This window comes from Parafrankia sp. EUN1f, from assembly GCF_000177675.1.
Classification (GTDB): domain Bacteria; phylum Actinomycetota; class Actinomycetes; order Frankiales; family Frankiaceae; genus Parafrankia.
This window is the reverse complement of the sequence record NZ_ADGX01000046.1, coordinates 1-57,671: the sequence shown is the minus strand read 5'-3', so window position 1 is coordinate 57,671 and position 57,671 is coordinate 1. Positions and strand designations below refer to the sequence as shown.

The following is a 57,671-nucleotide window of genomic DNA, read 5'->3' as shown; positions in this document are numbered from 1 at the left end:
TTCTGAGCGGCCCACGATGCTCCCGCCGTCGAGCACCCCGGGCCCGGTGCGGCTATGGCTTGCCGGTGAGGAGTTGCGCGTTGCGGTGGACGTCGCGGGGGGAGCAGCGGCGGTTGAGCCGGGTCTGTAGAAGCGACCGGGCGAGGTCGGGCCGGTTGGCCTGGATGGCGCAGTAGATCGTGGTGTCCTCGATGATCTCGCGCTGGGCCGCGCTGCCCCCGAGCCCCGCGACGCCGGGCAGGGCGATCAGCGCGTCGGTGGCCCGGTCGGGATCACCGTGGACGAGGTGCATCAGCGCATCGGCCAGCGGTGCGACGGTGTCGGTGAATACCGCGTTGGTCCGGGCGGCCGCCGAGCGGCGCAGTTGCGCCAGCCGGTGGCAGTCGCCCGCGGCGGCGAGGGCGACCGCCGCGTGCAGCCCGACGAAGGGGGTCGGTGGATCGACAAGCAGCGCGCCGGGAACAGTCTCCAGTACCGGCCCGACCTCGACCGACGTCCAGGCACCCGCCGCGAAGCCCCGCCACAGCAGCGACGCGGAGTCGATCAGTGCCCGGACGCCGGAGACGGCCGGCGGCGAGAGCTGCGTCGCGAAGCGTGCCCGGGCCGCGATGTCGTCACCGAGCGCGAGTTCGTGCAGGGCCGCGTGCCAGGCGAAGTGCGCGCGGTGCGACGAATCCGACCCGCAGGTCGAGATCCAGCCGTCCAGCCAGGCCAGCCCGGCCTCGTGGTCGCCGGTCTCGTAGTGGATGTGGGTCTTCGCGTGGACGGCGTGACCGGAGGTCGGTTCGACGGCCAGCGCCATTGCGGCGAGTTCGGCCGCGTCGTCCCAGTTCTCCTGCTCCTGGCGGGTGAAGGCGAGTAGCCCCCGATACCACCAGTCGTCGCGGTAGACGGGCGCCAGCCCTTCGACCAGGGCCCAGGCTTCGGCCGGGATCTCCGTCGCGCCGCTGAACGCGATTGTCGGCACGGCGATGCTGACGGCCAGGGCGTCTTCCGGGTAGGCGTGGATGTAGCTCAGCAGCGCCGCGGCCGAAGCGGACCCCGGTTCGCGGATGCGGGCGGCGACGACGTCGATGAAGCGCCGCTCACGCTCGTCGGCCCGGGGGGCGTGGCGTTGCGCGTTCCGCAGCGCCGTCTCCACGTCGACGTTGGCGCCCCACTCGGCACCGAGCAGCGCCAGCACCGCCTGCCCGAGGGCGAACCGGGGGTCGGCCTCGACCGCCTCGGCGACCAGCGTCTCGGCTCCGGAGCGCACTCGCAGGATCCGCCCGAGCCCGGCGACATAGCGGTCGGCCGCCTCCGGGCTGGCGGTGAGGGGCAGGCCGTAGGGGTCGAGTACCCGCAGGGGGACCCGGGGCCCGGGCAGGGCGGCTATGACGGCGCGAGCGAGTACAGCGGCCTGGCCGCGGATCTCGGGAATCGCCGTGCTCTCCCACAGCTCTCCCCGCCGCAGCGGCCCGATGGCCCAGATCGCCGGCCGGGGTCCGTCGGCCGCGACCACCCGCCCGGACGCCTCGGTGGCGAAGCCCAGGTCGAGGCCGTCCGGGGTTGCCAGGCCGGCGGCGAGCAGGTTCATGACCAGGGGATCATGGCTGGTTCGCACGCCGGCGCCCGCACCGGTGCAGTTGACCACGGCCGCGGCGAGTACCCGGGAACCGTCGCTGAGCGAGACCTCGACTCCAGCGGCGGTGTCCTGCGCGTCGATGACCTGCGCGGCGTGCACGACCAGCGAGCCTTCGGCGCGACGTTGCTCCAGCCAGGCGTGGATGGCGGGGGCGACGCGATGCCGGACCTGGTCCCAGCGGCGCATCGTCGTGGCGACGAATCGAGACCGGGCGGTGGCGTCCAGGCGTGACCACAGCTCGGCGGTCACCGGGCGCATCGAATCCACGGCCTGCCGCCAGTCGCCACCGGCCGCGCGGATGTGATCGAAGACGAGGCGCCGGGCCTGTGCGAGGCTCACCGGCCCGTCGGGCAGCTCCGGGGCGGGGAACGGCGGAGCCGGGTCCAGCGCGTGGGGCAGCGGAAGCAGCCCGTGCCGTGAGGTCACGTGCACGCGGACGCCGGACCGGCTCCAGCGCTGGGCCATGTCGGCCATGGTGAGGCCCGCCCCGACGAGCAGGACGTCACTGCCGGCCGGGACACGGGGCTGGGAGTCCGCCCGCCAGGGATCAGCGACGAACCGCGGCGACTGGGCCAGCGCCGCCGGAGCCCACAACGTCGAGGGCGCGCCGTGCCCGAGCGCGAGGACGACTGCGTCGACCGGATGGCTGGTCCCGTCGTCGAGTGTCAGCCGCAGCCGGCGGCCGTGCCGGCGGACGTCCGTCGCGCGGGCCCGGACCTGCTCGCAGCGCACCCCGGTCGCGGCGCGCAGTGTTTCCTCCAGCGTATGGCGGAGGTAGTCGGCGTAGAACTGGCGGGGCGCGAAGTCGCCGGGAGGAAAGTCGACCGCGACGTGCCGACGGAGCCAGCGCAGGAAGTGCTGCGGGTCATCGTCGAAGGCGCTCATTTTCGCGGCCGGGACGTTGAGCCGGTGCCGCGGATCCCGGGTCACATAGGCCAGGCCCTCACCGAGATCGTCCGGCTCGACGAGCAGTACCGTGAGTTTTTTGCCGGTAACCGCAACGGCTCTTGCCAACTGGATGGTCGTGAGGCAACCGCTCGCCCCGCCACCCACCACCGCGACGACCACCGGCGCGCTCATCGGGACCGTCGACAGCACGCGTTCGAACAGCTGGACATGGAGATCCCCTTTCCCGCCCAATCCGATCAGTACCAGATTAGGCCGGGATGGTGGCAGGTCGTGGTCCGGATCGGTGAAATGCCGGCGGCCCCGACGCCGGGTTCGATCTACTTGGTTGTGGCCGCCTGACCGGCCGGCACATCCGCCGCCCGTGACCGCGTCGAGGACGCCGGGTTCAGCCGCCCGGCGAGGCGCCGGCGTCGTCCGGGCGCCCGGAGCCGGCCGCCGCGGCGCCGTCGCGGGCGGCCGCTTCGCGGTGCGCGGGCGTGGTTCTGTCCGCGGCGGGCGGCTGCCCGGGAACCTTCCGGCCGGCGGAGGGGCCGGCTGCCGGCGGCATCGCGTCGCCGACCCGGAGGGGTCGGGCGGCCAGCACGATCAGGAAGATGGCGGCGACCAGGAAGCGCCGACGAGGAACGCCCGGGCCACGCCGTGGGCGAGCACGTAGCGGGCCGCGTCGGCCGCGGAGGATCCCGCGGGCACGTCTGCCCGGGCATGCCGGCTGGCCGTCCCGAACACCGTGACGAGTACCGCCACGCCCAGCGCCCCGCCGACCTGCTGGACGGTGACCATCATGCTGGCCGCCGCGCCGGACAGCTGCGGCGGCACCCCGGCGACGAGGCTCACGCTCAACGGCACGAACAGCAGCCCGAGCCCGAAGCCGAACATCAGCAGCGGGCCGAGCGTGATCGAAACATAGCTGGAGTCCGTCGAGACCTGTGACAGCCAGGCCATGCCGCCGGTGCCGAGCGCGGCGCCGACGAGCATCAGCGGCTTCGGGCCGAACCTCGGAAGCAGCCGATCACGTGGTCGAGCCGTGCATCGGGATCATCCTGACGGTGCTGCGCCAGGCGGCCGAGCGCGGTGAGGTGCCGCCGGCGGCGGCGAGCGAACTGGTGGCGGCCAGCGGCCCGGCCATGCTGGTGCAGTACTCGCTGGTCCGTGAGCCGATGGTGCCGGACGAGTTCGTCGCCGCGGTGGCCGACCAGATCGTCGTCCCCCTCGCCACGGCCACCCGCACCGGGCCGGCACCGGCCTAGTGCTGCAGACGCGTCCGCAAGGGCGCTCGGTTCGTGTCCGCCGCCTGCCGATGACGTTCACCGCTGACCCGCGGCGCCGGCGCTGTCAGGCTCTGCGAGGATGAGCCGTGTCCTGGCGTCGGTCCTCCCGCGTGGCGGCTTGCATCGGCGTGATCGTCTCCGTGTTCACGCTGGCCGGCTGTGCGCTGGGCGGTGCCTCACCGGCCCCCACACCGCGGACCCGCCCGCCGGCGCCACCCCTGGCAGCGCTCCCGGCGCAACCGTGGCTCCGGCCGGTTTCGATGTCCGGGCGGAGAACAGCCAACCCGGCGCCGATTGCGGGCTGATCCAGCTGGGCCCGCAGCACGCCGTAGAAGGCTGGGCCGACCGCGTCAGCATCACGCCGGGTGAACCAGTGCGGCTGTTCGCCTCGACGACGGCGCCCTCGCTGACGATCTCGGTGTTCCGTATCGGATGGTATGGCGGGCGGACCTGTCGGCTGATCACGACGACCGACCCGATCCCCGGTATCCGGCAGGCCGATCCGACCCATACCGCGGGGGTGAACACGATCTCCGCGGCAGCCTGGCAGCCCACCGCGACCTTCAGTACCGGTTCCTGGCCGCCCGGGAACTACCTGTTCCGCCTGGACGCCGCGGACGGCAACCACCGATACGTGCCGCTGACCGTGCGCGGGCCGGGCGCGGCCGGTCGGGTCGTCATCCTCAACGCGGTCACCACCTGGCAGGCCTACAACGCCTGGGGGGGCTACAGCCTGTACCACGGGCCGCGCGGCTTCGCCGACCGGGCTCGGGTGGTGTCGTTCGACCGGCCCTATGACTACGGCGACGGCGCGGCCGACTTCACCGGCAACGAGATGCCGCTGGTCGCCCTCGCCGAACGGCTGAACGTGCCGGTGGACTATGCGACCGACGTCGACCTGCACAGCGATCCACATCTGCTCGACGGCGCCCGCGCGGTGATCTCCCTGGGTCACGACGAGTACTACTCGCCGGCCATGCGTGCCGCGCTGACCACGGCCCGCGACCACGGGACCAATCTGGCCTTCCTCGGCGCGAACGCGGTGTACCGGCGGATCCGGCTCGACCCGTCGCCGGTCGGCCCCGACCGGCTGGAGACCGCGTACAAGGTGGCTCAGGAGGATCCGGTCTACGGCCATGACGACGCGCAGATCACCGCCAACTGGCCGTCGCCGCCGCACGCCGATCCGGAGAGCTCGCTGACCGGCGGGATGTACCAGCGCAACCCCGTCCATGGCGACATGGTCATCACGCGGCCGCAGTCGTGGCTGCTGGCCGGGACGGGCCTGACGGCCGGAGCCCGGCTGCCGGGTCTGATCGGTTCCGAATACGACCGGGTCAACCTCGCCTATCCCACCCCGCGGCCGATCGAGGTGATCGCCCACTCCCCGATCACCTGCCGCGGCGCGCAGGACAGCTCCGACGTCTCCTACTACACCGCCGCATCCGGGGCCGGTGTGTTCGACAGCGGAACCAGCGCCTGGGTGTGCGCCCTGGCCGACGTCTGCGGGCCGGGCGCACACGGGCCGGCCATCCAGGTCCCGATCACCCAGATCACCACGAACCTGCTGACCGCCTTCGCCGCCGGCCCGGCCGGCCGCGCCCACCCGGCCACGGACGCGATACCCGCCGACGACCGCGCGGCCACCGCCCCGGGCGAGGCGAACTGAGCGCGGTGACCGGAAGTCCGCGGACCGGGTGGCGGAAGACGCCGTCGTGTACGTGGCAGGCCGGCCACCGCTGCCCGGCAGCGCGGACGACCGGCTCACGGGGCCCTGACCGCGGGCTCGCCGGCTCCCGGACCGGCGCCGGCGAAACGCCCGAAGCGCTCCACCGACCCCGGCGACGCGCTACCGGGATGCCTGATCATCACGGGGAGGACGAGCCGTACCAGCCGCCGGCGTCACCGACGACGGCCCCCGGGCTTGCCCCTGCGCAGGCTTGTCGGCGCCGGGCTCGTCGCAGGGGCCAGGCTTGTCGCGCCACTCGCCAGCGGCGTCGCGGGCCGCCTGATCGGTGAGTTCCCGAGGGGTACGCGCGCCGGGGCCCGCCTCGTCGGGCGAGGAACGCGCCTCGCCCGCCAGGAGCCGGTTGACCTGGCCCGCCCACCGCCGTGCGCGCTGCTCGGCCGCACGGCGGTCACCCTTGTCAGCTTTCGCTTCGTCGTCCGCTGCCATTTCGTCCCTGCTCGTTACCGCTCCATCAGCTTCCTGCTGATGTACTCGTCGAGGAATTTCGCGCGCTTTGCCGAGATCCGCTCGCTGGACTGTTTCGTCGTGACCGCCTCCTGCAGCCTCGGTGTGCCGGCGTCGAGATTCGACTGGCGTTGGATCTCGGCGAACTCGCGCCGGGTGTTCGCGTCGATCGCCTCGCGTATGCTCCGGCCGTCCCGGGTGAACTTCCCAAGATCTCGGAGCTCCAGCTGCGAGCCGAAGAACGTGTGCTGGTACCAGTGGTCGTCATCCGGGTTGTGCCAGCTCAGATAGCCGCCCTCGCGCACCTGGCGCGGCTCGGTGATCGCGCCGGTGAAGCTGTACTGGACGCCGCTGGCCGCCACGGGGTCAAAGTATCTCGGCGTGTAGAAGTCCGACACCACGATGTCGTTCACGGTGTAGGACCACCGAATGTCCTCGGATGGATCGGCGATCTCGACCAGGAACTGCACCCGGCCCTGGCTGACCACCGGGGCCTGCCCCGCGACAAGGCGGTTCCCGAAGGGGTCCGCGAGCATCTCCAGCACCTCGTGGCTCGCGGTCAGCGACCAACTGCTGCCGACCTCGACCAGCGCGAATGGCTGGCCGTCGTCGTCAAGGTGAACGCCGGCGGCCCCGCGCACGTCCTCCACCAGCAGCACCGGCCAATAGCCCAGCGGGACGTCCGAGAGCTTGGCGAAGGAGTCGACGGTTGCCGAAACACCCCAGATCGGGGAGAAATCGCGCGTGACCTGCTTCTGCAGCGCCGCCGCGACCTCCATCACCTGGTGATGCTTCAGGTTGTCGAACTCGATGTTCTCCCCGCCCTCGCCGTCAGGGTCGTACGGCACAAGCGCAATCTCACGTACCAGCATGAAACCTCCCGAAAAGACTGACTTGACCGATGCTCTGGCCGGGTCGTCCCAGGCCCCGCGCACCAGGCACCACGGCGGCACGCCCAACATCACGGCAGCACGCCGGACATCGCGGCGCTGGAAGCATTCCGCAGCGGAGAGCCTGTGCCCTCGCCGTCTCCGCCGTATCTCTTCGCTGCCCGCCCCGGTGCCGATAAATCGCGGGCCCGGACCAGTCCGACAGAAGCCGCCGAGATCGGAATCTCTATGATCCTGGGGGGTAGCGCCGAGAAGCCACCACCGCGAACGGAGTGAGCCATGAGCCGTCACGTCCAGGTCACGTTTGACGCGCACGATCCGCGGGCGCTGTCGTGCTTCTGGCGTGAGGTGCTGGGCTACGTCCACCCGGCCCCGCCGGGGGTTGACCTGCCGGCAGGCGCGGACCCGCTGGCCGCGTGGGACGAGTTCCTCGCGAGGATCGGTGTACCGCCGGAGCAGCGCAACTCCCGGTCGGCCATCGAGGACCCGGCCGGGCACGGCCCGCGGCTGTTCTTCCAGCAGGTGCCGGAGGACAAGGTCGCCAAGAACCGTGTGCACCTCGACGTCCGTGCCGCTCCCGGGCTGTCGGGCGAGGAGCGGATGGCGGCGCTGGAGGCCGAGGGTGATCGGCTGGTCGTGCTGGGTGCGACGCGGGTGCGTCGCCACGAGCCGGCACCTCCGATGGAGAACGGCTTCATCGTGATGGCGGATCCCGAAGGCAACGAGTTCTGCCTGGACTGACAGGGGTTCGGAGGGGCGCGCCCGAACGCGGTGCGCGCTTCCACTGGACGAGCCGGCACTTCGCTTCTAATCTTCACTAATCAGATGAACAAAGTGGCGTTTCATGCCTTGTCACCCGTGGTGATCGAAGGGGCGGTGGCCCGTTGTCCTCACCTGGAGCTGTTCCACTTTCCGTGCTGGATCTTGCGCCTGTCACCGCCGGCTCGTCGCCGGCCGACGCGCTACGCAACACGATCGACCTGGCCCGCAGGGTCGAGACCTTCGGCTACAGCCGGTACTGGCTCGCCGAGCACCATCTGACCCCGGGGGTCGCCTCCGCCGCGCCGGCGGTGCTGATCGGGCTGGTGGCCTCGGCGACGGAACGGATCAGGGTCGGCTCGGGAGCGGTGCAGACCGGTCACCACACCGCGGTCGTCATCGCCGAGGAGTTCGGCACCCTCGCCCACCTGCATCCCGGCCGGATCGACCTCGGCCTCGGCCGGTCCAGCGTCGGGCGACTGCTCGAGCGGGCCGGTCAGGCCCCCGCACCCGCCCCACCGGCCGTACCCGTCGCAGCCGCCGCACCGGCACCGGCACCGGAACCGGCACGGGCGTCGTCGTCGCCGGCGGCGTCCTCGCGGGTGGTCGGCGGCCTGCTGGTCCCGGCGCAGCCGGCGCTCAGCTTCGACCTGCAGCGGCTCGGCCGGCTGCTTCGGCTCGTCGGCTTCCGGGACGATCCCGACGACGACTACGCCGGGCTCGTCCGCGACATCCAGGCACTGTTCGCCGGAACACTGCGGGCCGAGGACGGCACCGAACTGTCCGCGCCCGCCGCGCAGGGGGCGGACGCCCAGATCTGGATCCTGGCGTCGACCGCGGGCGAGAGCGCCCGGACGGCGGGGGAGCTCGGCCTGCCGCTGGCGGCGAACTACCACATCACCCCGGCGGGGGTGCTCGACACGATCGACGCGTACCGGGCGTCGTTCCGCCCAGGCGTGCTCACGCGGCCCCGGGTGATGGTCTCCGCGGATGTCGTCGTGGGCCCCGACGACGAGAGCGCACGGCACCTCGCCAGCGGCTACGCGCCGTGGGTGGCGAGCATCCGGGCGGGCGGGGGCGCGATCCCCTACCCGAGCCCACCGGAGGCGGCGCAGGCCGCGGCGGCCCTGAGCGACGAGCAGCGTGCGCTGATCGCGGACCGCCTCGACACCCAGTTCGTCGGCTCGCCGCAGACCGTGGTGCGCGGCCTGCAGGTGCTGCGGGATGTCACCGGAGCCGACGAGCTCCTCATCACCACCATCACCCACTCCCACGCCGACCGGGTGCGCTCCTACCAACTGCTCGCCGACGCCTGGAACAACCAGTGACCGCGCCTGGGACGACGCCGCAGCCGGTGCCGCAGCCGCTGCCGCAGTCGGCGGCACAGCCGGCGGAACAGCGTGAGTCGGTACCCGGCGGCCGCGGGCTGGGCCTGGCCGTGGCACTGGACGGCTGTGGGTGGCATCCCGCCGCATGGCGTGAGGCGGAGGCCCGGCCGGGGGAGCTGTTCTCCGGCCGTTACTGGACGGAGCTCGTCGGGGAGGCCGAGCACGGCCGGCTCGACTTCGTGACGATCGAGGACACCCTCGCGCTGCAGTCGTCCCGGTTCGACGGGCCCGACGAGCGTGTCGACGAGGTGCGGGGCCGGCTCGACGCGGTTCTCATCGCGGCGCGGGTGGCCCCGCGCACCCGCGGGATCGGCATCGTGCCGACGGCGGTGGTCACGCACACCGAGCCGTTCCACCTCTCGAAGGCCATCGCCACGCTCGACCATGTCAGCTCCGGGCGGGCCGGGGTTCGGGTGCGGGTCGCCGGGTCGCCGGCCGACGCCGCCCACTTCGGCCGGCGCGACGTCCCCGTCCCGCCGGCCTCCCCGGGGGCGCTGCCGGCGGAGTTCGTCGCGGACCTGTTCGACGAGGCCGGCGACTACGTGGAGGTGGTGCGCCGGCTGTGGGACAGCTGGGAGGACGACGCGGAGATCCGTGACGTGGCCACCGGCCGCTTCATCGACCGGGAGAAGCTGCACTACATCGACTTCGCCGGCCGCTGGTTCAGCGTGCGCGGCCCGTCGATCGTCCCGCGCCCGCCGCAGGGGCAGCCGCTGGTCACCGCGCTGGCGCATGCCGACCTGCCGTACCGGTTCGCCGCCCGGTCGGCCGACCTCGTCCACGTGACCCCGTCCGACGCGGCGGACGCCGCCCGGATCGTCGCCGAGGTGCGGGCCGCCTGGCAGGCCGCCGGGCGCCCGGCGGCCGATGCCAGGGTGTTCGCCGATCTCGTGGTGTTCCTCGACGACGACCCCGGCCGGGCCGTGGCGCGCCGGGAACGCCTCGACGAGCGCTCCGGCCGGCGGCGCCCCTACCGTTCGGACGCGCGGATCTTCGTCGGCACGCCGGCGGGCCTGGCCGACCTCATCGAGCAGTGGAGCGGCCTCGGCATCGACGGTTTCCAGCTGCGCCCGGCGGTGCTGCCCACCGACCTCGTAGCGATCACCCGTGGGCTGGCACCGGAGCTGCGCCGCCGCGGCCTGTTCCGGGCCGAGTACAGCGCCGACACGCTGCGCGGGACGCTGGGCCTGGGCCTGCCGGCCAACCGCTACGCGGTCGCGGCCACGTGAGCGGCCAGCCGAGCGGTCAGGTGCGCGGCAAGGCCAGGCAGGTCCATCTCGCGGCGCACTTCCCGGGGGTCAACAACACCACCGTCTGGTCCGATCCCAGGTCGGGCAGTCATATCGACTTCGCGTCGTTCGTCCACTTCGCGCGTACCGCGGAGCGTGCCCGGTTCGACTTCCTCTTCCTGGCCGAGGGCCTGCGGCTGCGCGAGCAGCGGGGGCGGATCCACGACCTCGACGTGGTCGGGCGCCCCGACACCTTCACCGTGCTGGCCGCCCTGGCCGCGGTGACCGACCGGCTGGGGCTGGCCGGCACGATCAACTCGACGTTCAACGAGCCGTTCGAGGTGGCCCGCCAGTTCGCGAGCCTCGACCATCTCTCGGACGGCCGCGCCGCGTGGAACGTCGTCACCTCCTGGGACGCGTTCACCGGGGAGAACTTCCGCCGCGGCGGGTTCCTGCCCCAGGAGCAGCGCTACGAGCGTGCCGAACAGTTCCTGCGGACGGCCCTGGAGCTGTTCGACTCCTGGGCGCCCGGCGACATCCTGGCGGACAAGGAGTCGGGTGTCTTCCTGCGCGACGCCGCCGCGGGCTCGTTCAAGCACACCGACAGCCATTTCGACATCCGCGGGCGTTTCACCGTGCCCCGCTCGCCGCAGGGCCGGCCGGTGATCTTCCAGGCGGGTGACTCGGACGCGGGCCGGGAGTTCGCCGCCTCGTCCGCGGACGCCATCTTCAGCCGGCACGGCGAGTTCCACGCCGGGCGGGCGTTCTATGCGGACGTCAAACGCCGCCTCGCCCGGTACGGCCGGGCGCCGCAGGACCTGCTCGTGCTGCCGGCGGCGACGTTCGTCCTCGGGGACACCGACGCGCAGGCCCGGGAACGGGCGGCGGAGGTCCGCCGCCAGCAGGTCAGCGGCGCCACCGCCATCCTGCTGCTCGAGCAGCTGTGGAACCGGGACCTGAGCGGCCACGACCCGGACGGGCCGCTGCCCACCGAGGACCCGCTGCCCGGTGAGCACACGATCGCCCAGGGGCGGGCCAGCGTGCGGATGTTCGACGACCGGCTGGCCACCGCCCGGCGGTGGCGGGAGCTGGCCGAGCAGCACAAGCTCACCACCCGGGAGGTCATCATCGAGGTGACCGCGCGGCAGACCTTCGTCGGCAGCCCGGCGACGGTCGCCGAGACGATCAACCACTTCGTGCAGGAGCAGGCGGCGGACGGGTTCATCCTCGCCCCGCACATCACCCCCGCCGGCCTGGACGAGTTCGCCGACACCGTCGTCCCCCTGTTGCAGGAGCGCGGCGTGTTCCGGGCCGACTACGAGGGCACCACTCTGCGCGAGCATCTGGGTGTCGGCGGTCGGCCGGTGCCTGCTCGGCGGTGAGCCGTCACCGCGGCCGGCGAGCTGGAAGGGATGCGCGGCGGCCGCGGTGACGCGGCGTGAAACCATCGCTTGCTCATCTCCCGGACCGCTGGCGCGCATGGAGGCCCGGATCGCGGTCCGGACGCTTTTCGAGAAGCGGCCAGGCCTGATGCTCGACCTCGACCCCCGGGAACTCGCCCGGCGGCCGGGAATTCTCCTCGGCGGTGTCGAGCGGCTCCCGGTGCGCTTCTCGCCGCCCTAGGGCAGGGCGGGCGCCCAGGTGGCGGGGGCACTTCGGTGCCGTCCTGCCGGCGCCCGGCCTGGATGGCGGAGTCAGGGCGGGGGGCCGCTCGCTGGTCGGACGCCGGCATCCGTGCCTTTCCCCACGGCCAGCCGCGCCGGAGGAGGTCGCGCCCCGGCGAGCGGATCCGACGTGCCACGCGAGCCCGTCGGTCCGATCGCGCACCGTGGTGGTCACCTCATTTTCGGGGACGCCGAGTCCCTCGCCGCGACTTGTACAGTTGCTGGCACTCAGCTAGGGAGAGTGCCAACGTGTGGCGCGGCGGGGCCTTCGGTCCGGGGCTCCTTCGTCTTTTGTCTTCAGGCACCCGCCGGCGCCCGGTACTCCTCCGTGCAGCTTCGCCCCAGGAGGATTCACCACGCATGTCGAAGATGATCGCGTTTGACGAGGCAGCGCGGCGCGGCCTGGAGCGCGGCATGAACCAGCTGGCCGACGCCGTGAAGGTCACGCTCGGCCCCAAGGGACGCAACGTCGTCCTGGACAACAAGTTCGGTGTCCCGACGGTCACCAACGACGGGGTGAGCATCGCCCGGGAGATCGAGCTCGAGGACCCGTACGAGAAGATCGGCGCGGAACTCGTCAAGGAGGTGGCGAAGAAGACCAACGACGTCGCGGGTGACGGCACCACCACCGCGACGATCCTGGCCCAGGCGCTGGTGCGCGAGGGCCTGCGCAACGTCGCGGCCGGCGCGAACCCGCTCGCGCTGAAGAAGGGCATCGAGGCCGCCGCCGAGTGCGTCGCCCAGGAGCTCGGGCGCATGGCGAAGGACGTCGAGACCAAGGAGCAGATCGCCTCCACCGCCTCCATCTCCGCCGGTGACCCGGCCATCGGCGCCATGATCGCCGAGGCGATGGACAAGGTCGGCAAGGAAGGCGTCATCACCGTCGAGGAGAGCAACACCTTCGGCCTGGAGCTCGAGCTCACCGAGGGCATGCGCTTCGACAAGGGCTACATCTCGCCGTACTTCGTCACGGACACCGACCGCATGGAGACCGTCCTCGACGACCCGTACATCCTGCTCACCAGCGCCCGGATCGCGGCGGTCAAGGAGCTGCTGCCGATCCTGGAGAAGGTCATGCAGGCCGGCAGGCCGCTGGTCATCATCGCCGACGACGTCGAGGGCGAGGCGCTGGCGACCCTGGTCGTGAACAAGATCCGCGGCACGTTCAAGAGCGTCGCGGTGAAGGCGCCGGGCTTCGCCGAGCGCCGCAAGGCCCAGGTGGCGGACATCGCGATCCTCACCGGCGGTCAGGTCGTCACCGAGGACCTCGGGCTGAAGCTGGAGAGCGCGACGCTGGACGTGTTGGGCCGGGCCCGCCGGGTCGTCGTCACCGCCGACGAGACCACCATCGTGGACGGAGCCGGCGACCCGGACCAGATCGCGGGGCGGGTCAACCAGATCCGCAGCGAGATCGAGCTGGCCGACCGCGACTTCGACCGGGAGAAGCTGCAGGAACGGCTCGCGAAGCTCGCCGGCGGTGTCGCGGTCATCAAGGTCGGCGCGGCCACCGAGGTCGAGCTCAAGGAGAAGAAGCACCGCATCGAGGACGCCGTCTCGAACGCGAAGGCCGCGGTCGAGGAGGGCATCGTCGCCGGTGGTGGCGTCGCTCTCCTGCAGGCGTCCACCAGCGCCTTCGAGAAGCTCGAGCTCGTCGGTGACGAGGCGACCGGCGCGGGCATCGTCCGGCTCGGGCTGGAGGCGCCGATCAAGCAGATCGCCTTCAACAGCGGCTTCGAGGGCGGCGTCGTGGTCGAGAAGGTGCGCAACCTCCCGACCGGCCACGGCCTGAACGCGGCCACCGGCGAGTACGTCGACATGGTCGCCGCCGGCATCATCGACCCGGTCAAGGTCACCCGCTCGGCGCTGCAGAACGCCGCGTCGATCACGGGCCTGTTCCTCACCGTCGAGGTCGTCGTGGCGATCACCCCGGAGGACGCGGCGGCCGACGCCGCCGCCGTCGACGCGGCCGCCATGGGCCAGATGGGCGGGATGGGCTTCTGAGCCCACGGCTGCCGGCAGCTGACATCACCTGATGAGGGGAACCACCGGGCCGTGCGGGCCCGGTGGTTCCCCTCAGTCGTGGGTGAGTGGTCGCGAGTGAGTCAGTCGCGGGTGAGGTGGAAGAAGAAGTCGGCGGGGCGGCCCTTGGTGTCCGTCACGCCGAGCACCACGTTCTCGGAGATCTTCCGGAAGACATCGATCATCGGCTGGTCGTCGTAGATCATCGCCGCGGAGACCTTGCCGCGGAAGCTCAGTTCCCGCAGGCGGGCCAGGCCCAGCCCGGCGAACGAGTAGAGGGTGCCGTCGCTGCGACGGCATAACAGCGGGTCGGCGTGCTCCGCGTCAGTGAAATGTCGGCCGTACCACTTCATCCGGGTAAGCAGTACGCCCAGCTCGCGATCGGCGGTGAGCAGGCCGCCGCGCCAGCGGCCATACATGAACGTCGCTGGTACCGGATCGAGTTCGTCGAACAACGCCAGCAGCGGTTCCGCGGACTCGTTCGCGCCTGTCCTGATGAGCTCCAGGATGGCTGCCGCACTGCTCGTCAGTTTCATCTCATTCTCCCGGCACGGTGGCTGTGACTGTCGACGTCTCCCGGCCGCGCGAATTCGTGGGATCCGTGCGTGCTGCCGTCTCCCGCGTCGGCCTCATGGCCTGTATCGTGCCGGATACCAAATATATTGGATGTCTGCCCAGGGGTGTTGACGATGACGACCACGGCCGATCAGCCTGCTGTCTTAGTGACGCGTCATCCGGCCACCGGTGCGGATGCCGCGTCCTATCCGGTCGCGGCGCCCGCCGACGTGCGCGCCGCGGTGGAGGCCGCCCGCGGCGCGGGCGAATGGTGGCGTTCCATCGGCTGGAAGCGCCGCCGCGCGCACCTGTCGGCGCTGCGCCTGGCGATGGTCCGTGAGGTCGACACCCTGGCCGGCATCATCCGCGCCGAGACCGGCAAGCCGTTCGACGACGCGGTGCTCGAGATCATGCTGGCCGTCGAGCACCTGGACTGGGCCGCCCGCAACGCCCGCGCGGTACTGCGCCCGCGCAAGGTGCGCACGGGCCTGCTCGCCATCAACCAGACGGCAATCCTCGAATACGCGCCGTTCGGAGTCGTCGGGGTCATCGGTCCCTGGAACTACCCGCTCTACACGCCGATGGGCTCGATCTCCTACGCCCTGGCGGCGGGCAACGCGGTGGTCTTCAAGCCGAGCGAGTACACCCCGGGTGTAGGGCGCTGGCTCGCCGACACCTGGGCGAAGCTGCTGCCCGCGCAGCCGGTGCTGCAGGTCGTCACCGGGTTCGGCGAGACGGGCGCCGCGCTGTGCGAGGCCGGCGTCGACAAGATCGCCTTCACCGGCTCGACGGCCACCGGCAAACGGGTCATGGCCGCCTGCGCACGCACCCTCACCCCGGTGGTGATCGAGGCGGGTGGCAAGGACGCGCTGATCGTCGCCGCCGACGCCGACCTCGACGCCGCGGCGAAGGCGGCGATCTTCGGCGGGATGGGCAACTCCGGCCAGACCTGCGCCGGAGTCGAGCGGGTCTTCGTCGTCGACACCGTGTACGACGACTTCGTCTCCCGGGTCACCACCCTCGCGGCCCGGGTGCGCCCCGGCGACGGCGAGGGCGACCACTACGGCCCGATCACGATGCCCGCCCAGGTCGACATCATCCGCTCCCACATCTCCGATGCGCTGGGGCGCGGGGGGCGGGCCCTGGTCGGCGGGCTGGACGCGGTGAACGCGCCGTTCGTGGCACCGGTGGTGCTCGTCGACGTGCCGGCCGACAGCCTCGCCGCACGTGAGGAGACGTTCGGGCCGACCCTGGTCATCGACAAGGTCGCGGACCTCGACGAGGCCGTCCGCCGGGCGAACGACTCCCGGTTCGGGCTCGCCGCCTCGGTGTTCACCCGCAACCGCCGCAGTGGGCTCGACGTGGCGCGCCGGCTGCGCACCGGCGCCGCCTCCGTCAACAGCGTGCTCGGGTTCGCCTCGATTCCGGCGCTGCCCTTCGGTGGCGTCGGTGACTCCGGGTTCGGCCGCATCCACGGTGCCGACGGCCTGCGGGAGTTCAGCCGGCCGAAGGCGATCACGAGCGTCCGGTTCGCGAGCCCCGTGGATCTGATGACACTGGAGCGTTCACCGAAGGCGGTGCCGAGCGCGCTGCGGATTTTCCGGCTGCGGCACGGGCGCCGGTGAACGGGCAGCGGGCCCGCTCCTGCGAGCGGGCACGGGCGCGGGGCCGGGGCCTGGCGCCCGTGCGGTTACCGGCCTCACCACATGCCGAGTTTGGCGAGGTGGTTGATGAGGCGGTCGGCGCCGTCGGTGAAGTGTCGGACGGTGATGGCGCGGGCTTCTTCGGTGTTCTTGTTCTCGAGGGCGGTGAGCAGGGCGTCGTGGCGTTGGAGCATGTCGGCGCGCCAGGCCTGGTCGGTGGAGTAGAAGCGGGCGGGTGTGTAGCGGTTGGCGGTGTGCAGGAACCAGGAGAGTTTGCGGGCGTGGGCGAGGCGGTTGATGACGCGGTGGAACTCGAACTCGAGTTGTTCGATCTGGTCGACGTTCTCGGTGTCCACGGCGTTGCGGAGTGCTTGTTGGATGTCGTGGAGCTGGGTGAGGTGTGGGGGGTCGATGGTGGTGGCGGCGCGGGCGGCGAGTTCGCCGGCGATGTGGCCCTGGAGGTTGAACAGGTCGCGGACGTCCTGTTGGGACAGGGGGGTGACGACGTAGCCGCGGCGGGGTTCGAGTTCGACCATGTCCTCGCTGCGCAGGCGGACGAGGGCTTCGCGGACGGGGGTGACGCTGACGCCGAGTTCGCGGGCGACGTCGTCGAGGCGGATGTACTGGCCGGGCCAGATTTCGCCGGACATGATGAGGTCGCGCAGGTGGGCGGCGACTTCGTCGGCGAGTTGGGGTGCTCGGGGCAGCGGAGTGCCGCGGCGGGTGCGTGGTGTTCCGGCTGGCCTGGTCATGTGCCGCCCTTCCTAATCGCCCGCCGCGGGATGTGTGAGCGGCCGGTCGCAGCGCTGCCTATCAAACATATGAGATATGAGACGGGTTGGGGTGGAACTGGGTGCCCACCTGTCGCGAGGCGCGAGCATCGCTGCCACCACGAGGACCGGGCCCGGCCGCGGACGCTGGCCGAGCCGCTCGGGGGAACCAGGCTTTCTGAGCCAATCAGGCTTTGCGGGACCGCCGGCCCGGCCGGGCCGGCGGGATCGGCCGGGCCGACCTGCTTGGCGGCGCACACGTCGCGAACCGAGAGGGGGCCGGGTATCGGCAGACCGGTGAAGGCTGCTTCGGGTGACCTTGTCAGGTGGGTGCGATGAGCCTTTTCTGTCCCGCGGTGCCCGGTAAGGGGTGCCGCGATAGTGAGACGACGATGGAAAGGGCTTGGTGTTCACTGATTGCCACGGGTGGTGGTGGAATGCGTTAGGTGATGTTCGCCTTCGTCGAAAAGGGCGATAGGCCGCTGGCGTTTGCCGTGATGGCGTACTAGATTCGCCCTGGATCCAGAATCGGCTCGGACCGGCCATCCCAATGGGAATCGACCGTGGTACCGCGGTACGAAAGGCCGCCGGCTGACCGGCTCGGAAGCGCTCATCCTCACCCGGCCAGTGTGTTCTCCCGCCGGGCCGGGCGTGAATGCGTTGTTCGGCTTTGATTCATCGACCATGCCCGCCGCCGTCCTCCGGAAGTTCTGTCGCGCGCGAAACCCGTCCAGAAAAAAGCCTTGCGTAATGCCCGGAACGTCGAATAACGTACTTGCAGTCGCCGCTCGTCAAACGAGTGGCCCTCCCTATTTGTTGGCGTGCTGCGTCGCTGTGATGCAGCAGGATTCCCTCGTGCTGTCGCTCTCGGGAAGCAGGTAAAAATGAGCAATCTCCATCGGCGAGGTGTCCTGACCTTAGGCGCCGCGCTCGGTCTGGTCGGCGTCGCGGACGTGCTTCCGGCCTGGAGCGCCGTCGGCGGCGCGACCAGTTCCGGCACTCCTGCCAACTGGGTCTGGGACCCCGAGATCGACCAGATCATGGCCGATGTCTTCGACAACGGCCAGGTGGCCGCGGTCAACACGGCCATCCGTCCCTGGGTCGACAACAACGACCCGCTGCCGACCGGCCTGCCGGCGCCCCTCCAGACGTGGCTGCAGAACCACAACAAGCTGCCGGCGTGGGCCGACATGGCCAAGCTGAAGCGGGCCGCCGACTTCAACCGGCGCAAGGACACCTACCTGTTCATGCTGTACGGGCTCGGCAGCGGCATCATGAGCACGGTCATCCCGCGCGAGGCCAAGTCGGTGTACTGGTCCAAGGGCGGCGCCGACATGAAGGACCGCGCGGCGAAGACCTTCTCCTTCGGGTACGACCTGAGCCAGCTGGGCGCGTTCGAACCGAACGGTCAGTTCATCGTCACCGCGAACAAGACGCGGCTGGTGCACGCCACCGTCCGGCACATCCTGCCGACGCTGCCGAACTGGCTGGCGGTGGCTGACGAGCCCAACAAGATCCCGATCAGCAACGCCGACATCCTCGTCACCTTCCACAGCCTGGGCACCTTCGTGCACTCCAAGCTGAAGGAGTGGAAGGTCCCGATGTCGGCCGCCGACGAGGAGGCCTTCCTCCACTCGTGGCAGGTCGCCATCTCGCTGCTCGGTGTGCGGGACGAGTTCATCCCGGCGACGTGGAACGACGCGCACGCCCAGGCGGCGCAGGTGCTCACGCCGATCCTCACGCACACCTTCGAGGGCCAGGAGCTCGCCGAGGTCCTGCTCGGTCTCGTCTCCGAGGTCGACCTGGGCCTCACCCGCGGCTTCCTCAACGAGTTCACCCGCTACGTGCTCGGCGACCAGATCGCCAACTGGCTCGGGCTGCCCCGCGACTACATCTCGGCCGGCATCATCAAGATCGGCTGGCCGTCGTACATCGCCTTCCGTGAGGGGCTGCTGCCGCTCATGCCGGCCAACTTCTACCTGTTCGACCAGCTCATCCGCGCCATCGCCATGGCGTTCCTCAACGGGGGCACCTCGACCCAGACCACCCCGATCGAGATCCCCGACAGGAACCGCCCGACTTCCTGACCCCGGACGCCAGGCAACAGCGCACGACGGATGCCCCGCGGCAGCGCGCCGCGGGGCATCACCCCGTGGCAGCGCAGATCAACACGTCGGTTATGGTCGAGGATCATGCGGAACTCGTATTGCGCCCACTGCGGTACGAAATACCAGGCCGACGCGGGCTGGCCACGGCTGTGCGCCGACTGCGGTGAGACCACGTGGCGCAACCCGTCTCCGGTCGGGGTGGCGCTGGTGCCCGTCGTCGAGCCTGACGGCGGGCACGGCCTGGTGGTGATCCGCCGCGACATCGACCCGGGTCGCGGCGAGCTGGCGCTGCCCGGCGGCTTCATGGACGTCGGCGAGAGCTGGCAGGAGGCCGTCGTACGGGAGCTCCGCGAGGAGACGGGAATCCTCGCGGACGCCGCCGACGTCAGCCTGTTCGACGTGCACAGCGGCACCGACGGCTCGGTGCTGCTGGTCTTCGGCCTCCTGCCCGAGCGGCCCTGGGCCGACCTGCCGCCGGTGACGGCGACGGACGAGACGACGGAATGGCTGGTCGTCACCCAGCCGCAGCCGCTGGTGTTCCCGACCCACACCGACGCGCTGGCGTCCTACTTCACCCGCCGCGCCCGCCGGGCGCCAGCATCCACGAGCTGACCGGCTGACCGGCTGACCGGGCCGACAGGCCGGCGGCGTCGCGAACCGCGGGTCCCCGCGGACCGGGGACCCGCGGGCCGGATCAGCTGTCCGCGGCGGGCCCGCGGCCCTGCGCGGCCTCGCGCTCGTAGCTGCGCCACCGGCCGAGGATGTCGCTCTGCGCGAGCTCCTCCAGCCGGCCGGCCTCCGCCGGGTTGGCCCGGCTGAGCCGGGTGAAGCGGGACTCGGCCGCCGCGAACTCGCTGAACGGGATCGACGGTGCCCCGGAGTCCAGCGAGAACGGCTGCTCCTCCTCGCGCGGGTCGAACCGGTACAGCGGCCAGTACCCGGACCGTACCGCCCGCTTCTGGTGCTCCATCCCGGCGGTCATGTTGATGCCGTGGGCGATGCAGTGGCTGTAGGCGATGATCAGCGACGGGCCGTTCCAGCTCGCCGCCTCGTTGAACGCCTTCACGGTGTGCGCGTCGTTGGCGCCGAGCGCCACCTGCGCGACGTACACGTCGCCGTAGGCCGCCGCGACCAGCCCGAGGTCCTTCTTGCGGGTCCGCTTGCCGCCGACCGCGAACTTCGCGACCGCCGCCCGCGGCGTCGACTTCGACGCCTGCCCGCCGGTGTTCGAATACCCCTCGGTGTCGAGGACGAGCACGTTGACGTCACGTCCGGAGGCGAGCACGTGGTCGAGGCCGCCGAAGCCGATGTCGTACGCCCACCCGTCGCCGCCGACGATCCACACGCTCTTCTCGACCAGGTCGTCGAGCAGGGCGTCCAGCCGCCCGGCGTGCTCCATGCCCGCCAGCCTGCGCCGCAGTTCGGTCACCCGGGCGCGCTGGTCGGAGATGCCGGCCTCGGTCGACTGGTCGGCGTCCAGGATCGCCCCGATCAGCTGGTCGCCGACCAGCGCGCCCTCGGCGCGCAGCAGCCGGCGGGCCTCCCGGGCCCGGGCGTCGAGCGCGAGCCGCATCCCCAGCCCGAACTCGGCGTTGTCCTCGAACAGCGAATTGGCCCACGCCGGCCCGCGCCCCTGCGCATTCGTCGTCCACGGTGTCGTCGGCAGGTTGCCGCCGTAGATCGATGAGCAGCCGGTGGCGTTCGCGACCACGATGCGGTCACCGAACAGCTGGGTGAGCAGCTTCAGGTAGGGCGACTCGCCGCAGCCGGCGCAGGCCCCGGAGAACTCGAACAGCGGCTCCCGCAGCTGAGACCCGCGCACGGTCGTCGCCGACGCCAGCGCCGGCTCCACCGCGGGCAGCGTCTCGTGGAACGCCCAGCTGGCCCGCTCCTCGACGAAGCGCGACGCCGCGTCGACCATGTCGAGGGCACGATGGTCCGGCATCTCGCGGCTCTTCGCCGGGCACGCCTCGACGCAGACCCCGCAGCCGGTGCAGTCGTCCGGCGCGACCTGGATGGTGAGGCGGTAGTCGCCCAGGCGCGGGTCCTTCGGCCGGGTGTGGCGGAACGTCGCCGGCGCGTCGGCGAGCCGCGCCGGGTCGAACAGCGTCATCCGGATGGCCGCGTGCGGGCAGACGATCGCGCACTTGCCGCAGCTGACGCACAGCTCGGCGTCCCACACCGGCAGCTCCCGGGCGATGCCGCGCTTCTCGTACCGGGCCGTCCCCACCGGGAAGGTGCCGTCGGCGGGCAGCGCGCTGACCGGCAGCTGGTCGCCCTCACCGGCCATGATCCGCGCGGTGACCGTCCGGACGAAGTCGGGCACGTTGCCGGTCAGCCGCGGGCGTGGCTGCCCGGTGACCACGCGGCCGCGCAGATCCACCTCGTGCAGCGCGCCCAGCGCGCCGTCGATGGCCGCCATGTTGCGCCGCAGGACGTCCTCACCCCGCTTGTACTGCGCGGCGCGCACGCCCTCCTTGACCGCCGCGACCGCCGCCTCGGCCTCGAACAGCCCGGACAGTCGCAGGTAGCAGGTCTGCAGCACCGGGCTGACGATGCCGGGAATGCCCGCGGCCGCCGCCACCTGGTCGGCGTCGACGACGAACAGCCGCGCCTGCTTCTCCAGCAGATGCCGCTGCGCCTCGGCGGGCAGCCGGTCCCACACCCGGTCCGGCGGGTAAGCGGTGTTGAGCAGCACCGTGGCACCGCGCCCGGCCACCGCCAGGACGTCGACCCGCTCCAGCAACGACGACTGATGGCAGGCCACGTACTGGGCGTCGCGGATCAGCCAGGGCGCGTCCACCGGCCGCGGCGCCAGCCGCAGGTGCGACACCGTCATCGAACCGGACTTCTTCGAGTCGAAGACGAAGTAGGCCTGCGCGTGCAGCGGCGTGTGGTCGCCGACGATGCCGGCCGTGGTCCGGGTCGCGCCGACGGTGCCGTCGCTGCCCAGTCCGTAGAAGACGGCACGCAGGACGTCGCCGGCCTCCGCAGGGAAGCCGGCCTCGTCCACCGGCAGCGAAAGGTGGGTGACGTCGTCGTCGATGCCGACCGTCGCCTCGCGCCGCGGGTTCTCCCGGGTCAGCTCGTCGAACACGGCCGCCGCCATCGCGGGTGTGAACTCCTTGGAGGCGAGACCGTAGCGGGCGCCGATGACCCGCGGCATCCGCTCCGGCCGCTCCGCGAGGGCCGCGATGACATCGAGGCGCAGCGGCTCGCCGGTGGCTCCCGGCTCCTTCGTCCGGTCGAGGACGGCGATCGAGCGCACCGTCGGCGGCAGGCAGGCGAGGAACGCCCCGGTGTCGAACGGCCGGTACAGCCGGACCTGGACGAACCCGACCCGCTCACCACGGTCGACCAGCCGGCTGACCGCGTCCCGCACCGCCGACCGGCCCGAACCCATGATCACCACGACCCGCTCGGCCTGCGGGTGCCCGTGGTACTCGAAAAGCCGGTAGGCCCGGCCCGTCGCCGCGGCCAGCCGGTCCATCACCTGCTGGACCGCACCCGGGACCGCCGCGTAGTACGCGTTCGCCGCCTCCCGGGACTGGAAGAACGTGTCCGGGTCCTGGGTGGTGCCGCGGATCACCGGGCGGTCCGGGGACAGCGCCCGGAGCCGGTGCGCCTCGACGTGCCCGTCGGCCAGCAGCCCGGCCAGCGTCGGGTCGTCGATCAGCGTGACCTCGTTCAGCTCGTGCGAGGTGCGGAAGCCGTCGAAGAAGTGCAGGAACGGAACACGGGTCTGCATGGTCGCGGCATGCGCGACCGCGGCGAGGTCGTGTGCCTCCTGCGGGGAGGCGGAGGACAGCATGGCGAAGCCGGTCGACCGGGCCGCCATCACGTCGCTGTGGTCGCCGAAGATCGACAGCGCCTGCGTGGCCAGCGTCCGGGCGGCGACATGCAGAACCATCGGCGTCAGCTCGCCGGCGATCTTGAACATGTTCGGCAGCATCAGCAGGAGCCCCTGCGACGCGGTGAAGGTGGTGGACAGCGCGCCCGCCTGCAGCGCACCGTGCACGGCACCCGCGGCACCACCCTCACTCTGCAGCTGCACCACCTCGGGCACTCCGCCCCACAGGTTCGGGCGCCCCGCCGCGGCCCACACGTCGGCGAGCTCACCCATCCCCGAGGCCGGAGTGATCGGGTAGATGGCGATGACCTCACTCGCCCGGTAGGCAACGGACGTGGCCGCCTCGTTGCCGTCGATCGTCTTCTGCCCCATGGAGCCAGAGTGCATGGACCAGGGCCGCGTCAGCCGAGGACATCGGCCCCCATTCCCGGGACTGATCTCCCCGGGCCCGCCCGACGGACCGCGCTCCGCGCCGGGGCGGAGATCACCTCTCGTCACCTGCCGGATGGCCCCGCGTCCCGCTCAGGCCCGCTCGCCATCCTGCTCGGGCCGGCTCGGTGTTCCGCCCGGGTCCGCCGGAACCCGCCAGACGCATCTGCACAGGAATATGCGACGGCATCGTATGGTGATCCGGAGAAGGAGATCTGCCCGGCGAGGAGAAGATGGGCGGGGAGATCTCCGAATTTCTGATCGCATAGGTCGTCCGCCTCGTTCAGGTAGTGAAGAATCCGGACCCCTACAAGGTTCCGGTAGGGGGCGCCGGACCCACCCGCCTGCCCGGCGGTGTCGGATTGGGCAGGTGGGCGGGGGTTTCCGGGGCGTGCTGGTCCGGATGTCGACCTCGGCCCTCTGATTAGGGGTCATCGGACGCGTCAGGGGTGCGTCGGTTTTAGGGGTTCCGAGCGGTCAACGAGGATTCCTATCGTCTGCCGGGTGACGACGCGCGTGCCCGGCCGGGGCGGGTTATCGGGATCGGAGAATCCCTTGGCAGGGCCCTGTCGCCCACCCGCCGACGGCTCCGGTGCCGCTGCCGCCGTCCCTGATCGTCCCGGTGCCGGTGGCGCGGATGTCGGCGACGGCGCGGGGGCGACGCCTGGTTCGGACGTGCCGGCGGACCGGGCGCTCCCGAGGAACCCGTGGATTCATCGCGGCCGCGTCACGGGTGCGCGGATACGGCTGTACTGCTTTCCCTTCGCGGGCGGCAGCGCCGCGTCCTACCTCGGCTGGCAGGCGGAGCTCGGTGCGCAGGTGCAGGTCTGCGCGGTGGAACCGCCCGGCCGCCGGCAGCGCCGCCGGGAGCCGGCGATCCGCAGGATGGACGCCATGGTGGACGCGGTCGTCGCCGGCCTGCGGCCCGGCCTGGACGAGCCGTTCGCCTTCTTCGGTCACAGCCTGGGGGCGCTCGTCGCCTACGAGGTCGCCCGTCGGCTGCGAGCCGAGGGCGGGCCCGAACCGGCCCTGCTCTTCCTCAGCGCCGCCGCCGCGCCGCATCTGCCCCGTCGGCGTAGGGAGATCGCGGCCCTGCCCGACACCGAGTTCATCGACGAACTGCGGGGCCACGGCGGTACGCCGGAGCTCCTGCTGGCCGACCACGAGACAATGCGCCTCTTTCTGCCGGCGTTGCGGGCCGATTTCGAGCTTTTCGAGACGTATCGACATCGCTCGGGAGATCCTCCGGGATGCCCCGTCCATATCTACGGCGGTCGGATGGACGCCAGCGTGAATACCACGCAGTTGCGGGCGTGGCGGGCTCTGCTGCCCACGACCGTCGAGGTCCGTACCTTTCCCGGTGACCATTTTTACCTGAATTCTGACCGGCCGGCACTGCTCGCCGCAGTGGCCGAGCGCCTGGCCGGCAGGTTGGAGTGACCGTGGTGTCCAGTTCGCCCAGGGGAATACCCGGTTCGTCCATGGGAAGGTTCGGCTCGCCCAGGAGAAACGGGACCCGGGACGGTGCGCCGCCGCAGGACGGCATCGCCGTGATCGGCGTGGCCTGCCGGCTTCCTGGCGCGGCGACGCCGGACGCCTTCTGGCGATTGCTGCGCGACGGTGCCAGCGGCGTCGGTGAGATGCCGGCGTGGCGTTGGACCGGAACCACCCCCGACGATCAGGCCGGGCCCAGGGCTGGGGCCGGCTCCGATGGGCAGTTCCTGCCGCCCGCGGGCAGCCCGCTGCGCCATGGGGCGTTCCTGACCGATGTCGACCGCTTCGACGCGTCCTTCTTCGGGATCTCCCCGCGCGAGGCCGCTGTGATGGATCCGCAACAGCGGCTGGCCCTGGAGCTGGCGTGGGAGGCCATCGAGGACGCCGCCATCGTGCCCGCCACGCTGCGCGGAAGCGCGACCTGCGTGCTCGCCGGAGCGGTCGGCGCCGACTTCGTCTGGACACTGGCCGCCCACGGACCGGAGGGGATCACCCCACACACCTTCACCGGCGTGCAGCCGGCCGTCATCGCCAACCGGGTCTCCTACCTGCTGGGCCTGCGCGGGCCGAGCCTCACCGTGGACGCGGCGCAGGCATCGTCCCTGGTGGCCGTGCACATGGCTGCCGAGAACCTGCGCCGTGGCGAGTCCACCTGTGCGCTCGTCCTCGGGGTGCATCTCAACCTCGCGCGGGAGCGTGCGCTGGCGGCCGCCGCGTTCGGCGGCCTGTCGCCGACCGGTCGCTGTCGGGTCTTCGACGCCGGCGCCGACGGCTTCGTGCGCGGCGAGGGCGGGGTGGCCGTCCTGCTCAAGCCCCTCGCCCAGGCGATGGCCGACGGCGATCCGATCCGAGGCGTGATCCTGGGCGGTGCCGTCAACAACGACGGCGGCGGGCCGTCGCTGGCGCACCCGAGCGCCGCGGCGCAGGCGGAGCTGCTGCGCGAGGCCCACCGGCAGGCGGCGGTGGACCCGGCGGACGTCCAGTACGTCGAGTTGCACGGGACGGGCACCCCGGCGGGCGACCCGGTGGAGGCCGCCGCGCTCGGCGCCGCGTTCGGATCGTCGCCGCGTACCGGCCGACCGCTGCTCGTCGGTTCGGCCAAGACCAACGTCGGCCACCTGGAGGGCGCGGCCGGTCTCGTCGGCCTGCTGAAGGTGATCCTGAGTATCGAAGCGCGGCAGCTGCCGCCGAGCCTGAACCACCACAACCCCCATCCGCGGATCCCGCTCGACGAGCTGAACCTGCGGGTGCACACCGAGCTCGGACGGTGGCCCCGCCCCCAGGAACCGCTGCTGGCCGGGGTGAGCTCGTTCGGGGTGGGTGGCACGAACTGCCACGTCGTGGTGGGCGAGGCGCCCATGGCCCGGCCCGAGCCGTGCGCCGGGCTCGAGGACGACTCCGAGATCATCGAGCTCGGGAGCGCCCGCGAGACGCGTGACGCCGCCGCGGCCGGCGCGGAGCTCGCGGAGGGTACGGAAGGCGCGGACGGTTCGGAAGACGCGGAGGGCGCCGCGGACCGCCCGATGCCCTGGGTGCTGTCGGCCCGGGACGAGGCGGCGCTGGCGGCGCAGGCCGCCCGGCTGCGCGAGCACCTCGCGGGCCGGCCGGACTGGTCGATGCGGGATGTCGGTCATTCCCTGGCCACCACTCGGTCGTTGTTCGAGTACCGGGCGGTCCTGCTCGGTGGCAGCCGTGTCCAGCTGCTGGGCGAGCTCGACGCGCTGGCACGACACGCCCCTGGGCCCGCGGCCGTTGTCGGGCGGGCGACCGCCGTCCGGCAGTCGAGGGAGGCCCGACAGCCGGGCGACGTCGCGTGGGCGGGCGGGGACGCCGGTGGGGAGCCGTCCGGGACGTCCGGCGGGACCGTGTTCGTCTTTCCCGGGCAGGGCTCGCAGTGGGCCGGGATGCTCGCCGGCCTGCTGGACACGTCCGAGGTCTTCCGCCGTCAGCTCGCCGCGTGCGGCGACGCGCTCGAACCGCATCTCGACTGGCTGCCCGCGCGGGTCCTCCGTGGCCGGGACGAGATCCCCGACCTGGAGCGGGTCGACGTCGTCCAGCCGCTGCTGTTCGCCGTGATGGTCTCCCTGGCCCAGGTGTGGCGGTCCTACGGGGTGCGCCCCGCCGCTGTCGTCGGGCACTCCCAGGGCGAGATCGCCGCGGCCTGCGTCGCCGGCGTGCTCTCCCTGCGGCAGGCCGCGCGGATCGTGGCGGTGCGCGCCCGTGCCCTGCGTGCGCTGACCGGCCGGGGCGGGATGGTCGCGGTCGCGCTGGGCTCCGAGGCCGTCGAGGCCTGGCTGGCCGAAGCACGGGCCGGCGGCCTGGCCGGAGAGTTCGACGGCCTGCACGTCGCCGCCGCGAACGGTGTCGCGTCGAGTGTGGTCGCGGGCGACCCCGTGGCGCTCACCCGGCTCGTCGCGGCCTGCGAGGCCGACGGCATCCGCGCGCAGCGGCTGCCGGTGACCTACGCCTCGCACTCTCCGCAGGTGGAGCAGCTGCGGGACCGCATCCTCGCCGATCTCGGCGATCTCGGCTCGGCCCGTCCCACCGGGCGCGCGGGGCGCGTCGCGTTCTACTCGTCGGTGAGCGGCGACCGGTTCGACGCCGCCGGCATCACGACCGCCTACTGGTACCGCAACCTGCGCGAGCCCGTTCGCTTCGAGGCCGCCACGCGGGCGTTGCTCGCCGCGGGGCATCGCGTGTTCATCGAGGTCAGCCCGCATCCGGTGCTGGCCGCCAGCGTGCGGGACACCGCCGACGACGAGGCAGAGCGTTCCGAGCTCGGTCCGGTGACGGTCATCGGGTCGCTCCGCCGGGACGACGGTGGCCCCCGGCGCATGCTGACCTCGGTGGCCGAGGCGCTGGTCGCGGGGGTGGAGGTCGATCTGGGTGGCTGCTTCGGCCCGGGCACCGCGCGGCGGGTCGCCCTCCCGACCTACCCGTTCCAGCGCACGCGTCACTGGCCCGGCGCGGCCATCCCCGCCTCCCGGAATGCGCCGGGGGCAGCGGACCTCTCGGATTCGGTGGGCGTCCCGGATCTGTCCGCCGGCCCGGTCCTGCCGGATGCCGCAGACGCGCCGGATGTCGCAGACGCGCCGGATGTCGCTGGGCCGCCGGCTGTTCCGGCTGTTCCGGCTGTTCCAGGTGCGCGGGGTGCCGGGCCGGCGAGGGGAGCCGAGGCGCTTCGCGACCGGCTGGGCGGCCTCACGCCCTCGGCGGCGGACGCGGCCGTCCTCGACCTGGTGCGGGAGCAGACAGCGCGGGTCCTCGGGCACACCGACCCGTCCACCGTCGACCCGGACCGCCCGTTCGACGACCTGGGCCTCGACTCGCTGACGGCCGTCCGCCTGCGTGATCGGCTGGCTGCCGCCACCGGCCTGCGGCTGCCGAGCGGACTGCTGTTCAACCAGCCCACGGCGCGCCGGCTCGCCCGCCACCTGAGATTGACGCTGCGCCCTGAGCCGACGTCCCGCCAGGCACCGGGCGCGGCGGGCGACGGGGCCGACCGACCTGAGATCACGCACCGGGACGAGACGCCGCGTCGCGACGGGGGCCGGCGCCGGAACGAGACGCTGTCGCGGGATCCGATCGCCATCGTGTCGATGGGTTGCCGCTATCCGGGGGGTGTCCGCTCGCCCGAGGACCTGTGGCGCCTGGTCGTCGACCGCGTGGACGCCACCGGGGAGGTCCCGCGGGTCCGCGGCTGGGACCGGCTCGACTGGTATCACCCCGGGCCCGAGCCGCGGCCGGGCAGGTCCTACACCCGGCGTGGCGGGTTCCTCGCCGACGCGGACATGTTCGACCCCGAGTTCTTCGGCATCAGTCCACGGGAGGCGCTGGCGCTTGACCCGCAGCAGCGGGTGCTGCTGGAGGTCGCCTGGGAGACCCTGGAACGAGCGGCGATCGTGCCCGCCAGCCTGCGTGGCTCGGCGACCGGGGTGTTCGTCGGTGCCATGGCGGCCGACTACGGCCCACGTCTGCATGAGGCCCGCGGGGACGTCGCCGGCTATGTCCTGACCGGGACGACGGGCAGTGTCGTGTCCGGCCGGCTGGCCTACGTGCTGGGCCTCGAGGGGCCGGCGGTGACCGTGGACACCGCCTGCTCGTCGTCGCTGGTCGCGATGCACCAGGCCTGCACGGCGCTGCGGGCCGGCGAGTGCGATCTGGCGCTGGCCGGCGGGGTGGCCGTCCTGGCCACCCCGGGCCTGCTCATCGAGTTCAGCCGGCACCGTGGGCTGTCGCCCGCCGGCCGCGTCCGGCCGTTCGCGGCCGCCGCCGACGGCACGGCCTGGGCGGAAGGCGCGGGCCTGCTGCTGCTGGAGCGGCTGAGCGATGCCCGCCGCAACGGTCGCACGGTGCTGGCCGTCCTGCGGGGCAGCGCGATGAACCAGGACGGCGCGAGCAACGGGCTGACCGCCCCGAACGGCCCGTCGCAGGAGCGGGTGATCCGTCGGGCCCTGGGCGACGCCGGGCTTGCCCCGGCGGATGTCGACGCGGTGGAGGCGCACGGCACGGGGACCACGCTCGGGGACCCGATCGAGGCCGACGCGATCATCGCGACCTACGGTGCGCGAGACGGTGGACGTCCGCTGTGGCTGGGGTCGCTCAAGTCGAACCTCGGCCACCCGCAGGCCGCCGCGGGTGTCGGCGGGGTCATCAAGATGGTGCAGGCGCTGCGCCATGAGCTGCTGCCGGCAACGCTGGGCGTGGACGAGCCGACCCCGCACGTCGACTGGTCCGCGGGCACGGTCCGGCTGCTGACGGAACCAGTCGCCTGGCCGGTGCAGGCCGGTCGCCCCCGGCGCGCCGGTGTGTCGTCGTTCGGCATCAGCGGCACGAACGCGCATGTCATCGTGGAGCAGGGCGATCCGCTCCCGGACGTGGCCGCGCAGCCCGCCGGAGCCACCGGAGCCGGCGCTGGAGCGGCCGGAGTCGGCGCTGGAGCGGCTGGGGCCGGGTCTGGGGCCGGGGCCGTTGGTCCGTCCGCCGTGACCACGGCGATGCCGTTCGTGCTCTCCGCGGCCCGTCCGGATGATCTGGCCGGCCAAGCCGCCCGCCTTGTCGACCAGCTGCGCCGGGAGGAGCGGACGCCGCTGGCGGCGCTCGCACACGCGCTGGTCACGACCCGCACGGCGCACCCCAGCAGGGCCGCGGTCGTCGCCCGCACCCGGGAGGAGCTCCTCACCGGGCTGGCGGGGCTCGTGCCCGTCGACGTCGCGGACGCGTCGGGTGGGGCGTCCGCCGATGGGCCGAGCGACGCGGTCACCGAGATCTCCGGCCGGCTGCCGCGGGTCGTGCGAGGTCAGGCGCTGGCGGGCCGGATCGCGTTCGTCTTCCCCGGGCAGGGTGCGCAGTGGGAGGGCATGGCCGCGGGGCTGCTCGACTCCTCGGCGGTCTTCCGTGACCAGATGCGGGCCTGTGACGACGTGCTGCGGCCGCATGTGGGCTGGAACCTGCTCGACGTGATCACCGGTTCGGCGGACGCGCCACCGCTGGACCGGGCGGAGGTGCTGCAGCCCGCGCTGTTCGCGGTGATGACATCGCTCGCAGCCCTGTGGCGGGCGCACGGGGTCGAGCCGGACGCGGTGGTGGGGCACTCCCAGGGCGAGATCGCCGCCGCGGCCGTCGCCGGCGTGCTGAGCCTCGCCGACGCCGCGCGCGTCGTCGCGCTGCGGGCCCGGGTGCTGGGCCGGCTACGCGGCCGGGGCGGCATGGTCGCCCTGCAGGTCGGGGCGGTACGAACCACCGAACTGCTCGCGGACTGGCCGGACCGGCTGTCGATCGCCGCGGTCAACGGCCCGGCCAGCACCGTCGTCTCCGGTGCCGACGAGGCGCTCGACGCGCTGCTCGCCGCCTGCGAGCGGGTGAAGGTGCACGCGCGCCGCGTGCCGGTCGACTACCCCTCGCACAGTCCGTACGTGGCGGAGGTCCGCGCCGAGCTGCTCGCCGCGCTGGAAGGCCTCACGCCGTCCACCGGTTCGGTGCCCTTCTACTCCACGCTGACCGGGGCGCGCGCCGACGGCCGCGGGCTCGACGCCGAGTACTGGTACCGCAACCTGCGCGAACCGGTGCGGTACGAGCAGGCCTGCCGCGCGCTGCTCGACGCCGGGCACCGGGTGCTCATCGAGATCAGCCCGCACCCGGTCCTGACCGTCAGCAGCACGCAGACGTCCGAGGCGCACGGGGTCATCGCGGCCGCCGTCGGAACCCTGCGCCGGGGCGAGGGCGACCTCGACCGGTTCATGCTCTCCCTCGCCGAAGCCCACACCCACGGTGTCACGCCCGACTGGTCGGCGGTGCTGCCCCGGCCGTCCGGGCGCGTGACGCCGCTGCCGACCTACGCGTTCGCCCGGACGTCCTACTGGCTGCCGCCGGTCGCTCCCGCCGCGGTGGCCGTGGCCGAGAGCGGGCTCGACGCGGCCGGGCATGGGCTGCTCACCGCGGTGGTGCGCCTCCCCGACGGCCGGCGGATCCTGACCGGCCGCCTCTCGCCGGCCGCCCAGCCCTGGCTCGGGGAGCACCAGGTGCACGGCACGGTGGTGCTGCCCGCGGCCGCGGTCCTCGACCTCGCCCTGCACGCGGGGCGAGCCGCCGGCACACCGTGGCTGGGCGAACTGACGCTGACCGCACCGCTGACCCTGCCAGCGCCGGCGCCGGGTGGATCCGGTGTCGCCGTCCAGCTGCATCTGGCGGCGGCGGACGAGTCCGGGCGGCGCGGCTTCGCCTTCTACTCCCACCCGGGCGGTGCTGACGCCGCCGCGGCCGGCGGGCTCGGCGCCACCGGGACCGCCACGGCGAACGGCGCGGGGGACGAATCGGACGGCGAGGGCGGGTGGGTGTGCCACGCCACCGGCTGGCTGGCCCGGGAACCCGTCGGCGCGCTGTCGGCGGACGTCCCGGAGGACTGGCCGCCGGCCGGGGCGGTGCCGGTCGACATCGCCGACGTGTACGAACTGCTGGCGGACCGCGGCCACGGCTACGGCCCGTCCTTTCGGGGGCTCACCGCGTTGTGGGCGGACGGCGACGAACTGTACGCCGAGGTGGAGCTGTCCCCGGGGGGTGATCGGGGCACACCCGAACCAGCGGGAGCGGGGTTCGCGCTGCACCCGGCGCTGGTGGACGCGGCCCTGCACCCGTTGCTGCTCGCGGCGTTCGGCGCCACACCCGGCTCCGGCCCCGGCGACGTGCCGGCGGGTCCTGGTTCCGCGGCGCCCGGTCCTGGTTCCGCGACGCCGTCGGCCGCGCCACCGGCGGCGGCTGACGGCCCGCTGCTCCCGTTCTCCTGGCGAGGCGTGAGCCTGCACGCCGTCGGCGCGACCAGGCTGCGGGTACGGCTGACTCGAACCGGCCCCCATCGAGCCGAGGTGCGACTGCGGGATGGCGACGGCCGGCTGGTGCTGCGGGTCGGCGAACTCAGCCTGCGCCCCGCACCCGCCCAGCCGGGGTCCGCAGGCCCGGGCTCCTACCAGCTCGGCTGGGTCCGCGGCCGGGAGCGGACCGGCTCGCCGGCCGCGGCCGCGGCCACGGACTGGGCTCTGGTCGGCGACCTGCCGCCGTCCTTCGTCGAGCGGGTGGACAGCATCGTGCGTGGCGCCGGGCACGCGGGCGCGGGCGACGGTGGCGCCGTCCCCCGCTATCGCGACCTGACCGAGCTGCGCGCGGCTGTGGCGGCCGGCGCCGGTGCGCCGAGCGTGGTGTTCCACCCCGCGCCGGTCGCGGAGCCGGACCGCGTACCGGATCCGGCGGCGCCGGTGGAAGCGGTCCACCGTGCCACCGGCGCCGCCGTCGATCTGCTCCAGCGATGGTTGCTGGACGAGACCTTCGCGGACAACCGGCTGGTACTGGTCACCCGGGGTGCCGTCCAGGCCGGTGACGCCGACCGGCCCGCCAGCCTGGCCGGCGCGGCGGTGTGGGGGCTCGTCCGGTCGGCGCAGACGGAGAACCCGCGCCGGCTCGCCCTGCTCGACCTGGACGTCGGTGACCGGCCTCCGCCCGCGGAGGCGTTGACCGCCGCTGGTGGCGGGGCCGAACCACAGCTGGCCGTCCGGGCCGGCGAGATGGTCGTCCCCCGGCTGGCCGGGCCGACCGGCGACGGTTCCGCCGGCGGCGGGCCGGCGGGCGGCGGACCTGCCGACGGCTGGTCTGCCGGCGGAGGGCTCGTGCTGCCGCCCGGGGACGGCTGGCGGGTGGATCTGACCAGCCGGGGAAGCCTGGACAACCTGGCCGTGGTCGCCGGCGACGCGGACCGCCGGCCGCTCGCGGCCGGGGAGGTGCGCATCGCGGTGCGCGCCGCCGGTGTCAACTTCCACGACCTGGTCCTCGCGCTGGCCATGGTGGACGACGGGGGCGGGATCGGGCTGGAAGGCGCCGGTGTCGTGACGGAGGTCGGCCCCGGCGTGCCGGGAATCCGCCCGGGTGACCGCGTGATGGGCCTTTTCCCGGCCGCGTTCGGGCCGGTGGCGGTGGCGGATCACCGGCTGCTGACGCCGGTGCCGGACTCGTGGACCTTCACCGAGGCGGCCACCGTGCCGGCCGCCTTCCTCACCGCCTACTACGGGCTGCGGGAACTCGCCGGGCTGCGCGCCGGGCAGCGGGTGCTCATCCACGCCGCCACCGGCGGGGTGGGCCTGGCGGCGATGCAGCTGGCACGCCTGGCCGGCGCCGAGGTCTTCGCCACGGCAAGCCGGGCGAAGTTGGATGTCCTGCGCGCGGCGGGCCTCGACGAACGGCATGTGGCGGACTCCCGCGGTACCGACTTCGACCAGCAGGTGCTCGCGGCGACCGACGGGCGGGGCGTCGACGTCGTACTGAACTCGCTGGCCCGGCAGCGGGTCGACGCGGGCCTGCGCCTGCTGCCGCGCGGTGGCTGGTTCGTGGAGCTCGGCAAGACCGACCTGCGGGATCCCGCCCAGGTCGCGCGGGAGTACCCCGGTGTCTCCTACCAGGCCTTCGACGTCACCACCGACCCGGGCCCGGACCACACGGCGCGCATGCTCGCCGCACTGGCGGCCTCGTTCGCGGACGGATCGCTGCGGCCGCTGGCGCTGACCGCGTATCCGATGTCGCGTGCCGGCGAGGCCTTCCGAACGCTCTCCCTGGCCCGGCATGTCGGCAAGCTCGTCCTCGTCCCGCCCCGCCGACTGGACCCCGACGGCACCGTGCTGATCACGGGTGGCACCGGGCGGCTGGGCGGCCTGGTCGCGCGTCGCCTCGTCACCAGGCACGGCGCGCGGAACCTGCTGCTGGCGAGCCGCCGCGGCGTGACAGGTCCTGACGGCGTGACAGGTTCTGACGGCGTGACAGGTCTTGACGGCGTGACGGGCGCTGACGGCGTGACGGGCGCCGACGGTGCGGCCGGGACGGGCGGTCTGGTCGACGAGCTGCGCCGGTTGGGCGCCCAGGTGACGGTGGTCGCCGTGGACGTCTCCGACCGGGCCGGCGTGGCCGCCGTCCTGTCCGCGATCCCGCCTGAGCGGCCACTCACGGCCGTGGTGCACGCCGCGGGGGTGCTGTCGGACGCACCCGTGTCGGCACTCACCTCCGAGCAGCTCGAGGAGGTACTGCGCCCGAAGATCGACGCCGCCTGGCACCTGCACGAACTCACCCGCGACCGTGATCCGGCGGCCTTCGTGCTCTTCTCCTCGATCGCCGGTCTGCTCGGCAACGCCGGCCAGGGCAACTACGCCGCGGCCAACGCCGCGCTCGACGCGCTGGCCGGGAACCGGCGACATGGGGGCCTGCCGGCCGTCTCCCTCGCCTGGGGGCTGTGGGAGACGTCCAGCGGCATGACCGGGCAGCTACGCCGGGCCGACCTGGACCGGATGGCGCGCACGGGCCTGGTGCCCCTGCCGACGGACCAGGCTCTGCGCCTGTTCGACGAGGCCCTGACCACCGACCGCGCCGTCGTCGTCCCGGCACGGCTGGACCAGGCGGCCCTGCGCCGCGCCACCGCCTCGGCCCTGCCCGCGGTGCTGCGCGACCTCGCCCGCGCGACGGAGCCGCCGCGCGTCGTGGCAGACCAGGCCGCGGCCGGTGGTGCCGACGGCCGCGGTGGCCCCGGTGCGCCCGGCAGCCTGGGCGGTTCGCGGGACTCGATCCGCGGGCGGCTGGCTGGCCTGCCCGAACCACTGCGGAAGCGGCAGCTGCTTGACCTGGTGCGCACCCACGGTGCCGCGATTCTCAGCCTGCCTGGTCCTGGCGCGATCGGGTCCGACCGCACCTTCCGGGAGCTCGGCGTGGACTCGCTCACGGCGGTGGAGCTGCGAAACCGGATGTCGGAAGCCATCGGGCTGCCGCTGCCGGCGACGCTCGTCTTCGACCACCCGACGCCGGCCGCGCTGGCGGACCGCCTGCTCGCGGACCTGTTCCCCCCATCGGACCGGTCCCCGCAACCCACCGACCCGGCCCCTGACCCGGCCGACCGGGCCGACCGAGCAGACCCGGCAGACCGAGCGGACCGAGTGGACCCGGCAGACCGAGCGGACCCGGCAGACCGAGCGGACCCGGCAGACCTGGACATCAGCGGCGTGGACCCCACGGCCCCGGACGCGGAGGACGTCGAGCGGCGCCTGGCACTCGCCTCCGCCGAGGAGCTGTTCTCCATCATCGACCGGGAACTGCGTGTGCCCGGAGGGTGACGCCCGCGCCCGCGGCCTGTCGCCGCCCCCACCTTCCCCGTCGAGACGTCCGGATCGCCGGACGTAGCACGCCCTCGAGACCTTCGAATCCGTCGAGCACAGTGCGGTGAGGCCCCGGTATGGAAACGCAGGAGCGCACACGACTGCTGGACTACCTCCGTCGGGTGACGACGGAGCTGCACAACACCCGCGCCCGGCTGGAGCGGGCCGAGTCCGGCCTGCGGGAGCCGGTCGCCGTGGTCGGAATCGGCTGCCGCTACCCCGGTGGCGTCCGCTCCCCGCGGGACCTGTGGCGGATCGCGGCGCAGGGGCGCGACGTCGTCTCCGAGATCCCCGCCGACCGAGGCTGGGACCTGGCTCGGCTCGGTTCCGCGCAGTCGGGCGGGAGCTGCCCGGAGACGGGCGGGTTCCTCGACGGAGTCGCCGACTTCGACGCGGAGTTCTTCGGCATCAGCCCGCGTGAGGCCGCCGCCATGGATCCCCAGCAGCGGCTGGTGCTGGAGACCGTGTGGGAGGCGGTGGAACGTGCCGGAACGGACCCGACCTCGCTGCGCGGCACGTCCACCGGGGTCGTTCTCGGCGTCATCCACCAGGGCTTCGACAGCCGTGTCACCGACGCCGGAGCCGGCGGCGAGCTGGCGGGATACGTGCTCACCGGCAGCACGCTGAGCGTCGCCTCCGGGCGGGTCGCCTACACCCTCGGTCTTGAGGGACCGGCGCTCACCGTGGACACGGCGTGTTCGTCCTCGCTGGTGGCCCTGCACCTGGCCTGCCAGTCGCTGCGGCGCGGTGAGTGCGACCTGATGCTGGCCGGTGGGGCGCTGGTGATGGCGACGCCGACCTCGTTCGTGGAGTTCAGCCGGCAGCGGGCACTGTCACCCGACGGTCGCTGCCGCGCGTTCGGTGCCGCGGCCGACGGGTTCGGGCTCGGTGAGGGCGTCGGCGTCCTGGTGCTGGAGCGGCTGTCGGACGCACGCCGCAACAACCATCAGGTGCTGGCGCTCATCCGGGGCAGCGCGGTCAACCAGGACGGCGCGAGCAACGGCCTGACCGCGCCGAGCGCCCCGGCCCAGGAACGGGTGATCCGCCAGGCCCTGGCGGACGCCGGGCTGAGCCCCGGTGACGTCGACGCCGTCGAGGCGCACGGAACCGGTACGGCGCTCGGCGATCCGATCGAGGCCCAGGCGCTGCTGGCTGCCTACGGCCGGGACCGGCCGGCCGACCAGCCGCTCTGGCTCGGCTCACTCAAGTCGAACATCGGGCACGCGCAGGCGGCCGCGGGGGTGGCCGGCGTCATAAAGATGATCATGTCGATGCGGTCGGGGGTGTTGGCGCCGACCCTGCACGCCGACCCGCCGAGCCCCCACATCGACTGGGCTGGCGGTCCGCTGGCCCTGCTCACCGACAGCACGCCCTGGCCACGGCACCCCGACCGGCCGAGGCGTGCCGGAGTGTCCTCGTTCGGGATCAGCGGCACAAACGCCCACCTGATTCTGGAACAGGCGCCCGAGTCAGAGCCGGTGATCACCGGCGACGCACCCGTGCCCGGCGGCACGCCCGCTCCCGAGGTCGTTCCCTGGCTGCTGTCGGCACGCTCGGCGGCGGCCCTGCGTGACCAGGCCGCCCGGCTCGCCGACCATCTGGACACCGGTGTGGGGGCGTCGGCCAGCCCGGGCGCGATCGCGCACGCACTGGCCGTCAGCCGCGCGCCGCTGGAGCATCGCGCGGTCGTGCTCGGCCGGGACGCGACCGAGCTCCGCGAGGGCCTCGACGCGCTCGCCGCGGGTCACCCGGCACCCGGCCTCGTGACGGGCTCGGCGGTGCCCGGGCCGGGGCCGGGGACGGGGACGGGGACGGGAACTGGTACGGGGACGACCAGCCTGGCCGGCTCCGGCGGGGCGGCGGGTGTGGTGACGTCCCGGGCCGGCACGGTGTTCGTCTTCCCCGGGCAGGGGACGCAGTGGGCCGGCATGGCCGGCGGGCTGCTCGGCGTCTCGGAACCGTTCACCCGGCGGATCGAGCAGTGCGCCGCCGCTCTCGCGCCGCACACCGGATGGGAGCTGCTCGACGTCCTGCGTGGCCGGCCGGAGGCGCCCGACCTGAACCGGGTGGACGTCGTCCAGCCCGCCCTGTTCGCGGTCATGGTCGCCCTCGCCGAGGTGTGGCGGGCCCACGGGGTCACACCGGACGCCGTCGTCGGCCACAGCCAGGGCGAGATCGCCGCCGCCTGTGTCGCGGGGGTCCTCAGCCTGGAGGACGCGGCGCGGGTGGTGGCGTGCCGGGCCCGCGCGTTGTCGGCGCTGTCCGGGCGGGGCGGCATGCTCTCGATCGCCGCGCCGCGCGAGGACGTCGAACGCATCCTCGCGCCCTGGGCGGACGAGCTGGCGGTGGCGGCCGTCAACGGGCCCGCGGCCACCGTCGTGTCGGGCGGGTCCGAGGCGCTCGCACGGCTGGCCGCCGCCTGCGACGGGCGGGACGTCCGCAACCGCCTGCTGCCAGTGGACTACGCCTCGCATTCGCCGCAGGTCGAGCAGATCCGCGCGCGGCTGCTCACCGACCTGGCGGGGCTTCGCCCACAGTCCGGCGAGGTCCCCGTCTACTCCACGGTCACGGGCCAGCCGTGCGACGGGGCGGAGATGGACGCCGGGTACTGGTTCCGCAACCTTCGCGGCCTGGTCGACCTGCACGGGGCGACCAGGCGACTGCTCGCCGACGGCCACGACGTGTTCGTCGAGGTGAGCCCGCATCCGGTGCTCACCGCCGGGCTCGCGGCGACGGGCGAGGCCGAGGGCTACGAGGACCAGGTGGTGCTGGCGACCCTGTGGCGGGACGACGGCGGGCCGCACCGCCTGGCGCGCTCCCTGGCCGAGGCGCATGTCAGCGGCGTCCCGGTGAGCTGGCCGCCGTTCGTCCCCGCGGGTTCCGAGCCGCCCGTCGAGCTGCCGACCTACGCCTTCCAACACCGCCGCTACTGGCCTGCGCCGCAGGCGCGCCGGACGGTTCCCGACACGGCCAGGCCGTCGCGGGCACCTCGGTCCCGGCGGGACGACGTGTTCTGGTCGGTGGTCGAGTCCGGCGACGCCGAGGCCTTCGCCGAGCTGCTCGGCGAGGAGGAACCGGGCGCGCTCGAACCGCTCGGCGGCACCGGTGCGGTCGATGAGGCCGGGTCGCAGCGCCTCGCGGAGACGCTTGCCGTGATCGCCGGCTGGCGGCGGCGCGCCGACGATCGCGCCGTCGTCGACGGCTGGCGCTACCGCGTCGTCTGGGAATCGCACACCGTTCCCACCGCCCCGCCGCCCGCCGCCCCGCCTCGCGCGGGCCGTCGGACGGGCACCGGAACCTGGCTGCTGGTGACCGCCGCGGCAACCGCGGCAACCGCGGCCGCCACGGCCGGCTTGGAGGGCGCGGACGGCGACTCGTTGGCCGGCTGGTGCGAACGCGCGCTGGCCGGCGCGGGCGCCGAGGTGGTGAGGCTGCCGGTGGCAGTCGGATCCGCCGACCAGCGTGACCTGGTCAGGGCGCTGGGGGAGGCCTGCGCCGCCGCGCCGGTCGGGGTCGTGTCCCTGCTGGCGGCCGACCCGGCGCCGGTGCCGGTCAACGGGGTGCCCGACGGCCTCGGCGCCACATCGTCGCTCGTCCGGGCACTGGGCGAGCTGGGCTGGGCGGCACCGCTGTGGTGCCTTACCCGGGGAGCGGTGACCACCGGGCGCCTGGACCGTCCCGCGGACCCGGCCCAGGCGACGATCTGGGGCTTCGGACGTGTGGTGGCCCTTGAGCAGCCGCGCCGCTGGGGTGGCCTGGTCGACCTGCCCGAGGTGCCGGACGAGCGCACCGCGGCCCAGCTCCGCGCGGTCCTGGCGGCCGCCGCCGCCGTTCGTGCCGGCGATGCTGTTCGTGCCGGCGATGCTGTTCGTGCCGGCGATGGTGCCGACGGCGACGCCGACGGTGCCGGCGGGCGGTACGAGGACCAGGTGGCGCTGCGTCCGTCCGGCGTGCTGGTGCGTCGCCTGGTGCGCCACCCGGCACGGGGCGGGTGGCGCCCGGGCCCGCCGCCGGAATGCGCCCTTGTCACCGGCGGCACCGGGGCGCTCGGCCGCCGGGTCGCCGAGCACCTGGCCCGGCGCGGGGTGCGGCGCCTGGTGCTGGCCAGCCGGGCCGGAACGGCGGCGGCCGGCACGGGCGACCTGGTCGAGCGGCTGCGGCGGCTGGGCGCCGAGGCGCGTGTCGTGGCCGTGGACCTGCGGGACCGCGCCGCGGTCACCCGCCTGCTGGAACAGGCCGGACCCGTCGACGCGGTCTACCACACCGCCGGTGCGGCTGCGGCCACCGAAGTCGGGCAGCTGGGACCGCACGACCTGGCGCACGCCGGCGCGGCGAAGCTGGGCGGCGCGGTGGCGCTGGACGACCTGTTCGGCGCCGACAGCGGCCTGACGGAGTTCGTCCTGTTCTCCTCGGGTGCCGGCGTGTGGGGGTCCGGGGGCCAGGCCGCCTACGCGGCGGCGAACGCGGGCCTTGACGCGCTCGCCGCGAATCGCAGGGCCCGCGGGCTGCCCGCCACCTCCGTCGCCTGGGGGCTGTGGGACGAGGAGGGCATGGGCGGCGGCGAGACGGGCCGCTGGCTGCGCCGGCACGGCATGGTCGCGATGGACCCGGCGCGGGCCCTGCTGGCGCTGGACGCGGCCCTGAACGACACGTGCCCGGACCTCGTCGTCGCCGACATCGACTGGAGCGCCTTCACCGCCGGCTTCACCGCCACCCGGCAGAGCACCCTGCTGGCCGCGATCGAGGCCGAGCTGGCAACCGGCGAGCAGGATGTCACCCACGTCGCCGACGGTCACGGCGGTGGCCTCAGCGGGCACGGCGTCGGCGGCCGGGACGGCGGCGGCGCCGGCGCGCTGGCAGCGCGGCTGGCGGCCCTGCCAGTCGGTGAGCGGGAGCCGGAGGTCCTCGATCTCGTCCGAGCCCTGGTGGCCGACGTGCTCGGGCATCGCGGCACGGAGGCCGTGCCGGCGGCCAGAGCGCTGCGGGAGACAGGCGTCGACTCGCTGACCGCCGTGGAGATCCGCAACCGGCTGTCGGCGGCGACCGGGCTGCGCCTGCCGACGACGCTCGTCTTCGACCACCCCACGCCACGAGCACTCGCGGCGCACCTGACCGCGCTCGTGACCGGCGGCCCGCCCGTGGGCGGCGGCCCGCCCGTGGGCGGCGCGACCGGGTCGTCGGTGGACGTCCCGCCCGGTCACGGTGGGGACGCCGGGGATGAGCCGATCGCCATCGTGGCCATGGGGTGCCGCTTCCCGGGCGAGGTGGAAACCCCGGACGCCCTGTGGGAGCTGATCACGTCGGGTCGGGATCCCATGACGGAGGTGCCGGCCGACCGTGACTGGGACTCGGCGCTGGCGGAGCTCCGGGCGCTCCGGCCGGACGCGGATGCCGTGGTGGGCGGCTTCCTCGCGGGGGCGGGCGACTTCGACGCGGCCTTCTTCGGGATCAGCCCGCGCGAGGCCGCGACCATCGACCCACAGCAGCGCCTTCTGCTGGAGACGTCGTGGGAGGCGGTCGAACGTGCCGGTGTCGATCCGTCCTCGCTGCGCGGAACCCCCACCGGCGTGTTCGTCGGACTGGTCTCCCAGGACTACGGCGAGCGGCTGGCCGACGCCGCCGAGGAGTACCAGGGATATCGGCTGACCAGTGGCTCACCGGCGGTCGCCGCCGGTCGGGTGGCCTACTGCCTCGGCCTTGCCGGCCCGGCGATGACGATCGACACCGCGTGTTCGTCCTCGCTGGTCGCACTGCATCTGGCCTGTCAGTCGCTGCGCCGCGCCGAGTGCACGCTGGCGCTGGCCGGCGGTGCGACTGTCATGGCCACGCCGACCCCGTTCGTCGAGTTCGCCCGGCAGGGCGGGCTGTCCTCCGACGGGCGCTGCCACGCGTTCGCCGCCTCCGCGGACGGCACCGGCTGGGGTGAGGGCGTCGGCATGGTGCTGCTCGAACGGCTGTCCGACGCGGTGGCGCACGGGCATCCGGTGCTCGCGGTCATCCGCGGCTCGGCAGTCAACCAGGACGGTGCCAGCAACGGCCTGACCGCGCCGCACGGACCGTCGCAGGAAGCGGTGATCCGAGCCGCACTGGCCGACGCCCAGCTCGGCCCGGCCGACGTGGACGTGGTCGAGGCACACGGGACCGCCACCACCCTCGGGGACCCGATCGAGGCGCACGCCCTGCTGGCCACCTACGGCCAGGGCCGACCGCCCGGGCATCCGCTGTGGCTGGGAACGCTCAAGTCGAACATCGGGCACACCCAGGCCGCCGCCGGTGTGGCCGGGGTGATCAAAATGGTGCTCTCGCTGGGGCGGGACGTGCTGCCGGCGACCCGCCACGTGGATGCCGAGACCCCCCACGTCGACTGGTCGGCCGGCGACGTGCGGCTGCTCACGGGCCCGGTGCCCTGGCCGGCCCACGACCGGCCCCGCCGCGCGGGTGTCTCCGCGTTCGGGATCAGCGGCACGAACGCCCACCTCATCCTTGAACAGGCCCCGGCGATCCCGGAACAGGCGCCGGGGATCCCGGAACAGGCGCCGGCGGGACCGGACCGGCCGGCGGTCGTCCCGCTGTCCGGCCGGGGAGCCGCCGCGCTTCGTGCCCAGGCCGCGAGGCTGGGTGCGCACCTGACCGACCGGGGCGACGGCCCGGCGCTCGCCGACGTGGCGCACACCCTGGCGGCGGGCCGCGCCCAGCTGTCCCACCGGGCCGCCGTGGTGGCCGAGAACCACGAGCGGCTGCTGGCCGGGCTCGCCGCCGTGGCGGCCGGCGGACCACCGCCGGTCGGTGCGGCCGGAGTCGCCCGCACCGAGCCGGTGGTCGCCTTCCTGTTCACCGGCCAGGGCAGCCAGCGTGCCGGCGCGGGCGGTGGGCTGTACGCCGCCGAGCCCGTCTTCGCCCAGGCGTTGGACCGGGTCTGTGCGGCCTTCGCCCCGCACCTGGACCATCCCCTGCACGACCTCGTGCTCGCAGCGCCGGGTTCGTCCGCGGCTGCCGCGCTGGAGCGCACCGAGTACGCGCAGCCGGCGCTGTTCGCGCTGGAGGTGGCGCTGCACGACCTGATGACGTCCCGCGGCGTGCGGCCCCGCCACCTCATCGGCCACTCCGTCGGCGAGCTGACGGCCGCCCATGTGGCCGGAATGCTGTCGCTGCCGGACGCGGCCCGCCTGGTCGCGGCGCGCGGACGGCTCATGCAGGCGCTGCCGGCGACGGGCGCGATGGCCGCGATCGAGGCGTCGGAGGACGAGATCGGCCTGGAGCTGGCGGGCCGGGAGCACCAGGTGGCCCTCGCCGCGGTGAACGGGCCGTCGGCTGTCGTGGTCTCGGGTGACGCGGACGCCGTGGCCGAGATCGTGGCCGGATGGGCGGCCCGGGGGCGCCGAACCCGCCGGCTCGCGGTCAGCCACGCCTTCCACTCCCCGCACATGGACGGGATGCTCACCGCGTTCACCCGCGAGGCCGCGGAATGCACCTGGTCCCCGCCCCGGGTGCCGATCGTCTCGGGGGTGACCGGCGCCCCGCTGGAGGCTGTTCCGCCGCCCGAGTACTGGGCGCGGCACGCCCGGGCGGCGGTCCGTTTCGGCGACGGTGTCCGATGGCTCGCCGAGCGCGGTGTCACCGCCTACGTCGAGCTGGGGCCGGACGGCGTTCTCACCTCGATGGTCGACTCGTGTCTGGATGTCCTCGGGAGTGATCCCGGCGGCACCGGTGCGTCGGGCCGCGGCGCAGCCCCGCTCGGTTCCGCGACACCGTTGCGCATCTCGGCGCTGCGCCCGCCCTGGCCCGAGCCTCGGGCGCTGGCGGCGACCCTCGCCGCGCTGCATGTGCACGGGGTACCGGTCGATCTGAGCGACGTCCCGGCCGCCGGGCGGCGGCCGGTGGAGCTGCCCACCTACCCGTTCCAGCGCCAGCGTCACTGGCTGCCCGCCGGTGGTCGGCCCGGCTCTCGCGGGCGGCGCGCGGGTGAGCGGGAGAGCGCCGTGACCGTGGGATCGGATGTCGGCGGCGCGCGGCGGCTCGACCATCCCGTGCTCGAGACGGCGACCCTCATCGGCGCGTCCGGCGGCTGGCTGTTCACCGGCCGGTATTCGCTGGCCGAGCATCCGTGGCTGGCTGACCACGCCGTGCAGGGCACCATCGTGGTTCCCGGACTCGCGTTCGTCGAGCTGGTACTGCGGGCCGGCCGGGAAGTCGGCGCCGGCGGGGTCGAGGAGCTGACCTTCCAGAACCCGGTGGTGCTCGGGGACGTCCAGGCGGTGCGGGTCCAGGTCTGGATTGATCCGCCGGACGCCCACGGCAGGCGTGGGGTGCGGGTGCACACCCGCCCCGACCCGGCGGGCGCCGAGGCCGAGATCTGGACGCCCAACGCCGTCGGCGTCCTGGCCTCCGAGGCGGCCGCGGCCGGCTGGCCGGCCGTGCGAGGCGGCGGGGAGGCCGACGGAGAGGCGTCCTGGCCGCCGCCGGGGGCCAGCCCCGTCGACGTGGACCAGCTGTACGGCCGGCTGCGTGAGCGCGGGTACACCTTCGGCCCGGCCTTCCGCAGCATGCGCGCGGCCTGGCAGCGCGGCGACGAGTGGTTCACCGAGGTACAGCTGCCCGACGAGCACGGCGGGACGGCGGACCGCTACGACATCCACCCGGCTCTGCTGGACTCCTCGGGCCATGTCCAGCTCGAGGCGTTCGGTGCCGGTGCCGGTGTCGGTGCCGCAGGCGGAGCGCCGGGCGACGCGGTCCCGGTCCTGTTCGCGGTGGCCGGCGTGCGGGTGCGAACCGTCGGTGTGCCGCTCCTTCGGGCCCGGCTGACCGCGGCCGGTGCCGACGGCATCCGCCTGGAGCTGGCCGACAGCGTCGGGCGCCCGGCCGCGCTCGTGACGTCCCTGACGGTCCGGGCGATCCGCCCGGACGCCCTGCGCGGCGCGGCCGGTCCGCTGCACGCACTCGACTGGGATCCCGTCGGCGGGGCGCCCGCGCCGGGCGCGGTGGTGGCGCCCGCCGTGGCGTTCGCCCCCGACACGGGCACGTTCGCCGACGATCCGGAACTGCTGCGGGCCGCGGGCCATCGGCTCGCCGGCTGGGCCTGGGACAGGGCCCGCCGGTGGTTGGACGACGAACGACACGAGGGTTCCCGGCTGGCGATCGTGACCTCACGGGCGTGCGCCGTCGCCGTCGGCGATGATCCTCCCGACCCCGCCCAGGCCGTGGTCTGGGGTTTCCTGCGCGCCGTCCAGCTGGAGCATCCCGACCGGTTCGTCCTCGTCGATCTCGATGGCGACCCGGCCAGCCGGGCGCTGCTGCCGGATGCCCTGGCCTCGGGCGAGCCGCAGCTCGCGGTCCGTGCGGGCCGGACGCTGGCACCGCGGCTGGCGCCCGTCCCCGGTGCCGAGGCGGGCCCGGCGCCGGCGCTGGCCCCCCAGGGCACGGTGCTGATCACCGGGGGGACCGGTGCGCTCGGGGCCGCGCTGGCACGGCATCTGGTCATCCGCCACGGGGTCCGGCATCTGCTGCTGGTCAGCCGGCGGGCGGACCGCGCGCCAGGCGTCGAGGCCCTGCGGGCCGAGCTGGCCGGCCTCGGTGCCACGGCACGGCTGCTCGGCTGTGATGTCACGGACCGCCAGCAGCTCGCGGGCGCGCTCGCCACCGTCGACCCGGCGCACCCGCTGACCGGTGTCGTGCACGCGGCCGGAGTCGTGGACGACGCGCTGCTCACCGGCCTCACCGCCGACCAGCTGCGCAGGGTGCTGGCGGTCAAGGTCGACGCGGCCGTCCACCTCGACGAGCTGACCCGCGGCGTCGAGCTGGCCGAGTTCACCCTGTTCTCGTCGGCGGCGGCGACCATCGGCAGCCCCGGTCAGGCGGCCTACGGCGCGGCCAACGCGTTCCTCGACGCCCTGGCCGCGCGGCGCCGGGCCGCGGGCCGACCGGTCCGGTCACTGGCCTGGGGTCCCTGGGCGGCGGCCGGGATGGCGGGTGCGCTCGCCGAGAGCGACCTGAGGCGGATGCGGCGCCTGGGGGCGGCACCGCTGCGCACGGACGAGGGACTGGCCCTGTACGACCTGGCCCGGCGGGTCGACCGGGCCGTGATGGTGCCGATCCGCCTCGACGACACGGCGCTCACCGGTCCGCTCGGGCGGCCGGCGGTGCTGCGGGGCCGGCCGTCCCGCGCGGTCACGCCCGTACCCGCACGGGTGGACGACGGCCCCGGCCCGATCTCCCACACCGTGCCCTCCCCGCGGTCCGGCGCGGCGCCCCACCCGGTGTCGGGCGTGCCGTCCGGCGTCGTGGCGGGCCCCATGGGCGGCGCCAGGACCGACGGATCGCCGGGGGTAGGCGGCGGACCGACCGCGGCCGGGTTCGGGCGCCTTGCCACGCTCTCGCCGGCGCAGCGCCTCGCCGCCGCGACCGACCTGGTGCGCGGCGCGGTCGCCACCGTTCTCGGACATGACTCCAGCGGCGCGGTCGACCCCGACGCACCGCTACTGGAACTGGGTCTCACCTCCCTGATGGCGGTGGAGCTGCGCAACCACCTCACCGCCGTCACCGGGCTTCGGCTGCCCGCGACGCTCGTCTTCGAGTGCCCCACAGCCGACGCGCTGGCCCGCCGCCTGATCGCGGACCTTCCGACCGTCGATCCTCCCGCTGTCGCGGGGGAGTCGCCCCAACTTCAGCTGGAGCCGCTGTGATGCCAGAAGCACCAGCCCTGACGGACGCGCCAGCCGGGACGGATACCGGCGCGACGGTGGTCCCCTCCGCCGTGCCGCCGGGGATCGCCGACGTCCAGACGCTGCTCCGGGCTGGCGACCCGGTGCTGCGTGACCACCGGCGCCACGGTGTCCCGACGCTGCCCGCCGCCGCCTACCTGGACGCGATCTACCGCTCGGCGGGTGCCAGCGGGCGGCGGACGGCGCAGGTCGAGCTGCGGGACGTCCGGTTCGTCGAACCGCTGTCCGGGACGGACGGTGTGGACCACCGGCTGCTGCTGCGCTGCCGCCCGGACGGCGGCGGGCAGCGGATGCGGATCACGAGCCGGGCTGATGCGGTGCCGGGCGGTGCGGCGCCGGTCGGTGCGGTGCCGGTCGGTGCGGTGCCGGTCGATGCGGCGGCGGTCGGTGCGGTGCCGGCCGGAGGCGAGACGCTGCGGGTGGTCTGCGCCGTGCTGCCGGCCGATTCCGGCGCGCGGCCGGGGCCGCTGGCGCTCGACGAGGTCCGCCGGGTGCTGGCCGGCGCCGACAGCGTCGCCCTCGACACCGTCTACGACCGGCTCGCGGGCGCCGGCGTCGACTACGAGGGCTTCATGCGGGCGGGCGGGGCCTGTGCGCGGGTCGGTGAACGGGTGCTGGCCGAGGTCCGGCTCGGCGCGGCCGCGCTGGGCCGTTCGGATGGGTTCCTGCTGCATCCGGCCCTGCTGGAGGCGGCCATCGTGGTCACCGTCGCCGGTTCCGCAGGGTTCGCCGGTTCCGCCGGGTTCGCCGGTTCCGCCGGGTTCGGCGAGCCCGCTGCGACCGCCGCTGCCGGCGGGGTCCGGCCCGGCCTGACACCGCTCGCCGGCATCGACCGGGTGCGGATATGGGTGGCGGCCGGCGCGGACCGCCCGGACGCCCTCACCACGGTGTACGTCGACGCCCGTCCCGCCGGTGGCCGTGGTGGGCAGGCCAGGCTGACCCTCTACGACACGGCCGGGACACCCGTCGCCAGCGTGGAAGGCCTCGCGTTCGGCCCACCGGGCGGTTCCGCCCACCTGGCCGGGGCACCGGAGCGCAACGGGACGGCGCCCCGGCGTGATCCGTCCGATCAGGGCGGGGCGGGGCGCGCTCAGCCGCCGCGGTGGCCCAGCCAGCGCAGCCAGCCAAGCCAGCCAAGCCAGCCGAGTCACCCCGGCCCGACCGGGCCTGGGTGGCAGCAGGCCCCGTCCGAGCGGCCCGGGCGGGCGCGCGCGGGCGGGTTCGAGATCGCCGTCGTCGGAATGAGCGGCCGATACCCGGATGCGGCCGACCTGGACGAGTTCTGGCGCAACCTCGAACGCGGCCACCATGCCAGCGGTGCGGTGCCGCCATCCCGATGGCGTGTCGGCGACTACCCCACCGCCGGATCGTCACCACACGGCGTCGGGGCCTTCCTCACCGACGCGGAGGCCTTCGACCCGCGGTTCTTCCGCATCCCCCCGAGCGCGGCGACCGCCATGGACCCGCAGGAACGCCTGTTCCTGCAGACCGCCTACGCCGCCGTGGAGCACGCCGGGCACGTGCCCGCCGACCTCGCGGCCCCGCGCGGCACCACGGGGGTTTTCGTCGGCGCGAGTTGGACGGACTACCGGCTGCGCGGCGTCGAGGCGACCCTGCGCGGCGCTCCCCAGACGGTCACCTCGGGACTGTCGTCCATCGCCAACCGTGTCTCCTACGCCCTCGGCCTCACCGGGCCGAGCCTGACGGTCGACACGGCCTGCTCGTCCTCGCTGGCCGCGCTGCACCTGGCCTGCCAGGCTCTCCTCCTCGGGGAGTGCGACGCCGCCCTGGTCGGCGGGGTGAACCTGGTGCTGCACCCGGACAAGTTCGCCCTGCTCGACCGGATGAACCTGCCCTCCTCGGATGGCAGGTGCCGCTCGTTCGGCGCCGGTGGCGACGGCTACCAGCCCGGTGAGGGGGTCGGCGCGCTGCTGCTGCGTCCGCTGTCCGCGGCGCTCGCGGACCGCGACACCGTCTACGGGATCATCCGGGGAACCGCGGTCGGCCATGGCGGCACCGGCGCCGGCTACCTCGTGCCGCAGCCGGCCGCGCAGGCCGACGTCATCCGCCGGGCGTGGGAGCGGGCCGAGGTGGATCCGGCCACCGCCGGGTACGTCGAGGCGCACGGCACCGGCACCGCGCTGGGTGATCCGGTCGAGGTCGCCGGCCTGCGCCTGGTGCTCGACGCGGCCGGTCCCCGGGCGGCACCGTGCGCTCTCGGCTCGGTGAAGTCGAACATCGGCCACCTTGAGCCCGCTGCCGGGATGGCGGCCCTCACGAAGACCCTCCTGCAGCTGCGCCACGGCGTGATCGTGCCGTCGTTGCACTCGGACGTGCCGAACCCGGACATGGACCTCGGCGCGGTGCTGGAGGTCCCCCAACAGCGCCTGGCCTGGCCGCGCCTTCGTGGCGCGGACGGCGAGCTGCCCCGCCGGGCCGGGGTGAGCTCCTTCGGAGCGGGTGGCACGAACGCGCACGCCGTGCTGGAGGAGTACCCGGAGCAACCGGATCCCGGTGCTCCGACCGTGATGCCTGGTGGCGCCGCGTCTGATGTGGCCGGGCCTGGTATGGCCGGGCCGGCGGGCCCGGAGGTCGTCGTGCTTTCCGCCGCCACCGAGGAGCGGCTGCGGGTGCACGCCGCCCGTATCGCCGGTCATCTCCGGCAGGTGGCGGCGGCGGGATCCGTGCCCTTCGCTGATCTCGCCCGCACCCTGCAGGTCGGACGTCCCGCGCTGCCCGCCCGGCTGGCACTCGTCGCGTCCGGGCCGGCCGAGGCGGCCGAGCGGCTGTCCGCCTTCCTCGGGGGTGCGGGTGATGCGGATGGCGCGGGCGGTGGGGGCGAGGTGTTCACCGGCCGGGCGGGTGAGCCCATCGCCGATGGCGGCGAAACGGACGTGATCGCCGACAGCTACCGCCGCGGCGACCTGACGGACGTCGCGCGGCGCTGGGCCGGCGGCGGCGCCGTCGACTGGGCGGCGGTCAACGGCGGGCCGGGTCGGCGCCGCGCGCTGCCCGGCTACCCGTTCGAGACCTCTCGGTTCTGGATCGACCTCGGTGCGCGCACCGGACACCCTGACTCGCCCGTGCCGGGGCGCTGCGCCCCGGAGCGCAGCGCCCCGGAGAACAGCGTGCCGGAGCACGCGCCGGAGCAAAGGAGGAGACCCGCGGTGATGACGTTCCTCGACGCCGCATGTGAGCCGTTCGAGGCCGGCCTCGCGCCCGTGGCGGAGGAGCTGGAAGCGGCCTATCCGATGCTCGGCGCCCATGCGGCCGGCGCCGTCCTCCGTCGGCTGCGGGGCATGGGCCTGCCCGCCGACGGCGCGACCGCGCCTGAGCTGCGCCGGCTGCTCGGCGTCCCGGACCGGTTCGAGCGGTTCCTGGACGTCTGCCTGCGGGTGCTGCGCCGGCACGGCCTGCTGTACGAGCGCGACGGTCTGCTTCATCCGGCCGGGCTGGCCGACGACATCGACCTCCAGCGAGCCGAGCTGCTGGCGCGCCACCCCCAGGTAGCCCCGTTCCTTCGGCTGCTCGACGTCTGCCTCGACGCCTACCCCGACGTCCTGCGCGGGGTCCGGCCGGCCACCGAGGTGCTGTTCCCCGGCGCCAGCATGGATCTGATGGCGGGGATCTACCGCGGCAACCGGGTCTACGACTTCTACAGCTCCCTGGTGGCCCGGTTCGTCGCCGCCGCGGCCCGCGCCAGGACGGCGGATTCCGGGCCGGCGGCCGGCTCCGGTTCCGGGGGCCGTCGACCCGTACGCATCCTGGAGATCGGCGCGGGCACCGGCGGAACCTCGCATCAGGTGCTGGCCGCGCTGGCGCCGCTCGCCGCCTCCGGCGTGGAGCTGGAATACCACTACACCGACATCGGTGGCAGCTTCGTCGCGCACGGCCGGCGAACCTTCGGCGCTGAACACCCCTTCGCCCGGTTCCGCGTCCTGGACATCGAGAACGACCCGGCCGCCCAGGGCTTCGAGCTCGGTGCCTTCGATGTCGTGCTGGCGGTCGGAGCCCTGCACGCGGTCGCCGACATCGACGCGGCGATGCGCCGGGTCCGTGCGCTGCTCGCCGACGACGGCCTGCTCGTTCTCGGTGAGGCGGTCGAGAACCACGACATCATGGCCTTCACCATCGGCCTGTTGGACGGCTGGCATCTGTACCGGGACCCGCAGCACCGGCTGCCCGACTCGCCGCTGCTCTCCGTCGACGGCTGGCGGGCGAGCGCGCTGCGCACCGGGTTCGGTGAGCTCCGCGCCTACGGCGAGGGGCTCACGGCCGATCCGTCCAGCAGCCATCGCCTTCTCGTGATCCCGGCCGGCGCCGTGACCGGGCGGGCCCCGTCGCCGGGGCGCGGGGCGGAGGACGTCCAGGCACAGCCGGACCCCGACGCCGTGGAGCGGGCGGTCGCCGAGATCGTCGCGGACGAGCTTGGCGTGCCGGTGGCCGAGGTGCGCCCGACCGCGTCGTTCGCCGAGTACGGGGTGGACTCGATCCTCGCGGTGCGGATCGTCGAGCGGATCAACTCCAGCCTGGCCGTCGACATCCACGCCACGGTCATCTTCGACCATCCGTCGGTGCGCGCCCTCGCGGCGTTCGCGCTCGCCCAGGGGGGACGACCCGAGCCCGCGGCCGCCGAGCCCGCCACTGCTCGTCCCGCGCCCCCGCCCGCGCCCGCGCCCCCGCCCGTTCCGGCGATCCCGCCGTTTCCCTCGCCCCCGCCGGTTCCAGCGCACCCGACCACCGCGGTTCCCGCGCCATCGCCGGCAGCGGCGGCCGGACCGCGAGCGTCGGTGGCGGCGTCCGGCACGTCGGTGGCGGCGGGCCGAGGTGGTGACACGGGCGTCGTCGACATCGCGGTGATCGGCCTGTCGGCGCGGTACCCGGGCGCGGCCGACTACCGCGAGTTCTGGCGAAACCTGGTCACCGGCCACGACGCGATCACCGAGATCCCACCCGGCCGCTGGAACCTCGCCGACCATTTCCAGCCGTGGCCGCCGGCGCCGGGCCGGACCTACTCGCGCTGGGGCGGCCAGATAGCCGACGTCGACCGGTTCGACCCGCTGTTCTTCGGGATCGTCCCCGCCGAGGCCGAGCTCATGGACCCGCAGCAGCGGGTGTTCCTGCAGGAGAGCTGGAACGCGATCGAGGACGCCGGCCTGGACGCCCGTCAGCTTCGCCGGTCGCGGACCGGGGTGTTCGTCGGAGCTCCGCCGTCCGACTACCTGCAGCTCATCCGCGACCGCGGCTACTTCGGCTCGCCCCACGTGTTCACCGGGAACTCGCCGGCGATCCTGCCGGCCCGGGTCGCCTACCACCTCGATCTCACCGGCCCGACCGTCGGCGTCGACACCGCCTGTTCGTCCTCGCTGGTGGCCCTGCACCAGGCCTGCCAGAGCCTGGCGGCCGGTGAGTGCGAGCTCGCCCTGGCCGGTGGGGTGACGGTCTTCGCCACGATCGAGCACCACCTGCTCACCTCGTCGATCGGCATGCTGTCGCCGACCGGCCGCTGCCGACCGTTCGACACCGCCGCCGACGGCATCGTGATGAGCGAGGGCGTCGGTGTGATGGTGCTCAAGCCGCTGACCCGGGCGCTCGCCGACGGCGATCCGATCCACGGCGTGATCAAGGGCACGGGAGTCAACCAGGACGGCCGCACCAACGGCATCACCGCGCCGAGCGCGCGGTCCCAGACCGAGCTGTTGGTCGAGGTGTACCGCCGGTTCGGGATCGATCCGGCGACCATCGGCTACGTCGAGACGCACGGCACCGGCACCCGCCTAGGCGACCCGATCGAGATCGAGGCACTCAACGCCGCCTTCAGGACCGCTGGAGGCGGCCGGCTCGGTGGCACACCTGAGCCCCGGCCAGGTGTCGCGACGGTGCCGATCGGATCCGTCAAGTCGAACATCGGCCACACATCCCACGCGGCCGGTGTGGCCGGGGTGATCAAGGTCCTGCTGGCGCTGAGTGAGCGGCGTATTCCGCCCTCGCTGCACTTCGACCAGGCCAACGAGCTGATCGACTTCTCTGCGACGCCGTTCTTCGTCAACACGGAGCTGCTGCCGTGGGAGGCGCCGCAGCCGCGCCGGGGGGTCGTCAGCTCCTTCGGCTTCAGCGGGACCAACGCCCACGTCGTCCTGGAGGAGCATCGCGAGACCCGCCCGCCGACCCGCGCGCCGTTCGCGCGGCCGTCCGATCCGGCCCTGGTCCTGCTCTCGGCGGCTACCGAGGACAGCCTCCGGGACGGTGCTCGGCAGCTGCTGCGATTCCTGGACGGGACGCCCTCGGTCGCCCTCGCGGACCTGGCCGCGACCACCCAGCTCGGGCGGGCCTCGCACGAGCACCGCCTCGCCGTCCGGGCCGGGTCCGTCGCCCGGCTGCGGGCGGAGCTTGAGCAGGCGGCGCGTGGGAGCACCGGCCCTGACAGTGTGCGGGGCCGGGTCGACCCCGACCGCCCGGTACCGCCGGCCGAGCGGCTGACATCCGGGGCTGATCCGGCCGTCGTCGCCGCGGCCTGGGCCGACGGCGCCGCATACGACTTCGCCGGGCTGTACCAGGGAACACTGCCGCGTCGGACGCACCTGCCGGGGTACGCCTTCGCCCGCGAACGGTGCTGGATCCCGTCCGCCGACGACCCGAATCATCCGGCACCGGGCCTGCGGCCCCAGTCGGCGGAGCCGGTATCCGGGCCGGTACCGGGACCAGCATCGGTGCCGGTGGGCGGGGTGCCGTCCGAGCTGGTCTGGCCGGTTGTGCTGGACCTGGCCGGGACCGAGCTGGGGCTCGCCGGTGACCAGCTCGACCGGGAGGCCTCGTCGGCGGATCTCGGATTCGACGGCCCCGGCCGGGCCCGCCTCGCCGGCCGCCTCGGCGAGGCACTGGGGCTGGACCTCCCGCCCGGTGTGCTCACGGTGCGAACGTCGCTGCGCCAGCTGGTGGACACCATCGTGTCCGGCGAGTGGAACCGTACCGCTCCCGCTCCCGTTCCCGCTCCCGTTCCCGCGGCAGCGGCAGCGGCCACTGTCGCGGCGGGCGCCGACGTTCCGGCGTCCACGCGCGGGCCTGTGCCGCCGCGGGACGTCACCGCGCTCACCGTGCTCGCCGAGCGCTTCCTGCTCGACGTGCTGGCAGCCGAGGCCCGCATTCCCGCCGATCGGATCCGGCCGAAGGCTCCCCTGCAGGACTACGGCATCGAGTCGGTTCTCATCGCGCGGCTGATGTCCCGGCTGGAGGCGGTGCTCGGACCGTTGCCGTCCACCCTGTTCTTCGAGCACCAGACCATCAGCGCCGTCGCCGCCCACCTCGCGACCAGTCGCGCCGACCAGCTCGTCGCGGCGTTCGTCCCACCGGAGCCGGACCTGCCGGGCAGCGACGCCCGAGCGGGCGCCGCGCCGACCGGTAGCGCCGCGCCGACCGGGGCCGCCGCGCCGACCGGGGCCGCTGTGGTGGCCCCGGTCATGCCGACGCCCGTCGCGACGGTGGCGCGGCGCCCGGAGCCGATGCGGTCGGCCGTGGCGGCGCACCCCGCACGGCCGGCGATCGTGGACCGGCCGGATGACATCGCCGTCGTCGGCATGGCCGGGCGTTACCCCGGCGCCGCCGACAACCAGGCGTTCTGGGCGAACCTGCTGGCCGGGCGCGACTGCATCACCGAGGTTCCACCGCAGCGCTGGGACCATTCCCGCTATCTCAGTACCAACCAGGATGAACCTGGCGCAACCTACGCCCGCTGGGGCGGGTTCCTCGACGACGTCGACCGCTTCGACGCCCGGTTCTTCGGTATCGCTCCCCGCGACGCCGACCTGATGGATCCCCAGCAACGGCTGTTTCTCGAAGTCGCCTGGGCCGCGATGGAGGACGCCGGCAGCCCACCCGAACGGATCCGCCGTGCCGCCCGCCGCCGCGGCAAGCGCGACGCGGCCGTCTACGTCGGGGTCACCTATGGGGAGTACCAGGCGGTCGCGGGAGCACCCGTCGCCCCCTACTGGGCGGTGGCGAACCGAGTCTCCTACCACTGCGGATTCGACGGGCCGTCGATGGCCGTCGACACCGCCTGCTCGTCCTCGCTCACCGCGCTGCACCTGGCGTGCGAGAGCCTGCGCCGGGGCGAGAGCGCCTATGCGCTGGCCGGCGGGGTGAACGTCACGATCCATCCGGGCAAGTACCTGCTGCTGGGGTCCGGGCGATGGGCGTCGACCGACGGCCGGTGCCGCACCTTCGGCGCCGGCGGCGACGGCTACGTGCCCGGGGAGGGCGTCGTGGCACTGCTGCTTCGCCCGCTCGCCGACGCCCGCGAGGACGGGGACCGCATCTACGGCGTGATCCGCGCCACGGCGGTCAACCAGGACGGCCGGACCAACGGGTTCACAGTGCCCAACCCGGTCGCCCAGGCGGCCCTCGTCCGCGACGCGCTGGCGAAGGCGGACGTCGACCCACGGGCGCTCAGCTACGTGGAGGCGCACGGCACCGGCACGGCACTCGGCGATCCGATCGAGGTCAGCGCCCTGACCGCGGCCTTCCGGGAAGGAACCGACGACCGCGGCTACTGCGCGATCGGCTCCGTCAAGTCCGCGATCGGTCACCTGGAGGCGGCCGCCGGTCTGGCCGGGGTGGCGAAGACGCTGCTGCAGCTGCACCACGAGACCATCGCGCCGACCCTGCACGCCGACCCGCCGAATCCCCACATCGACTTCGCGGGCAGCCCGTTCACCGTGGCGCGGGACGCACGGCCGTGGCCGCGTGCCGCCACCGGGCAGCCGCGCCTCGCCGCGGTCAGCTCGTTCGGGGCCGGTGGCTCCAACGCGCACGTCATCCTCGGCGATCCCGTGACCGGCCCCGACGGCCTCGGGAGCGGCCAGCACCCGGCCGGGGCCGGCTCGCCGTGGACGGGGCCGACGCCGGTGCTGCTGTCCGCGCGAGACCCACAGCGGCTGCGTGAACAGGCCACGAAGCTGGCCGCGCTCCTCGGCTCCCCGGAGGGCCGGCGGCATCCCCTCGTCGACATCGCATGGACGCTGATGGTCGGTCGGGAATCCTTCGAGCACCGGCTGGCGCTCGTCGCGGGCACGCATCAGGAGGCGGCTGAGGCGATCGAGGCCTTCGTGGCCGGCACGCCGGACGGCCGGGTGCGCACCGGAGTCGTCGCGGCGCACGTCGACCACGGCGGCGACAGCGAGCCCGACCGGGCCTACCTGCGGTCCCTGCGGGAGGCGGGGCACACCCACCGGCTGGCCGAGCTGTGGACGCAGGGCTGGACCATCGACTGGGAGCAGATCTGGGCGCCGCTGCGAGGACGCGTCGTCAGCCTGCCGACCTACCCGTTCGCGGCCGACCGGCACTGGGTCGAGGGCGACGAGTTCCGCCGCTCCGGAACCCCGGGACAGGTCTCAGCTCCGGCCCAGGTCTCAGCCCCGGACCGGATTCCGGCCCCGGACCGGATTCCGGCCCCGGACCGGATTCCGGCCCCGGGCCAGATCCCGGCTCCGGCCCAGATTCCGGCCCAGCCCCACTCCCAGGCCCAGACCCAGGCCCAGACCCCGGTGCGGAACCCGGCCTCGCCCCTGACCGAGGGGCGGACGCCGACGCCGACGCCGATCGTCGGGCGTGGCGACGACGAGGTCCGGCAGGATCTGGTCGTCCAGGTCAAGGCGATCTTCGCGGACCTGACGCGCTATCCGGTCGATGAGCTCACCGAGGACACGAACTTCCTCGACTACGGCTTCGACTCGGTGGTGGTCGTCCGGATGCTCAACCGTGTCATGAAGCACTACGGGGTGCGCATACCCGGAACGCTGATCGAGGAGTGCACGACCATCGGCTCCTTCGTGGACCACGTCGTCGCCGGCGGCTACATCGCCGGCAACGACGTGGGCGGGGCGGCTGCTGACGAGATGACCAGGATCCTCACCGCACCGGCGCTGCGCCCGGCGAAGGTCATTCGGCCCGAGCCGTTTCCCGTCGAGTCGGTGTTCGTCACCGGGGTCACCGGGGTGCTCGGCGGACGGCTGCTGTACGACCTGCTCACCGAGACCTCGGCGCGGATCACCTGCCTGGTGCGCGGCCGGGACGAACAGGCCGCGCGGGAGCGTGTCCAGTACTTCCTGCAGGTCTACGACCAGGAGCAGCTGCTGGTCGACGAGTTCGCGCACCGCGTCTCGGTCGTCCTGGGGGACGTCAGCCAGGACAACCTCGGCCTGAGCGCCGCGGCCCTCGACGAGCTCACCGCGCACGTGGACGTCACCATCCACGTGGCGGCGCGGACCACACTGGTCACGTTCTACGACTCCCTGAGCGCGGTGAACGTCGACGGTGTCCAGCGGATCATCGACTTCAGTCTGCGGACCCGGCACCGCTATCTCGTCCACGTGTCCAGCTTCAGCGCGCTGGGCGACTGGCAGCTCGACGCGAACCGGCCGTTCACCGAGGATGACCTGGAACTCGGCCAGGGCTACGACCACCTGCCGTACCAGGAGACGAAATACCACGCGGAGAAACTGATCCGGGCTGCCTCGGAGCGGGGCCTGGTATGGAACATCTTCCGGCCGGGCAACATCATGGGCACCGGCGACACCGGGCGTTATCCGTTCCGCGAAGTGACGGTCAAGGGCGTCTACTACGACCTGATCAGGACGGCCGTCGACACCGGCTATTACCTGGACGCGTCGACATACTGGGACATCTCGCCGGTGGACTACGTCAGCACCGGTCTGCTGCACCTGGCGCTGCGCCGGCCCAGCTACCGCGAGACCTACCACCTGACGAACCCGGACATCTGCAGCCTGGGCGAGGTCTACCGGATGATCCGCGAGCACGGGTACGACATCGCGCCGCTGAGCGTGGACGAGTACCACCGGCATGCCGTCGAGGCGCTCTTCCGACCCGGTGCCAGCACCAACGGCTCCGCGAACGGGACCGCGAACGGGACCGCCGAACCCTATGCCAGCCAGATGATCGAGATGGTGAAGTACGGCGTCGAGACCTGGGGGCCCGAGCACTACGACCGCAGCACCTACGCCGACTCCACCTACACCCGGAACCTGCTGGGTGCGGCGGGCATCAACTGCCCCACGATCGGTGACCTGGTCACCCGCTATCTGGAGCACTGCGCGGACGTCGGCTACATCCCACCGCCGAATCGTCCCGCCCCGGCCCGTCGCCCCGCCCTGGCGGAGGAGGGGCGTTGACCGACCAGACCTGGCCACCCCTGTCGCGGGCTGACGTCGTCGTCTTCCCCGGGCAGGGCTCGCAGCGCCAGGGCATGGGCCAGGACTTCCACCAGCGGTTTCCCGCCGCCCGGGCGGCGTTCGAGGAGGCCTCGGACGCCATCGGGATCGACATCTGCGCGATCTGCTTCACCGACGACCCGCGCCTGCATGTCACCGAGTTCACGCAGCCCTGCCTGCTCACCATGGAGATCGCCGTCTTCCGGGTGCTGGCGGCCGAGTTCGGCCTGGCCCCGCGGTTCTTCGGTGGGCACAGCCTCGG

At 73.7% G+C, this 57,671-nt stretch carries 24 protein-coding genes (1 of these 24 running past the window's edge); 17 read left to right on the top strand and 7 right to left on the bottom strand.

Annotated features, from left to right (window positions below; translation table 11 throughout):
• Positions 1–6, top strand: partial view of an alcohol dehydrogenase catalytic domain-containing protein gene (locus FREUN1FDRAFT_RS15835; protein ID WP_006541110.1) — the 3' portion only. The gene continues 1,116 nt to the left of window position 1, outside the view; the window shows 6 of its 1,122 coding nt (coding positions 1,117–1,122); the start codon falls outside the window, past its left edge; its stop codon occupies positions 4–6.
• 46 nt (positions 7–52) lie between these two features.
• On the opposite strand, the gene FREUN1FDRAFT_RS15830 is transcribed toward FREUN1FDRAFT_RS15835, so the two are convergent.
• Together FREUN1FDRAFT_RS15830 and FREUN1FDRAFT_RS41525 are read right to left on the bottom strand one after the other, a co-directional pair.
• Positions 53–2,704: an FAD/NAD(P)-binding protein gene (locus FREUN1FDRAFT_RS15830; protein WP_035951784.1), complete on the bottom strand. Its 2,652-nt coding sequence runs from the start codon at positions 2,702–2,704 to the stop codon at positions 53–55.
• 414 nt (positions 2,705–3,118) lie between these two features.
• The gene (locus tag FREUN1FDRAFT_RS41525) at positions 3,119–3,508 is read right to left on the bottom strand and encodes a hypothetical protein (protein WP_006541108.1); all 390 of its coding nucleotides are present in this window, start codon (positions 3,506–3,508) and stop codon (positions 3,119–3,121) included.
• A 38-nt stretch (positions 3,509–3,546) separates the two neighbouring features.
• Here FREUN1FDRAFT_RS41525 and FREUN1FDRAFT_RS15815 point away from each other — a divergent pair, with 38 nt between their 5' ends.
• Both FREUN1FDRAFT_RS15815 and FREUN1FDRAFT_RS15810 read left to right on the top strand, forming a co-directional pair.
• Positions 3,547–3,780, top strand: a complete 234-nt coding sequence (locus FREUN1FDRAFT_RS15815) for a TetR/AcrR family transcriptional regulator C-terminal ligand-binding domain-containing protein (RefSeq protein ID WP_006541107.1) — start codon at positions 3,547–3,549, stop codon at positions 3,778–3,780.
• A 394-nt stretch (positions 3,781–4,174) separates the two neighbouring features.
• Positions 4,175–5,470, top strand: a complete 1,296-nt coding sequence (locus FREUN1FDRAFT_RS15810; RefSeq protein WP_232295215.1) for a N,N-dimethylformamidase beta subunit family domain-containing protein — start codon at positions 4,175–4,177, stop codon at positions 5,468–5,470.
• Between the two features lie 180 nt (positions 5,471–5,650).
• Here FREUN1FDRAFT_RS15810 and FREUN1FDRAFT_RS43880 read toward each other — a convergent pair whose 3' ends face one another.
• Positions 5,651–5,977 carry a hypothetical protein gene (locus FREUN1FDRAFT_RS43880; protein WP_006541105.1) on the bottom strand — a complete coding sequence of 109 codons (327 nt, stop codon included), beginning with the start codon at positions 5,975–5,977 and terminating at the stop codon, positions 5,651–5,653.
• A gap of 14 nt (positions 5,978–5,991) precedes the next feature.
• Complete coding sequence (locus FREUN1FDRAFT_RS15805) at positions 5,992–6,867, bottom strand: hypothetical protein (protein WP_006541104.1); 876 nt, start codon at positions 6,865–6,867, stop codon at positions 5,992–5,994.
• Positions 6,868–7,164: 297 nt separating this feature from the next.
• Here FREUN1FDRAFT_RS15805 and FREUN1FDRAFT_RS15800 point away from each other — a divergent pair, with 297 nt between their 5' ends.
• From FREUN1FDRAFT_RS15800 to groL, 6 genes are all read left to right on the top strand, one after another.
• A complete protein-coding gene (locus FREUN1FDRAFT_RS15800; RefSeq protein ID WP_006541103.1) occupies positions 7,165–7,626 on the top strand; it encodes a VOC family protein in 462 nt (153 codons plus the stop codon).
• 173 nt (positions 7,627–7,799) lie between these two features.
• Positions 7,800–8,972, top strand: coding sequence for an LLM class flavin-dependent oxidoreductase (locus FREUN1FDRAFT_RS15795; protein ID WP_006541102.1), 1,173 nt, complete (start codon positions 7,800–7,802; stop codon positions 8,970–8,972).
• A 38-nt stretch (positions 8,973–9,010) separates the two neighbouring features.
• Complete coding sequence (locus tag FREUN1FDRAFT_RS15790; RefSeq protein WP_050795885.1) at positions 9,011–10,261, top strand: LLM class flavin-dependent oxidoreductase; 1,251 nt, start codon at positions 9,011–9,013, stop codon at positions 10,259–10,261.
• Positions 10,258–11,643, top strand: coding sequence for an NtaA/DmoA family FMN-dependent monooxygenase (locus FREUN1FDRAFT_RS15785; RefSeq protein ID WP_006541100.1), 1,386 nt, complete (start codon positions 10,258–10,260; stop codon positions 11,641–11,643). The genes FREUN1FDRAFT_RS15790 and FREUN1FDRAFT_RS15785 overlap by 4 nt, the downstream gene beginning before the upstream one ends.
• 97 nt (positions 11,644–11,740) lie before the next feature.
• Positions 11,741–11,884, top strand: coding sequence for a hypothetical protein (locus tag FREUN1FDRAFT_RS43875; protein WP_006541099.1), 144 nt, complete (start codon positions 11,741–11,743; stop codon positions 11,882–11,884).
• Positions 11,885–12,285: 401 nt separating this feature from the next.
• Positions 12,286–13,926 carry a chaperonin GroEL gene (gene groL / locus FREUN1FDRAFT_RS15775; RefSeq protein WP_006541098.1) on the top strand — a complete coding sequence of 547 codons (1,641 nt, stop codon included), beginning with the start codon at positions 12,286–12,288 and terminating at the stop codon, positions 13,924–13,926.
• A gap of 101 nt (positions 13,927–14,027) precedes the next feature.
• On the opposite strand, the gene FREUN1FDRAFT_RS15770 is transcribed toward groL, so the two are convergent.
• A complete protein-coding gene (locus FREUN1FDRAFT_RS15770) occupies positions 14,028–14,480 on the bottom strand; it encodes a DUF4334 domain-containing protein (protein ID WP_006541097.1) in 453 nt (150 codons plus the stop codon).
• 153 nt (positions 14,481–14,633) lie between these two features.
• Between FREUN1FDRAFT_RS15770 and FREUN1FDRAFT_RS15765 the strand changes: the two genes are divergently transcribed.
• On the top strand, positions 14,634–16,124 hold the full coding sequence (locus tag FREUN1FDRAFT_RS15765; protein ID WP_006541096.1) for an aldehyde dehydrogenase family protein: 1,491 nt from the start codon (positions 14,634–14,636) through the stop codon (positions 16,122–16,124).
• Positions 16,125–16,198: 74 nt separating this feature from the next.
• Here the strand turns inward: FREUN1FDRAFT_RS15765 and FREUN1FDRAFT_RS15760 are convergent, their stop codons facing one another.
• The gene (locus FREUN1FDRAFT_RS15760) at positions 16,199–16,894 is read right to left on the bottom strand and encodes a GntR family transcriptional regulator (RefSeq protein ID WP_006541095.1); all 696 of its coding nucleotides are present in this window, start codon (positions 16,892–16,894) and stop codon (positions 16,199–16,201) included.
• Positions 16,895–17,796: 902 nt separating this feature from the next.
• Between FREUN1FDRAFT_RS15760 and FREUN1FDRAFT_RS15755 the strand changes: the two genes are divergently transcribed.
• Both FREUN1FDRAFT_RS15755 and FREUN1FDRAFT_RS15750 read left to right on the top strand, forming a co-directional pair.
• Positions 17,797–18,999 carry an oxygenase MpaB family protein gene (locus FREUN1FDRAFT_RS15755; protein ID WP_006541094.1) on the top strand — a complete coding sequence of 401 codons (1,203 nt, stop codon included), beginning with the start codon at positions 17,797–17,799 and terminating at the stop codon, positions 18,997–18,999.
• Positions 19,000–19,104: 105 nt separating this feature from the next.
• Positions 19,105–19,632, top strand: coding sequence for an NUDIX domain-containing protein (locus FREUN1FDRAFT_RS15750; protein ID WP_006541093.1), 528 nt, complete (start codon positions 19,105–19,107; stop codon positions 19,630–19,632).
• Between the two features lie 82 nt (positions 19,633–19,714).
• On the opposite strand, the gene nifJ is transcribed toward FREUN1FDRAFT_RS15750, so the two are convergent.
• Positions 19,715–23,242 carry a pyruvate:ferredoxin (flavodoxin) oxidoreductase gene (nifJ, locus tag FREUN1FDRAFT_RS15745; protein ID WP_006541092.1) on the bottom strand — a complete coding sequence of 1,176 codons (3,528 nt, stop codon included), beginning with the start codon at positions 23,240–23,242 and terminating at the stop codon, positions 19,715–19,717.
• A 612-nt stretch (positions 23,243–23,854) separates the two neighbouring features.
• Between nifJ and FREUN1FDRAFT_RS15740 the strand changes: the two genes are divergently transcribed.
• The 5 genes from FREUN1FDRAFT_RS15740 to FREUN1FDRAFT_RS15720 all read left to right on the top strand — a co-directional run.
• On the top strand, positions 23,855–24,739 hold the full coding sequence (locus FREUN1FDRAFT_RS15740) for a thioesterase II family protein (RefSeq protein ID WP_006541091.1): 885 nt from the start codon (positions 23,855–23,857) through the stop codon (positions 24,737–24,739).
• Between the two features lie 41 nt (positions 24,740–24,780).
• Positions 24,781–35,427, top strand: coding sequence for a type I polyketide synthase (locus tag FREUN1FDRAFT_RS45135; RefSeq protein WP_050795884.1), 10,647 nt, complete (start codon positions 24,781–24,783; stop codon positions 35,425–35,427).
• A gap of 119 nt (positions 35,428–35,546) precedes the next feature.
• Positions 35,547–46,148 (top strand): type I polyketide synthase, encoded by a 10,602-nt coding sequence (locus tag FREUN1FDRAFT_RS47700; RefSeq protein ID WP_006541089.1) that lies wholly within the window; start codon positions 35,547–35,549, stop codon positions 46,146–46,148.
• Positions 46,148–57,370, top strand: a complete 11,223-nt coding sequence (locus FREUN1FDRAFT_RS15725) for a beta-ketoacyl synthase N-terminal-like domain-containing protein (protein WP_006541088.1) — start codon at positions 46,148–46,150, stop codon at positions 57,368–57,370. Before FREUN1FDRAFT_RS47700 ends, FREUN1FDRAFT_RS15725 begins: the two co-directional genes overlap by 1 nt.
• On the top strand, positions 57,367–57,671 hold a 305-nt coding region (locus FREUN1FDRAFT_RS15720; protein WP_006541087.1), incomplete at its 3' end, for an ACP S-malonyltransferase. The genes FREUN1FDRAFT_RS15725 and FREUN1FDRAFT_RS15720, both read left to right, overlap by 4 nt.

Bases quoted from the DNA above. Each gene is read 5' to 3' on its own strand.
- FREUN1FDRAFT_RS15830 (WP_035951784.1), bottom strand. From the start codon at position 2,704: ATGAGCGCGCCGGTGGTCGTCGCGGTGGTGGGTGGCGGGGCGAGCGGT.
- FREUN1FDRAFT_RS41525 (WP_006541108.1), bottom strand. From the start codon at position 3,508: ATGCTCGTCGGCGCCGCGCTCGGCACCGGCGGCATGGCCTGGCTGTCA.
- FREUN1FDRAFT_RS43880 (WP_006541105.1), bottom strand. From the start codon at position 5,977: ATGGCAGCGGACGACGAAGCGAAAGCTGACAAGGGTGACCGCCGTGCG.
- FREUN1FDRAFT_RS15805 (WP_006541104.1), bottom strand. From the start codon at position 6,867: ATGCTGGTACGTGAGATTGCGCTTGTGCCGTACGACCCTGACGGCGAG.
- FREUN1FDRAFT_RS15800 (WP_006541103.1), top strand. From the start codon at position 7,165: ATGAGCCGTCACGTCCAGGTCACGTTTGACGCGCACGATCCGCGGGCG.
- FREUN1FDRAFT_RS43875 (WP_006541099.1), top strand. From the start codon at position 11,741: ATGGAGGCCCGGATCGCGGTCCGGACGCTTTTCGAGAAGCGGCCAGGC.
- groL (WP_006541098.1), top strand. From the start codon at position 12,286: ATGTCGAAGATGATCGCGTTTGACGAGGCAGCGCGGCGCGGCCTGGAG.
- FREUN1FDRAFT_RS15770 (WP_006541097.1), bottom strand. From the start codon at position 14,480: ATGAAACTGACGAGCAGTGCGGCAGCCATCCTGGAGCTCATCAGGACA.
- FREUN1FDRAFT_RS15765 (WP_006541096.1), top strand. From the start codon at position 14,634: ATGACGACCACGGCCGATCAGCCTGCTGTCTTAGTGACGCGTCATCCG.
- FREUN1FDRAFT_RS15760 (WP_006541095.1), bottom strand. From the start codon at position 16,894: ATGACCAGGCCAGCCGGAACACCACGCACCCGCCGCGGCACTCCGCTG.
- FREUN1FDRAFT_RS15755 (WP_006541094.1), top strand. From the start codon at position 17,797: ATGAGCAATCTCCATCGGCGAGGTGTCCTGACCTTAGGCGCCGCGCTC.
- FREUN1FDRAFT_RS15750 (WP_006541093.1), top strand. From the start codon at position 19,105: ATGCGGAACTCGTATTGCGCCCACTGCGGTACGAAATACCAGGCCGAC.
- nifJ (WP_006541092.1), bottom strand. From the start codon at position 23,242: ATGGGGCAGAAGACGATCGACGGCAACGAGGCGGCCACGTCCGTTGCC.
- FREUN1FDRAFT_RS45135 (WP_050795884.1), top strand. From the start codon at position 24,781: ATGGGAAGGTTCGGCTCGCCCAGGAGAAACGGGACCCGGGACGGTGCG.
- FREUN1FDRAFT_RS47700 (WP_006541089.1), top strand. From the start codon at position 35,547: ATGGAAACGCAGGAGCGCACACGACTGCTGGACTACCTCCGTCGGGTG.
- FREUN1FDRAFT_RS15725 (WP_006541088.1), top strand. From the start codon at position 46,148: ATGCCAGAAGCACCAGCCCTGACGGACGCGCCAGCCGGGACGGATACC.